56 protein-coding genes (2 of these 56 cut by a window edge) are annotated in these 55400 nt (G+C 68.7%); 26 read left to right on the forward strand and 30 right to left on the reverse strand.

Going from position 1 to position 55400, the window contains the following annotated elements; all coding sequences use genetic code 11:
• Positions 1–727: the 5' portion of a glutamine-hydrolyzing GMP synthase gene (gene guaA / locus J3P31_RS17605; protein WP_210529820.1), read on the reverse strand. It extends 857 nt beyond the left edge of the window; 727 of the gene's 1584 nt are visible here — the first part of the coding sequence; it begins with the start codon at positions 725–727; its stop codon lies beyond the left edge, outside the window.
• A 135-nt stretch (positions 728–862) separates the two neighbouring features.
• On the opposite strand from guaA, the gene J3P31_RS17610 reads away from it, so the two are divergent.
• Positions 863–2416: a trimethylamine methyltransferase family protein gene (locus J3P31_RS17610; RefSeq protein WP_210529821.1), complete on the forward strand. Its 1554-nt coding sequence runs from the start codon at positions 863–865 to the stop codon at positions 2414–2416.
• A gap of 158 nt (positions 2417–2574) precedes the next feature.
• Here J3P31_RS17610 and J3P31_RS17615 read toward each other — a convergent pair whose 3' ends face one another.
• On the reverse strand, positions 2575–2883 hold the full coding sequence (locus J3P31_RS17615) for a DUF6477 family protein (RefSeq protein ID WP_210529822.1): 309 nt from the start codon (positions 2881–2883) through the stop codon (positions 2575–2577).
• 215 nt (positions 2884–3098) lie between these two features.
• Here J3P31_RS17615 and J3P31_RS17620 point away from each other — a divergent pair, with 215 nt between their 5' ends.
• The gene (locus J3P31_RS17620; protein ID WP_368373109.1) at positions 3099–4172 is read left to right on the forward strand and encodes a DUF6456 domain-containing protein; all 1074 of its coding nucleotides are present in this window, start codon (positions 3099–3101) and stop codon (positions 4170–4172) included.
• A 4-nt stretch (positions 4173–4176) separates the two neighbouring features.
• Here the strand turns inward: J3P31_RS17620 and J3P31_RS17625 are convergent, their stop codons facing one another.
• On the reverse strand, positions 4177–4758 hold the full coding sequence (locus tag J3P31_RS17625) for a LysE family transporter (protein WP_210529823.1): 582 nt from the start codon (positions 4756–4758) through the stop codon (positions 4177–4179).
• 114 nt (positions 4759–4872) lie between these two features.
• Positions 4873–5607, reverse strand: a complete 735-nt coding sequence (locus J3P31_RS17630; RefSeq protein WP_210529824.1) for an aquaporin — start codon at positions 5605–5607, stop codon at positions 4873–4875.
• A gap of 103 nt (positions 5608–5710) precedes the next feature.
• Here J3P31_RS17630 and lipA point away from each other — a divergent pair, with 103 nt between their 5' ends.
• Positions 5711–6655: a lipoyl synthase gene (gene lipA / locus J3P31_RS17635; RefSeq protein WP_210529825.1), complete on the forward strand. Its 945-nt coding sequence runs from the start codon at positions 5711–5713 to the stop codon at positions 6653–6655.
• Between the two features lie 18 nt (positions 6656–6673).
• Here the strand turns inward: lipA and J3P31_RS17640 are convergent, their stop codons facing one another.
• The 4 genes from J3P31_RS17640 to hpt all read right to left on the reverse strand — a co-directional run bounded on the left by J3P31_RS17640 (position 6674) and on the right by hpt (position 9148).
• On the reverse strand, positions 6674–7594 hold the full coding sequence (locus tag J3P31_RS17640) for a c-type cytochrome (RefSeq protein ID WP_210529826.1): 921 nt from the start codon (positions 7592–7594) through the stop codon (positions 6674–6676).
• A 1-nt stretch (position 7595) separates the two neighbouring features.
• On the reverse strand, positions 7596–8078 hold the full coding sequence (locus J3P31_RS17645; RefSeq protein WP_210529827.1) for a c-type cytochrome: 483 nt from the start codon (positions 8076–8078) through the stop codon (positions 7596–7598).
• Between the two features lie 167 nt (positions 8079–8245).
• Positions 8246–8503: a GlsB/YeaQ/YmgE family stress response membrane protein gene (locus tag J3P31_RS17650; protein ID WP_210529828.1), complete on the reverse strand. Its 258-nt coding sequence runs from the start codon at positions 8501–8503 to the stop codon at positions 8246–8248.
• 102 nt (positions 8504–8605) lie between these two features.
• Positions 8606–9148: a hypoxanthine phosphoribosyltransferase gene (gene hpt / locus J3P31_RS17655; RefSeq protein ID WP_210529829.1), complete on the reverse strand. Its 543-nt coding sequence runs from the start codon at positions 9146–9148 to the stop codon at positions 8606–8608.
• A gap of 185 nt (positions 9149–9333) precedes the next feature.
• On the opposite strand from hpt, the gene J3P31_RS17660 reads away from it, so the two are divergent.
• Positions 9334–9792 (forward strand): type II toxin-antitoxin system RatA family toxin, encoded by a 459-nt coding sequence (locus J3P31_RS17660; protein ID WP_210529830.1) that lies wholly within the window; start codon positions 9334–9336, stop codon positions 9790–9792.
• Here the strand turns inward: J3P31_RS17660 and J3P31_RS17665 are convergent.
• From J3P31_RS17665 to J3P31_RS17675, 3 genes are read right to left on the reverse strand one after another with little or no spacing between them, the layout of a single operon-like run.
• The gene (locus tag J3P31_RS17665) at positions 9768–10241 is read right to left on the reverse strand and encodes a CinA family protein (protein ID WP_210529831.1); all 474 of its coding nucleotides are present in this window, start codon (positions 10239–10241) and stop codon (positions 9768–9770) included. The genes J3P31_RS17660 and J3P31_RS17665 overlap by 25 nt on opposite strands.
• The gene (locus tag J3P31_RS17670; protein WP_210529832.1) at positions 10238–10738 is read right to left on the reverse strand and encodes a phosphatidylglycerophosphatase A family protein; all 501 of its coding nucleotides are present in this window, start codon (positions 10736–10738) and stop codon (positions 10238–10240) included. Before J3P31_RS17670 ends, J3P31_RS17665 begins: the two co-directional genes overlap by 4 nt.
• Positions 10735–11859 carry a bifunctional 2-C-methyl-D-erythritol 4-phosphate cytidylyltransferase/2-C-methyl-D-erythritol 2,4-cyclodiphosphate synthase gene (locus J3P31_RS17675; RefSeq protein ID WP_210529833.1) on the reverse strand — a complete coding sequence of 375 codons (1125 nt, stop codon included), beginning with the start codon at positions 11857–11859 and terminating at the stop codon, positions 10735–10737. The genes J3P31_RS17670 and J3P31_RS17675 overlap by 4 nt, the downstream gene beginning before the upstream one ends.
• A 202-nt stretch (positions 11860–12061) precedes the next feature.
• Here J3P31_RS17675 and dusB point away from each other — a divergent pair, with 202 nt between their 5' ends.
• The 7 genes from dusB to hflX all read left to right on the forward strand — a co-directional run bounded on the left by dusB (position 12062) and on the right by hflX (position 21001).
• The gene (dusB, locus tag J3P31_RS17680) at positions 12062–13063 is read left to right on the forward strand and encodes a tRNA dihydrouridine synthase DusB (RefSeq protein WP_210529834.1); all 1002 of its coding nucleotides are present in this window, start codon (positions 12062–12064) and stop codon (positions 13061–13063) included.
• Positions 13060–14154 carry a two-component system sensor histidine kinase NtrB gene (locus J3P31_RS17685; protein WP_210529835.1) on the forward strand — a complete coding sequence of 365 codons (1095 nt, stop codon included), beginning with the start codon at positions 13060–13062 and terminating at the stop codon, positions 14152–14154. The genes dusB and J3P31_RS17685 overlap by 4 nt, the downstream gene beginning before the upstream one ends.
• On the forward strand, positions 14155–15528 hold the full coding sequence (locus J3P31_RS17690; RefSeq protein ID WP_210529836.1) for a response regulator: 1374 nt from the start codon (positions 14155–14157) through the stop codon (positions 15526–15528).
• An 81-nt stretch (positions 15529–15609) separates the two neighbouring features.
• A complete protein-coding gene (locus J3P31_RS17695) occupies positions 15610–17886 on the forward strand; it encodes a sensor histidine kinase NtrY-like (protein ID WP_210529837.1) in 2277 nt (758 codons plus the stop codon).
• Between the two features lie 5 nt (positions 17887–17891).
• A complete protein-coding gene (gene ntrX, locus J3P31_RS17700; RefSeq protein ID WP_210529838.1) occupies positions 17892–19289 on the forward strand; it encodes a nitrogen assimilation response regulator NtrX in 1398 nt (465 codons plus the stop codon).
• A 200-nt stretch (positions 19290–19489) separates the two neighbouring features.
• On the forward strand, positions 19490–19723 hold the full coding sequence (gene hfq / locus J3P31_RS17705; RefSeq protein ID WP_139075918.1) for an RNA chaperone Hfq: 234 nt from the start codon (positions 19490–19492) through the stop codon (positions 19721–19723).
• Between the two features lie 6 nt (positions 19724–19729).
• Positions 19730–21001: a GTPase HflX gene (gene hflX, locus J3P31_RS17710; RefSeq protein WP_497006763.1), complete on the forward strand. Its 1272-nt coding sequence runs from the start codon at positions 19730–19732 to the stop codon at positions 20999–21001.
• A 34-nt stretch (positions 21002–21035) separates the two neighbouring features.
• On the opposite strand, the gene J3P31_RS17715 is transcribed toward hflX, so the two are convergent.
• Positions 21036–23507 carry a penicillin acylase family protein gene (locus J3P31_RS17715; protein ID WP_210529840.1) on the reverse strand — a complete coding sequence of 824 codons (2472 nt, stop codon included), beginning with the start codon at positions 23505–23507 and terminating at the stop codon, positions 21036–21038.
• 82 nt (positions 23508–23589) lie between these two features.
• On the opposite strand from J3P31_RS17715, the gene J3P31_RS17720 reads away from it, so the two are divergent.
• Complete coding sequence (locus J3P31_RS17720; protein WP_210529841.1) at positions 23590–24480, forward strand: NAD(P)-dependent oxidoreductase; 891 nt, start codon at positions 23590–23592, stop codon at positions 24478–24480.
• A gap of 45 nt (positions 24481–24525) precedes the next feature.
• Here J3P31_RS17720 and J3P31_RS17725 read toward each other — a convergent pair whose 3' ends face one another.
• The 7 genes from J3P31_RS17725 to J3P31_RS17755 all read right to left on the reverse strand — a co-directional run bounded on the left by J3P31_RS17725 (position 24526) and on the right by J3P31_RS17755 (position 32411).
• Positions 24526–25791 (reverse strand): branched-chain amino acid ABC transporter permease, encoded by a 1266-nt coding sequence (locus J3P31_RS17725; RefSeq protein WP_246849629.1) that lies wholly within the window; start codon positions 25789–25791, stop codon positions 24526–24528.
• Between the two features lie 77 nt (positions 25792–25868).
• A complete protein-coding gene (locus J3P31_RS17730; protein ID WP_210529843.1) occupies positions 25869–26879 on the reverse strand; it encodes a branched-chain amino acid ABC transporter permease in 1011 nt (336 codons plus the stop codon).
• Between the two features lie 142 nt (positions 26880–27021).
• Positions 27022–27852, reverse strand: coding sequence for an ABC transporter ATP-binding protein (locus J3P31_RS17735; protein WP_210529844.1), 831 nt, complete (start codon positions 27850–27852; stop codon positions 27022–27024).
• Complete coding sequence (locus tag J3P31_RS17740) at positions 27849–28625, reverse strand: ABC transporter ATP-binding protein (RefSeq protein ID WP_210529845.1); 777 nt, start codon at positions 28623–28625, stop codon at positions 27849–27851. The genes J3P31_RS17735 and J3P31_RS17740 overlap by 4 nt, the downstream gene beginning before the upstream one ends.
• Positions 28626–28730: 105 nt before the next feature.
• Complete coding sequence (locus J3P31_RS17745; protein WP_210529846.1) at positions 28731–29927, reverse strand: ABC transporter substrate-binding protein; 1197 nt, start codon at positions 29925–29927, stop codon at positions 28731–28733.
• A gap of 181 nt (positions 29928–30108) precedes the next feature.
• Entirely contained in the window at positions 30109–31308 is a 1200-nt protein-coding gene (locus J3P31_RS17750) for an ABC transporter substrate-binding protein (protein WP_210529847.1), read from the reverse strand.
• A gap of 95 nt (positions 31309–31403) precedes the next feature.
• The gene (locus J3P31_RS17755) at positions 31404–32411 is read right to left on the reverse strand and encodes a GlxA family transcriptional regulator (RefSeq protein ID WP_210529848.1); all 1008 of its coding nucleotides are present in this window, start codon (positions 32409–32411) and stop codon (positions 31404–31406) included.
• Positions 32412–32673: 262 nt separating this feature from the next.
• Between J3P31_RS17755 and J3P31_RS17760 the strand changes: the two genes are divergently transcribed.
• Positions 32674–34044, forward strand: coding sequence for a class II 3-deoxy-7-phosphoheptulonate synthase (locus J3P31_RS17760; RefSeq protein WP_210529849.1), 1371 nt, complete (start codon positions 32674–32676; stop codon positions 34042–34044).
• Between the two features lie 42 nt (positions 34045–34086).
• Here the strand turns inward: J3P31_RS17760 and J3P31_RS17765 are convergent, their stop codons facing one another.
• Positions 34087–34755, reverse strand: a complete 669-nt coding sequence (locus J3P31_RS17765; RefSeq protein WP_210529850.1) for a PAS domain-containing protein — start codon at positions 34753–34755, stop codon at positions 34087–34089.
• A gap of 159 nt (positions 34756–34914) precedes the next feature.
• On the opposite strand from J3P31_RS17765, the gene J3P31_RS17770 reads away from it, so the two are divergent.
• From J3P31_RS17770 to J3P31_RS17780, 3 genes are read left to right on the forward strand one after another with little or no spacing between them, the layout of a single operon-like run.
• Positions 34915–35805, forward strand: a complete 891-nt coding sequence (locus J3P31_RS17770) for a YicC/YloC family endoribonuclease (RefSeq protein ID WP_210529851.1) — start codon at positions 34915–34917, stop codon at positions 35803–35805.
• Positions 35806–35808: 3 nt separating this feature from the next.
• Positions 35809–36465 carry a guanylate kinase gene (gmk, locus tag J3P31_RS17775; protein ID WP_210529852.1) on the forward strand — a complete coding sequence of 219 codons (657 nt, stop codon included), beginning with the start codon at positions 35809–35811 and terminating at the stop codon, positions 36463–36465.
• Positions 36462–36995, forward strand: coding sequence for a gamma carbonic anhydrase family protein (locus tag J3P31_RS17780; protein WP_210529853.1), 534 nt, complete (start codon positions 36462–36464; stop codon positions 36993–36995). Before gmk ends, J3P31_RS17780 begins: the two co-directional genes overlap by 4 nt.
• Here the strand turns inward: J3P31_RS17780 and J3P31_RS17785 are convergent.
• Positions 36967–37299: a hypothetical protein gene (locus tag J3P31_RS17785; RefSeq protein ID WP_210529854.1), complete on the reverse strand. Its 333-nt coding sequence runs from the start codon at positions 37297–37299 to the stop codon at positions 36967–36969. The genes J3P31_RS17780 and J3P31_RS17785 overlap by 29 nt on opposite strands.
• Before the next feature lie 191 nt (positions 37300–37490).
• Here J3P31_RS17785 and J3P31_RS17790 point away from each other — a divergent pair, with 191 nt between their 5' ends.
• The 3 genes from J3P31_RS17790 to J3P31_RS17800 all read left to right on the forward strand — a co-directional run bounded on the left by J3P31_RS17790 (position 37491) and on the right by J3P31_RS17800 (position 39513).
• Positions 37491–38528 (forward strand): sensor histidine kinase, encoded by a 1038-nt coding sequence (locus tag J3P31_RS17790; protein WP_210529855.1) that lies wholly within the window; start codon positions 37491–37493, stop codon positions 38526–38528.
• A gap of 75 nt (positions 38529–38603) precedes the next feature.
• Positions 38604–38843 carry a hypothetical protein gene (locus J3P31_RS17795; protein WP_210529856.1) on the forward strand — a complete coding sequence of 80 codons (240 nt, stop codon included), beginning with the start codon at positions 38604–38606 and terminating at the stop codon, positions 38841–38843.
• A gap of 283 nt (positions 38844–39126) precedes the next feature.
• On the forward strand, positions 39127–39513 hold the full coding sequence (locus tag J3P31_RS17800; protein ID WP_210529857.1) for a hypothetical protein: 387 nt from the start codon (positions 39127–39129) through the stop codon (positions 39511–39513).
• A gap of 137 nt (positions 39514–39650) precedes the next feature.
• On the opposite strand, the gene J3P31_RS17805 is transcribed toward J3P31_RS17800, so the two are convergent.
• The 5 genes from J3P31_RS17805 to J3P31_RS17825 form a co-directional block, all read right to left on the reverse strand.
• Positions 39651–41036, reverse strand: coding sequence for an MATE family efflux transporter (locus J3P31_RS17805; RefSeq protein WP_210529858.1), 1386 nt, complete (start codon positions 41034–41036; stop codon positions 39651–39653).
• A 110-nt stretch (positions 41037–41146) separates the two neighbouring features.
• Entirely contained in the window at positions 41147–41581 is a 435-nt protein-coding gene (locus tag J3P31_RS17810; RefSeq protein ID WP_210529859.1) for a glyoxalase superfamily protein, read from the reverse strand.
• Between the two features lie 444 nt (positions 41582–42025).
• Positions 42026–42358 (reverse strand): WGR domain-containing protein, encoded by a 333-nt coding sequence (locus J3P31_RS17815; protein WP_246849619.1) that lies wholly within the window; start codon positions 42356–42358, stop codon positions 42026–42028.
• A complete protein-coding gene (locus J3P31_RS21895; protein ID WP_210529886.1) occupies positions 42358–42591 on the reverse strand; it encodes a helix-turn-helix domain-containing protein in 234 nt (77 codons plus the stop codon). Before J3P31_RS21895 ends, J3P31_RS17815 begins: the two co-directional genes overlap by 1 nt.
• Positions 42592–42751: 160 nt before the next feature.
• On the reverse strand, positions 42752–43753 hold the full coding sequence (locus J3P31_RS17825; RefSeq protein WP_210529860.1) for an IS30 family transposase: 1002 nt from the start codon (positions 43751–43753) through the stop codon (positions 42752–42754).
• Positions 43754–43963: 210 nt separating this feature from the next.
• Here J3P31_RS17825 and J3P31_RS17830 point away from each other — a divergent pair, with 210 nt between their 5' ends.
• The 3 genes from J3P31_RS17830 to J3P31_RS17840 all read left to right on the forward strand — a co-directional run bounded on the left by J3P31_RS17830 (position 43964) and on the right by J3P31_RS17840 (position 47234).
• Positions 43964–44758, forward strand: a complete 795-nt coding sequence (locus J3P31_RS17830) for an alpha/beta fold hydrolase (RefSeq protein ID WP_210529861.1) — start codon at positions 43964–43966, stop codon at positions 44756–44758.
• Between the two features lie 3 nt (positions 44759–44761).
• The gene (locus J3P31_RS17835; protein ID WP_210529862.1) at positions 44762–46384 is read left to right on the forward strand and encodes an ATP-binding protein; all 1623 of its coding nucleotides are present in this window, start codon (positions 44762–44764) and stop codon (positions 46382–46384) included.
• A 94-nt stretch (positions 46385–46478) separates the two neighbouring features.
• Positions 46479–47234 carry a LuxR family transcriptional regulator gene (locus J3P31_RS17840; protein ID WP_210529863.1) on the forward strand — a complete coding sequence of 252 codons (756 nt, stop codon included), beginning with the start codon at positions 46479–46481 and terminating at the stop codon, positions 47232–47234.
• 161 nt (positions 47235–47395) lie between these two features.
• Here J3P31_RS17840 and tsf read toward each other — a convergent pair whose 3' ends face one another.
• Positions 47396–48274: a translation elongation factor Ts gene (tsf, locus tag J3P31_RS17845; protein WP_210529864.1), complete on the reverse strand. Its 879-nt coding sequence runs from the start codon at positions 48272–48274 to the stop codon at positions 47396–47398.
• Positions 48275–48348: 74 nt separating this feature from the next.
• Positions 48349–49113: a 30S ribosomal protein S2 gene (rpsB, locus tag J3P31_RS17850; protein ID WP_210529865.1), complete on the reverse strand. Its 765-nt coding sequence runs from the start codon at positions 49111–49113 to the stop codon at positions 48349–48351.
• 195 nt (positions 49114–49308) lie between these two features.
• Between rpsB and J3P31_RS17855 the strand changes: the two genes are divergently transcribed.
• The 3 genes from J3P31_RS17855 to J3P31_RS17865 all read left to right on the forward strand — a co-directional run bounded on the left by J3P31_RS17855 (position 49309) and on the right by J3P31_RS17865 (position 51981).
• Entirely contained in the window at positions 49309–50205 is an 897-nt protein-coding gene (locus J3P31_RS17855; protein WP_210529866.1) for a PfkB family carbohydrate kinase, read from the forward strand.
• Positions 50202–51116 carry a pseudouridine-5'-phosphate glycosidase gene (locus J3P31_RS17860; protein ID WP_210529867.1) on the forward strand — a complete coding sequence of 305 codons (915 nt, stop codon included), beginning with the start codon at positions 50202–50204 and terminating at the stop codon, positions 51114–51116. Before J3P31_RS17855 ends, J3P31_RS17860 begins: the two co-directional genes overlap by 4 nt.
• Positions 51117–51210: 94 nt before the next feature.
• Positions 51211–51981: a DUF502 domain-containing protein gene (locus tag J3P31_RS17865; protein ID WP_210529868.1), complete on the forward strand. Its 771-nt coding sequence runs from the start codon at positions 51211–51213 to the stop codon at positions 51979–51981.
• A gap of 214 nt (positions 51982–52195) precedes the next feature.
• Here J3P31_RS17865 and J3P31_RS17870 read toward each other — a convergent pair whose 3' ends face one another.
• Positions 52196–52981 (reverse strand): 3-hydroxybutyrate dehydrogenase, encoded by a 786-nt coding sequence (locus J3P31_RS17870; RefSeq protein ID WP_210529869.1) that lies wholly within the window; start codon positions 52979–52981, stop codon positions 52196–52198.
• Positions 52982–53489: 508 nt separating this feature from the next.
• Between J3P31_RS17870 and J3P31_RS17875 the strand changes: the two genes are divergently transcribed.
• Positions 53490–55319 carry an extracellular solute-binding protein gene (locus J3P31_RS17875; RefSeq protein ID WP_246849618.1) on the forward strand — a complete coding sequence of 610 codons (1830 nt, stop codon included), beginning with the start codon at positions 53490–53492 and terminating at the stop codon, positions 55317–55319.
• Positions 55320–55362: 43 nt separating this feature from the next.
• On the opposite strand, the gene J3P31_RS17880 is transcribed toward J3P31_RS17875, so the two are convergent.
• A protein-coding gene (locus tag J3P31_RS17880; protein ID WP_210529870.1) for a helix-turn-helix domain-containing protein crosses the window boundary here: on the reverse strand, positions 55363–55400 show its end. It continues 586 nt past the right edge of the window; only the last 38 of its 624 coding nucleotides appear in the window; its start codon lies beyond the right edge, outside the window; the stop codon is at positions 55363–55365.

Here is a 55400-nt window from a genome sequence, read left to right on the forward strand (position 1 = left end):
AGGAATCCACGCCGCCCGACAGGCCGCAGATCACCTTGGCGTCGCCCACCTGTTCCCGGATCTTGCGGATCGCCTCGTCGCGGTAGCCGGCCATGGTCCAGTCGCCGCGGAAGCCGGCGAGGCGGAGGAAGTTGTGGTAAAGCGTCCGGCCGTTCGGGGTATGGTGCACCTCGGGGTGGAACTGGACCGCGTAGAAATGGCGATCCGGGTCGGCGGTGATCGCGAAGGGCGCGTTGGGCGAGGTGCCGTAGACGCGGAAGCCCGGGGCGAGGCGGCTCACGTGGTCGCCGTGGCTCATCCAGACCTCCTCGCGTCCCTCGAGGAACCAGCCCTTGAGGATGTCGAGCGTCTCGTCCGCCGGGGTGACGTAGGCGCGGCCGAACTCGGCGGTGCCATGCCCGGATTCGACCTTGCCCCCCAGCATGTGCATCATCGCCTGCTGGCCGTAGCAGATGCCCAGCACCGGCACGCCCAGATCGAACACGTCGGGCGGCGGCAGCGGTGCGCCCTCGGCGAAGACCGAGGCGGGACCGCCCGACAGGATCACTGCCTGGGGCGCGAAGTCGCGGATGAACTGCGGGGTCACCACGTTGAACGGGTGGATCTCGCAATAGACGCTGAGCTCGCGCAGGCGGCGGGCGATCAGCTGGGTGACCTGGCTGCCGAAGTCGATGATCAGCAGGCGCTGGTGCTGCGGGGCGGCGATCTGGGCGGTATCGAGGGTCATGCGCCGGGCCTTAGGACGTTGGGGCAGCGCGCGCAAGCGCCGCTCATGTCGCTTTTGGGCGCGAAGGGGCGCATCCTCCTTCCGTTCGCTGGCGTTGCCCCGGTATGAGGCGGAAAAGCCGAAGGAGAGCGCAGAATGTCGGACGTGGCCGAAGCAGGAACGGGTCGCCGGTCGCGGGGCGGGGGCGGCGCGGCACGCCGGGCCGAACGGACCGCCGTCAGCGTGGAAACCGCCCGCTTCATCGAACGGAACATCCCCAACTTCGAGGTGCTGAACGAAGAAGCCCTCCAGATCATCGAGCACAACGCCGAAACGGTGCTCGAGGAGATCGGGGTCAACTTCGTCGAGAACCCGGAGGCGCTGGAGCGCTGGCGCGACGCCGGGGCCGACGTCCAGGGCGAGCGGGTCCGCATTCCCCGCGGGCTGGCGCGGCAGCTTTGCTCCACCGCGCCCAGGACCTTCACGCAGCACGCCCGCAACCCGGAGCGGAACGTCGAGATCGGGGGTAAAAACCTCGTGCTGGCGCCGGTTTACGGCCCGCCCTTCGTGCGGGACGCGGACGGCGGGCGCCGCTACGCGACCATCGAGGACTTCCGCAACTTCGTGAAGCTCGGCTACATGTCCAAATGGCTGCACCATTCGGGCGGCACGGTCTGCGAGCCCACCGACATCGCGGTGAACAAGCGCCACCTCGACATGCTGCACGCGCATATGACGCTGTCGGACAAGCCGTTCATGGGCTCGGTCACGGCGCCGGAGCGGGCGCAGGATTCGGTGGACATGGCCTCGCTGCTGTTCGGCGCGGACTTCGTCCAGCAGAACACGGTGATGACCTCGCTCATCAACATCAACTCGCCGCTGACCTTCGACGGCATCATGATGGGCGCCCTCGAGGTTTATGCCCGCAACAACCAGGCCGCGATCGTGTCGCCGTTCATCGTGGGCGGCGCCATGGCGCCCGTCAGCGTCGGCGGAACGCTGACCCAGGTCCTGGCCGAGATCCTGGCGGGCGTCAGCTACAGCCAGCTCGTCCGCAAGGGCGCGCCGGTCATCGCCGGCGCCTTCGTGACCTCGATCGACATGAACTCGGGCGCGCCGACCTTCGGGACGCCCGAGGCCAGCCACATCACCTACGGCGCGGGCCAGCTCGTCCGCCGGCTGGGGCTGCCCTACCGGAGCGCCGGGGCCTTCTGCGGCTCCAAGCTGCCCGACGCCCAGGCCGCCTACGAGAGCGCGAACAGCCTCAACATGGGGCTGCTGTCGGGCGTCAACTTCATGCTGCACGCCTGCGGCTGGCTGGAAGGGGGCCTCGTCTCCTCCTACGAGAAGTTCGTCATGGACGCCGACCAGCTTGGCGCGCTGCACCACTTCGCCCGCGGCGTGGACCTGAGCGAGAACGGGCAGGCCATGGACGCCATCCGCGAGGTCGGCCCCGGCGGCCACTACCTGGGATGCGGCCACACCCAGGCCAACTTCAAGAACTCGTTCTGGCGGTCGGACCTGCTCGACTACAAGCCGTTCGAGACCTGGGAAGAGGAAGGGGGCCGCGACACCCAGGCCCTGGCCTCGATCCGCGTCAAGCGGCTGCTCGAGACCTACCGGCAGCCCGACCTCGATCCGGCGATCCGCGAATCGCTCGACGACTACGTTGCCCGCAAGAAGGCCGAGGTCCCGGACGCGTTCCTCTGAGAGCGCGCGCCGCCACCGGATGTCCAGCCGCGCGCCCCTGAGGCGCGCGGAGGGCCAGACGAGCGCGCGATGGGCGTCCCGGACGCGCCGGTCGGGCGAGTTCATCGGGTCGTCCGGGTCGCCCCGCCAGTAGGCCCCGCGCGTGGCGGCCGACGGCGTCATGCCGCCACCAGCGCCGGACGGGGCAGCGCGGCCCGAAGCGCCCGCGCCTCGCCGAGGAGGGCCGTGAGCACCGCGACGTGGCGCGAGGGCCGGTAGGCCACGTCGCCCGCCGCGCGCCGGCGCTCCAGATCGTCTTCCCTTTCAAGCAGATGCAGGATCGCCTCGCCCGAGCGGGGCGCCTTGGCCGTGCCCAGCAGGCGCGGCAGGTCGCGGACCCGGTCGTAGCCGCCCACCCCCAGGCGCGCCGCCTGCACCAGCAGCCCCGGCCGTTCCCGCACGGCGATCATCCCAAGAACATCCAGCATGGCGTTACCCTCTCCTTAGCGAGCCTTTGCGGCCAAGACTTTGGCACAGGCACCGGAGGTGTTGCGTGAACCGTGACCGGAGCGTTCGCGGGGGTCAGAGATGTTTAGGAATTAGCAACCACTCTCCTTCCAGGCCGGTGCGCATCGCGTCGGCGTCGGGTGCGCCGATCGGGGACGCCGGCCAGAACGGCCGCGGCGCTTGGCAGGAGAAGCGAATGAACATGTCCAACTGCATGGCCCAGAACGGGCAGGAACGTCTTGGCTCGGACCGCGCGGGCGAGGTCCCGGGCTGGGTGCCGGTGGCCGCGCGCAACTACATCGCGCATACGGAGGGCGGCCAGACGATCCGCGCCCTGGCGCGCGAGGCGCAGGTGCATCCTTCGACCATTCTGCGGCGGGTGCGCCGGGTCGAAGCGTCGCGGGATGACCCGCTGGTCGATTCGGCGCTGCGCCAGCTCACCCGGGCGGGCGAGGCGCGGGACGCCGGCGAGGCGAACCCGGAGTCGCTGGCCCAGGAGGCCGTGCCGGTGCTGCGCCGCCTGGCCGAAGCGGGCGCCGTTCTCGCCGTGGCGCGGGACATGGAAAAGGGCGTGATCGTGCGCGAGGAGCGCGACGGCGAGCCCACGCGCCTTGCCGTCGTGGACCGGAGGCTGGCCGAGGCCATGGCGCTGCGCGACTGGATCACCTGCCAGTCCCCCGAGGCCCGCATCCGCCGCTACCGGATCACCACCGGCGGGCGCACCATGCTGCGCCGGGGGCTTGAGCCCGCGCGTCCGGGCGGAATGGCCGAGGCGCCTGCGTCGTTCCTGGGCCCGCAGCCGGTCGAAACGCCGGACGAGGCCCGGCTGCGGCACATGCGCTCATCGCTGGCGGAAAGCCCGCTGGCGGCGCTGGCCCGCCGGCGCGACATGGAGGGCCGCCCCTTCCTGCCGCGGGAAATGGTGGTCGCCGGAGAGCGGCTGCGCGAGGACTTCGAGATCGCGCAGGACCTGCGCGGGCCCGGGCCGGACTGGGAGGCGCTTCTGGACCGGCTGCCGCGGCTGGACCAATTGAGCCGCGATCCGCTGCCGTCGGGGCCGCGCGCCGCGCGGGCTCGGATCGAGCGCGCCCTGGCGGACCTGGGGCCGGGGCTGGCCGACGTGGCGCTGCGGTGCTGCTGCCTCCTCGAGGGGCTGGAACAGGTCGAGCGGCGGCTGGGCTGGTCCGCGCGATCGGGAAAGGTGGTGCTCCGCATCGCGCTGGAGCGGCTGGCGCAGCATTACCGGGCCGAGGAGGCCCTGATCGGCTGACCGCTCAGGCGAGGCCCACGACCCGGCCGACAAGATACACGGCCAGCCCCCCCAGCCAGACGGATGCCGCGCGGCGCCAGCCCGGCGGCATCCCCGGTTCGGCCCGGTCGCCGCGACGGAGAACCGCGCCCAGCGCGGCCCAGAGCATCGCCACGGTCACCACCTCGGCGGCGAAGAGCCCGAAGTTGCGCAGAAGATCGTCCCCCGTCTCGGCCGGCAGGAGGACGAGCCCGAAGATCAGGGCCTTGGGGTTCAGGAGCGTGGTCACGAGGACGCGCCGCCCCGTGACGGTGAGGCGGCCGCTCCGGCCTGCCGGGACCCGCCACATCGCGAGCGCGAGCCAGGCGACCCAGGCCGCCGCCACGAGCGTGATGGCCGTCCTGGCCTGGGGCAGCTCCTCGAGCAGGGCGGCCCCCAGCAGCGCGAGCGGCACGGTAGTCGCCAGATAGCCGCCCAGCTCGGCCGGGATCAGGCGGATCGCGCGCAGCCAGCCCCGCTCCGCCCCCGCGATGGCAAGCAGGGTGTTGGTGGGTCCGGGCGTCACGAGCAGCGCGCAGATGGCAAGAGCGAGTTGGGTAAGGGACATGACAGGACCTTTGTGACGGCGCGACATGACGTGACCGCCACGTGTCGGTCAATCGCGCATTCGGGCCTGCGACGATCGGCGCGGCGGGCCAAACGGATCCGCCGCGCGCGACGGTCAGGCGATGTCGGGCTGCGCCTTGACCATGTCGGCGGGCCGTTCGTCGGCCGAGGTCCACCCCGCCGCGAACAGCGCTCCGGCGGCGAGGCCCCCCAGGACCGGCGCGACGACGAAGAGCCAGAGCTCGGCCAGGGCAGTCCCGCCCACGAAGAGCGCCGGGCCGAGCGACCGCGCCGGGTTGACGGACACGCCGGTGATGTTGATGCCGACCATGTGGATCGCCGCGAGCGTGAGCCCGATGGCGAGGCCCGCCAGCGCCCCGGGCGAGGCGGCCTGAGTCGCCCCCAGGATCACCGTCACGAACAGGAACGTCGCCACCGTCTCGAAGACGAAGGCCGCACCGACCGAATAGCCGCCGAGGTAGTCCGCGCCGTAGCCGTTCTGCCCGAGCCCGTCGGCCGCGATGGAATACTCCGGCTGCCCGGACGCGATGACCCAAAGCACGGCGGACGCGACGACCGCGCCCGCGACCTGCGCGCCGATGTAGCCCCAGGCTTCGTGCATCGGCATCCGCCCGGCCGCCACCATGCCCAGCGATACCGCCGGATTGAGATGCGCCCCCGAGATCGCCCCAAGGGAATAGGCGACGGCCACGATCGACAGCCCGAACGCCAGCGAGATGCCAAGCATCCCGATCTGGTCGCCCATGAACACGGCCGACCCGCAGCCGAAGAAGACAAGGATGAACGTGCCGAGACCCTCGGCGAGTAGCTTCTTGCTGAGCTTGCTCATCAGACCCTCCGTAAACGACACCCGGGCAGCCCTGTCCGCTGGTATCCTCGGGTCTGCCCGCTTATGTTAGATGGGAGCGAGTGACGCTACGGAAAGGGGCAGCATGCGCGACCTTAAGATTCCCGGCGAACGCCATCCGGAAAAGGCCCACCGGCCCGACCAGGCGCAGCCGCGCAAGCCCTCGTGGATCCGCGTCAAGGCGCCGACCTCGGACGGCTACCGCCAGACCGCCAAGATCATGCGGGAGCATCGCCTGACCACCGTCTGCGAGGAGGCCGGCTGTCCCAACGTGGGCGAGTGCTGGAGCCAGGGTCACGCCACCATGATGATCATGGGCGAGATCTGCACGCGCGGCTGCACCTTCTGCAACGTCGCCACGGGCCGGCCCGACGCTCTCGACGCCTTCGAGCCGGGGCGGGTGGCGGATGCCGTCCAGAAGCTGGGCCTGAGCCATGTGGTCGTGACCTCGGTGGACCGGGACGATCTTGCCGATGGCGGGGCGGAGCATTTCGCCATGACGATCCGGGCGATCCGGCGGCGTTCGCCCGCCACCACCATCGAGGTGCTGGTGCCCGACTTCCTGCGCTGCGGGCCCGAGGCGCTGGAGGTCGTGGTCGCGGCCCGGCCGGACGTGTTCAACCACAACCTCGAGACGGTGCCGGGCCTTTATCCCGAGGTGCGGCCCGGGGCGCGTTACTTCCATTCGCTGCGGCTGCTCCAGCGCACCAAGGAGCTCTGGCCCGGCGCCTTCACCAAGTCGGGGATCATGGTGGGCCTGGGCGAGGACCGGCAGGCGGTCCATCAGGTGATGGACGACATGCGGGCGGCGGACGTGGATTTCCTGACCATCGGCCAGTACCTCCAGCCGACCCCCAAGCATCACCGCGTCGACAGCTTCGTCACGCCCGAGGAGTTCGCGGACTACGAGCGCGTGGCCCGGAGCAAGGGGTTCCTGATGGTCTCGGCCAGTCCTCTCACACGGTCGAGCTACCACGCCGGCGACGACTTTGCCCGGCTGCGGGCGGCGCGGGAGGCGAAGCTCGCCTGACAGGGGCCGGGGCCAGCGTCAGGGCTGGCCTTCGCCCGCCGGGGGCGCGGCGGATTCGATCGCCGGGACCGCCTTGAGGTAGGCCGCGATGGCCAGCCGGTCCTCGTTGGACAGCTGGGCGGTGTTGGCCACCACTTCGGCCATCTCGCCGCCCACCACGTCGTAGTCGGGCGTGAAGCCCGACTGGAGCATGGCGGCGATCTCCTGCTCGGACCAGTCGAGGCCGGCGGGCGTGATGTTCGGGTTGCGGCCCTTGCCGGCCGGGTCCGGCGCCCCCGACAGCCAGGCATCGGTGCGAAGGCCGCCCAGGGCGTTCCGGGGCGTGTGGCATTCGCCGCAATGGGCCAGCGCCTCGACCAGGTAGCGGCCGCGTTCCTGTTCGGGCGTGAGGTCGCCTTGGAGCACCCAGTCCGTGTTCATGAACAGGAGCTTCCAGCCCCCGACGGCGCGGCGGATGCTGAACGGGAAGGGCAGCTCGTGCGGCTGGCTTTCGGTGTCCGAGGGGGGAAGCGTGCGGATATAGGCGACGATGTCCGCCACGTCCTGCGGATCAGCCTTGTTGTAGGCGTTCCAGGGAAAGGCGGGATAGTAGTGCTGCCCCTCGGGCGAGACGCCGCGCAGGACGGCGTTCATCACCTGCGGATCGCTCCAGTCGCCGATCCCCTGCGGGGAGGGCGAGATGTTCGGGGCCACGAAGGTCCCGAACTGGGTCACGAAGCGCTGCCCGCCGGACAGGACGGGCGATTCGGTCGCGGGCGCGTCCGGGGCGACGTGGCAGGACGCGCAGCCGCCCGCCGCGAAGAGGGTCTGCCCGCGGGTGGCATCGCCCTGGTACCGGGCGAGCTGCTCCTCGGGGATGGGGTCGGGCGCTGTCAGCCACCAGGCCGCGCCCGCCCCCGCGAGGACGAGCACCCCCAGCGCGGTCAGCGCCCGTCGCACCTTATTGCTCCTCGGATTCGCGGTAGTTCTGGTGGCAGGCTCCGCAGGCCTGGCCCACCGCGCCCATCGCGCCCTGGAGCGCGGCGAGATCGGTGCCCGCCGCCCCCTGGAGGGCGGTCACGGCCTGGAGGAGGTTGGCCTGCTTGGCGTTGAAGTCGTCCATGTTCTCCCAGATCGCGGGCAGGGCCTTGGAGTCCTCCATGTCCGCGTTCGAGGTGCCCTCGGGCCAGTAATGGGCCTGGTTGATGGAGGCGAGGTGGAACAGGTTGTCCGCCGCGACCTGGGCGGCGGCCGCGTCGTAGTCGCGCTGGCCCTGCGCCATGCCGCCCACCACCATCAGGTTGGCGGCGTAGTTCAGCATGTGGCCCTGCCGGATCTCGACCGCGATGTCCTGCGGGCTTTCGTCCTCCTCCTGCGCGGCGAGCGCCCCTGCGGAGAAGGCGGCAACGCCCACGAGGGCAGCGAGCTTGATGTAGCGATGCATCGGGCGGGCTCCTATGGCCGATGTGATTGCGATGACCGGAGATTAGGAGGGTCACCGCCCGACGCCCAACCGAAAAAGCGCACAATGGCCTGCGCATCGGACCTTGGTCCGGGAAGCGGACCGGCGATGCGGGCCGGGTCGGGGGGCTGGCGCCCCCCAGTGGGCGGTCAGGCCCGGCGGCGGACCATGCCGACGATCCAGAGCAGGATCACCGCGCCGATCACCGAAACGATGATGCTCCCGATCCAGCCGCCCGTCCCGGGCGATCCGAACAGGGCGCTGAAGATCCAGCCGCCGATGATCGCGCCGACGATGCCGATCACGATGTTCATCACGAGGCTGTCGTTGCGGCCCATGATCTTCTCTGCGATCCAGCCCGCAATCGCGCCGACGATCAACCAGCCGATGATAGCGCCGATACCCATGGCTCCCATTCCTCTGCTTGGGCCCTCCGTTCCCACGGGGGCTGGGCGCATAACGCGGAACCGGGCATTTTGATCCAACAAGGGATGGACCGGCCGGGGCGGTCAGTCCTCGGTGAAGCGGACCTTGCCGATGAAGGGCAGGTTGCGGTTCCGCTGGGCGAAGTCGATCCCGTAGCCCACCACGAATTCGTCGGGGATCGAGAATCCGATCCAGTCGGCGGTGAAGTCCACCTCGCGGCGCGACGGTTTGTCGAGGAGGGCGATGGTCTTGAGGCGCGCGGGCTTGCGGGTCATGAGGTAGCGCGTCACATGGCTGAGCGTGTGGCCCGTGTCGACGATATCCTCGACCACGAGGACGTCCCGCCCCTCGATGGCGGCGCGCAGGTCCTTGAGGATCCGCACCTCGCGCGAGGACTCCATCGCGTCGCCGTAGGAGGACGCCTCGAGGAAGTCGACCTCGACGGGCAGATCGAGCTCGCGCACGAGGTCGGCGATGAAGACGAACGACCCCCGCAGCAGCCCGACCACCACGAGCTTGTCGGTGTCGCGGAACTCGTCCCCGATCTCGCGGGCGAGGGATTCGATCCGCGCGGCGATCGCCTTGGCCGAGATGAGCTGGTCGATCATGTAGGGGCGTTGGGGCATGGCGTTCCCGGGCTGCGATGTGGCGGGCTCCTCCTCGCGCCGGGGCGGCCCGAACTCAAGGGGAGATTTCGACGGGCGTTCGGCGCAGGCGTCCCGGGGCCTTGCAGCACGGAGTCTTGCCTCAGCCCCTTGATCCCGCGGCGTCGATGGCCGACATGACGGCCTTAACAGAAGGATGACGCCTTGTGACCAGCCATTCCGAGACCCGCGTCCTGCCCTACACGGCGCAGCAGATGTATGACCTCGTCGCGGATGTGGCGCGATACCCGGAATTCCTGCCCTGGACGGCGGGCGCCCGGATCCGGTCCGTGGAGGATCGTGGCGATCATGAGGAGATGCTCGCCGACCTCATCATCTCGTTCAAGCTGTTCCGGGAAAGCTTCGGGAGCCGCGTGCGGCTCTTCCCCGAGGCCAAGCGGATCGAGACCGAATACATCGAGGGGCCGTTCCGCAAGATGGAGAGCGTGTGGCGGTTCCGGGACGTGCCGGGCGGGACCGAGGTGGCTTTTGCCACGGATTTCGAGTTCCGCAACCGCATCCTGCAGGGCGCGGCCGGGATGTTCTTCCAGCAGGCGATGCAGCAGGTGGTCCGCGCCTTCGAGAAGCGGGCGCAGCAGCTTTACGGCGCCCGGTCCACCGCCTGACGCAGCAGCCCGAGCGCGTGGTCGACGGACGCGGCGCGAACGGCGTCCCGGCCCCGTGCCCCGAACTCCACCGTCTCGGTCCAGGCGCCATCCCGCGTGGCGATCCCGAAGCAGACCCGGCCCTCGGGCTTGCGGCCGGAGGCGCCCGGCCCGGCGACCCCGGTGATCGACAGGGCGATGTCGGCGGATGAGCGGGCGAGGGCGCCCTGGGCCATCTCGGCGGCGACCTCCTCGGACACCGCGCCATGCTGCGCGAGCGTGTCGGCCCGGACGCCGAGCAGCTCCTGCTTGGCTTCGTTCGAATAGGTCACGAAGCCCCGGTCGAAGACGGTCGAGGCCCCGGCGGGCGTCGTGATCGCCCCGGCGAGAAGGCCGCCTGTGCAGCTTTCGGCGACGGCGAGGCGCAGGTTGCGGGCGCGCGCGGCGGCGAGGAGGGCGTCGGCTGTCATCGCATCAGCAGCCCATGGTAAAGCCCGGCGAGGATCATGACCCCGACCGCGGCGAAGACACCGGCCAGGAGATCGTCCAGGATCACGCCGGATGCGCCACCCCTGCGGTCCGCCCAGCCGATGACCGAGGGCTTCCAGACGTCGAACAGGCGGAAGAGCAGAAAGGCCGCGACCCAGCCGGGCCAGAGACGCTCGATGGCAACGCCGTTCGATGCCGCGCCGAAGGCCACCGGCATGAGCGGGATCCATTGGCCCGCGACTTCGTCGATGACCACCCAGGCGGGGTCGTGCGGCCCCGGTTCGCCCAGCCGGGCCACGAGGCTGCCGATGGACCAGAAGGCCAGCGCGACCACGGCCACGAAGGCCAGGACAAAGAGCGTGACGCCCCCGATCTTGAGGAGCAGGTAAGCCAGCACGAGCGCGGCCAGCGAGCCCCAGGTGCCCGGAGCCGGCCGGAGATAGCCCACCCCTCCGACGCTGGCGATGAGGCGGTTCATGGCGAGACCAGCGTGGCGGTGGCGATGGCGGCGATGCCTTCGCGCCGGCCGGTGAACCCGAGCCGCTCGGAGGTGGTGGCCTTGATGCTGACGCGGTCGGGCGGAAGGTCGAGCGCCCCGCCGATCGCGGCCTTCATGGCCGGCACATGCGGCCCCACCTTGGGCGCTTCGCAGATCAGGGTGACGTCGGCGTGGTTGATCCGGAACCCGGCCTCGCGGGCCAGTGTCGCGGCATGGCGGAGGAACATGGTGCTGTCCGCGCCGCGCCACTGGGGATCGGACGGCGGGAAATGCTGGCCGATGTCCCCCAGCGCCAGAGCGCCCAGCACCGCGTCCGTCAAGGCGTGCAGCCCCACGTCGCCGTCCGAATGGGCAACGACCCCATGGGCGTGGGGGATCCGGACGCCGCAGAGCGTCACGTGATCCCCCGGCCCGAAGGCGTGGACATCGAAGCCGTTGCCCGTTCTCACATCCATTCGCGACTCCAGGATACGGGCGGCGCGCGCGAGGTCGCCCGGATGCGTGATCTTGAGGTTGTTCTCGTCGCCCGGAACGATGGCGACCTGCAAGCCGGCGGCGCGGGCCACCTCCACGTCGTCGGCGGCCCCGCCCGGATGCGCCCGGTGGGCCGAGAGGATGGGCCCGAAGCGGAAGCCCTGCGGCGTCTGCGCCCGCCAGAGCCCGTCGCGGGCCTGCGTGCCCTCGACCACGTCGCCACCGCGCCAGAGCGCGTCCGTGACGGGCAGCGCCGGAGCCGCCGCATCCGCCCGGGCCAGCGCCTTCACCACCCGATCGATCAGGCCCGCGTCCACGCAGGGCCGCGCGGCGTCGTGGATCAGGACCGCGTCGGGCGCATCGCCGGCCAGCGCCTCGAGCCCCGCGCGGACGCTGTCGGGACGCGTCGCGCCGCCGGGCACCAGATGGACGCCGGGATGGGCCAACGCCGCCTCGGCCGCGTCGTCGGGATGGTGGACAAGCACCAGGGGATCGAGCCCGGCCCGGGACATCGCCTCGACGGCACGGGAGGCCACGGAGCGACCCGCCAGGTCGCGCCACTGCTTGGGGGCGCCGCCGAAGCGCGTTCCCCGTCCGCCCGCCACGATTATCCCTGCCACGCGCATCGCATTCCTCCTGCCTGTCCCTAGCCGGATCAGCCGCGCGGCGCAAATCCCCTCGCGCCCGGGCGCGGGATGCTCAAATTTTCAGCAGTTTGCGATTCCGGAGCGACTTGGGATCCGGCCCGCGTTGTGGCGAGGCCCAAGGCCGGGTAGGAGGGGCCAGAGCCTGAAAATCAGGCAAATGTCCAATCGAACGGCAGAGGCGATGACAGAGCTGAGCGCGATCGACCTGTCCGGTGCGACCCTCGCGCCGCCTGTGGCGCTGGCGCCGCTGGCCGGCATCACCGATCTTCCGTTCCGGAAGCTCGTGGCGAGCTTCGGCGTGGGCTGGGTGGTGTCGGAGATGGTGGCCAGCCAGGAGATGGTGCAGGCCAAGCCTGGCGTGCGGGAAAAGGCGGAACTCGGGTTCGGCCAGGCCAACACCGCCGTGCAGTTGGCCGGGCGCGACCCCCATTGGATGGCCGAGGCCGCCCGCATGGTCGAGGCGAACGGCGCACGGCTCATCGACATCAACATGGGCTGCCCGGCCAAGAAGGTGACGAACGGCTGGTCGGGCTCGGCGCTGCTGCGCGAGCCGAACCACGCGCTCCGCCTGATCGAGGCGGTCGTGGGCGCGGTCCGCGTGCCGGTCACGCTCAAGACGCGGCTGGGCTGGGACGAGGACAGCCTGAACGCCAGCCATGTGGCCCGCCGCGCCGAGGAGGCCGGGGTGCGCCTGGTGACGATCCATGGCCGCACCCGATGCCAGTTCTACAAGGGCCAGGCCGACTGGGCCGCGATCCGGGCCATCAAGGACGCCGTCACCATCCCGGTCATCGCCAACGGCGACATCGTGGACCTGCCCACGGCGCGCGAGGCCCTGCGGTTGTCCGGGGCGGACGGCGTCATGATCGGGCGGGGCGCACAGGGACGGCCCTGGGCGCCCGCGCAGGTGGCCGCGGCGCTGGTCGGCGCCGAGCCGCCCGCCGTCCCCAGGGGGCCGGAGTTTTCCGACATGGTAGCGACACATTACGAGGCGATGCTCAACTTCTATGGAAACGCGCTGGGCGCGAAGGTCGCCCGCAAGCACCTGGGATGGTACATGGACACGGCCGGAACGCCCGGAGACCTGCGCGCCTTGGTGCTGACCTGCCCGGACCCGGCGCGCGTGCTGCGGCTCCTGCCGGAGGCCCTGGTCGAACGCGACGGGGAGGCCCGCGCGGCATGACGGACGAGGTTGGCGATGACGCGCTCTGGGCCTCGCTTCCCATCCCGGCGCTGCTGCTGGGACCGGACGACCACATCCTGGACCTCAACCCGGCGGCCGAGCTGTTCCTGAACCTTTCCGCCAAGGCGCTGCGCGGGGCGCCCGTGTTCGACAAGGTCATGATCGACGCCCCGCTCGAGGTGGCATTCCGGCGCGCAAGGACGCAGAAGTCCTCGCTTTTCGTGAACGACGTCGATGTCGGGTCGGGCGAAAGGCCCCCGGTCCAGTGCAACCTCCACTTCGCCCCGCTCCTGCGCAGCGAGGGGCAGATGCTCATGCTCATCAGCCCCCGGGACCTCGCATCGCGGATGACCCAGAACGTGGGCTCGCAGAAGGCGGCCAAGTCCGCGATCGGCATGGCCGAGATGCTGGCCCACGAGATCAAGAACCCGCTGGCCGGGATCACCGGGGCGGCGCAGCTCCTGTCGATGGGGCTGGACGGCGCGGACCTGGAGCTCACCGACCTGATCGTCGAGGAAAGCCGTCGGATCGTGAAGCTGCTCGAGCAGGTGGAGCAGTTCGGCAACCTGCGGCCGCCGGTGCTGAAGGCGGTGAACGTGCATGACGTTCTCGACCGGGCGCGGCAGTCCGCCGCGGTCGGCTGGGGCGCGCATATGCGGTTCGTCGAGGACTACGACCCGTCGCTGCCGCGCACCCATGCGGATGCCGACCAGCTGACGCAGGTGTTCCTCAACCTCATCAAGAACGCCAGCGAGGCGGGATCGGAGGGGGGGACGATCCGGCTGAGGACCTTCTACGAGCCGTCGCTCCGGCTGCGGCGCAAGGATGGCACGCAGGCCCGGCTGCCCCTTCAGGTCGAGATCGTGGACGACGGTCCCGGCCTGCCTCTCGACATCGCGGCCGACATCTTCGAGCCCTTCGTCTCGGGCCGGGAGAACGGCACCGGCCTGGGCCTTGCCCTGGTCTCGAAACTGCTGGGGGACATCGGCGGCTGGATCTCGGTCGACTCCGTTCCGGGGCGCACGGTCTTCCGCGTGTCGTTGCCCATGGCCCCCAAGGACGCCCTTGAACCCTTTGAAGGAGAACCGTGAATGGACGGAACCGTCCTGGTCGCCGATGACGACCGCACCATCCGCACCGTGCTCACGCAGGCGCTGACGCGCGCCGGCTGCAAGGTGCACGCGACCTCCTCGCTCGTGACGCTGATGCGCTGGGTCGAAGAAGGGAAAGGCGACCTGGTCATCTCGGACGTGATCATGCCGGACGGCAACGGCATCGAGCAGCTTCCGCGGATCGGGACGGCGCGGCCGGGGCTGCCGGTGATCGTGATCTCGGCGCAGAATACGATCATGACGGCGATCCAGGCGGCCGAGGCCGAGGCCTACGACTACCTTCCCAAGCCCTTCGACCTACCGGACCTGATGAAGCGGGCGGCGCGCGCGCTCGAGGTCAAGCGGCGGGCGATGGTGCTGCCCAAGGTCGCCCCGGAGGGCGAGCAGCGTGGCGGCGACTTGCCCCTCGTCGGGCGGACTCCGGCGATGCAGGCGCTCTACCGGCTCGTGGCCAAGGTGATGAACACCACGCTTCCCGTTCTGATCGTTGGGGAATCCGGTACGGGCAAGTCGCTCATCGCCAAGGCGATCCACGACTTCTCGGACCGTCGCGGGCGTCCCTTCGTGACCGTGACCGCCGCCGACCTTCAGGGCGTCGAGGGGCCGTCGCAGGTGCTGGCGCGCGCCAAGGGCGGGTCGATCCTCCTCGACGAGGTGGGCGACCTGGCCGAGGACGCGCAGGCCCGGGTGGTGCGGATGCTGGACACGCTGGGCGACGGCGCGCCACGGGTGATGGCGACCTCGCGGTCGGACCTCGGGCCGCGCATGGAGGCGGGCCGGTTCCGCGAGGACCTGTTCTACCGCCTGGGGGGCGTCACCATCGCCGTGCCGAGCCTGCGCGAGAGGGTCGACGACATCCCGCTCCTGGCCGAGCATTTCCTGGCGCGGGCCGAAAAGGAGGGCGCGCCGCTGCGCCGCCTGTCGCCTGGGGCGCTGGACCTTGTGAGGAGCTATTCCTGGCCCGGCAACGTCCGGCAGCTCGAGAACGCGATTCGGCGGCTGGTGGTCACGGCGGCCGAGGAAGAGATCGCCAAGGGCGAGGTCGAGTCCGTGCTGGGCAACCAACCCGCCATGGAACCGTTGCGCGGCGGTGACGGTGGCGAGCGGCTCACGACCGCGGTTGCCAAGCACCTGCGGCGCTACTTCGACCTGCATGGCGGCGTCCTTCCACCCGCCGGCCTGTATGACCGGATCCTGCGCGAGGTGGAGATCCCGCTCATCGAGATCGCGCTGGACGCCACGGCAGGAAACCAGGCCCGCTGCGCCGATCTTCTGGGCATCAACCGGAACACGCTTCGCAAGAAGATCACCGACCTCGATATTCGCGTGACACGTCGCAGGAAGTTGATGTAAAACCGCCACAGAACCGTGGCGTCCGCGCAAAGCGGACGACTGCGGCGAGGGCGGTCAGGGGCCCCGAGCAGGGCCCCCATCATGAGGCGAGCAAGCGTGCGGCGAGGGCTGGCAGGCAAGGAACTCACGCGATTCAGCCGTTGGGTGCGCCAGCGTCGCGTGCGCAACGCGGGTACGCTGGGCCTCGTGGTGCTGGGACCTGTCCTGACCGGGCTGACCTATGTCGTTCTCGGCCCGCTGGACCAGGGCGCCTCGTCGCCGACGCTGCGGCTCGTGCTGCTGGCGGACCTCGTCTATGTGCTCGCGGTCGCGACCCTGGTCTTCCGCGAGGTCGGCCGCATGGTCGCCGCGCGCCGCGCCCGGTCGGCGGGCAGCCGGCTCCATCTCCGGCTGGTGGGTGTCTTCGGGCTGCTGGCGCTGATCCCGACCGTTCTGGTCGCGGTCTTCTCGGTGCTGACCATCAATGTCGGGCTGGAAGGCTGGTTCTCGAACCGCGTCCGCGAGGTGGTGTCCTCGTCGCTCGAGGCGGCGCTGGCCTACAAGGACGAGCATCGGCAGGAGCTGGAGCGGGACGGGCGCAGCCTTGCCGACTACCTGGAAGCGCAGAAGCGGGGCAATGTCGCGCTGTCGGACGGGGACCTCCGCCAGGCCCTGGGCCGGATGCAGGCGCAGATCGAGCTCGGGCTGACCGAGGCCTTCGTCATCGACGGCGGGGGGAAGATCCGCGCCCGGGGGGCGCGCAGCTACGAGTTCGACTACGAGCAACCCACGGCCGACGACTTCCGGGAGGCCGGGGCGCAGGGCATCCGGATCATCGAGGACTGGAACAACGACGAGTTCCGCGCCCTGATCCCGATGCCGCAGTTCCTCGACCGCTATCTTTACGTGACCCGGCACGTCGACGGCGAGATCCTGTCCCTGCTGGACGAGACGCAGGAAACGGTGGACCTTTACCGCCAGCTGGACGCGGACAAGGGTCGGCTGCTGTTCGAGTTCGGCCTCCTTTACCTGGGCTTTGCGCTGATCCTGATCCTGGCCGCCGTGTGGCTGGGGCTCTGGTTCGCCGAAGGGCTGTCCAAGCCCATCGGCCGGCTCCTGGGCGCGTCCGAGCGGGTGGGGGCCGGTGACCTCGACGTGCGCGTCATCGAGGAGGACGGCGACGACGAGATCGCCGCGCTCGGCCGCCATTTCAACCAGATGACCAGCCGCCTGAAGGCGCAGCGCGAACGGCTCCTCTACACGACCGAGCAGATCGAGCGGCGGCGGCGGCTCTTTGATTCGGTGCTGTCCTCGGTGACCTCGGGAGTCGTGGGGCTCGATCCGGCGGGGCGGGTGGCCTTCGCCAACCGGTCGGCGCTGCGGCTGCTCGATGTGGCGGGCGTCGAGGCGGAGACCGTGCTGGGCGTCGCCGTGCCGGAATTCGCGCCGCTGTTCGAGACCCTTTCCGTCGAAGGGCGCGAGATGGTGCAGGAGCAGGTCGCGCTCGTGCGCGGGGGCAAGCAGGAGATGCTGCTGGTGCGGATGAGTCCGCGCCGCGCCGACGATGGCGCGCTCGAGGGCTATGTGGTGGCCTTCGACGACGTGACCGACCTCGTCTCCGCGCAGCGCATGGCGGCCTGGGGCGACGTCGCCCGGCGGATCGCGCACGAGATCAAGAACCCGCTGACGCCGATCCGGCTGTCGGCCGAGCGGATCAAGCGCAAGTTCCGGCGGCACCTGGAGGACGACGCGGCGGCGGATCTCGACCAGATGACGGACGTGATCGTGCGCCAGACCGAGGACCTGCGGCGGATCGTGGACGAGTTCTCCAAGTTCGCCCGGATGCCCGAGCCCGACCGGCGCGATTCGGACCTCACGGCGCTGGTGCGCGACGCCGTCACGCTCCAGGAGGCGGGGCAGCCCGGCGTTCGCTTCGAGACGGTCCTGCCCGCCGCGCAGGTGCCCGCGGAGGTCGATCCGACCATGATCTCGCAGGCGCTGACGAACCTGATCAAGAATGCGGGCGAAGCGATCGAATCCTACCAGGAGCAGGGCGCCGAGGAGGGGTTCGTCCCGACCATCCGCGTCCTGCTGGCCGCCGAGGGGCGCGAGGCCCGGATCGTCATCGAGGACAACGGGATCGGGCTGCCGCAGGACCGCGCCCGGCTCTTCGAGCCTTACGTCACGACCCGGGAGAAGGGCACCGGCCTGGGCCTTCCCATCGTCAAGAAGATCATCGAGGAGCATGGCGGAACGCTGGCGCTCGAGGATGCAGAAGGCCGGGGGGCTCGCGCCGTCCTCCGTCTGCCGATCAAGGCGCGAACACGAACCGAAGCAGAGCAGCAACCACAAGCATCGCAGGCAAGAAGGGCGGTATAAAAGAGATGGGCGACATCCTGATCACCGACGACGAGCGCGACATCCGAGAATTGATCTCGGACATCCTGAAGGACGAGGGTTACTCCACCCGGCTTGCCGGGACCTCGGACCAGTGCATGGCCGAGATCGCCAAGGACGTCCCGTCCCTGATGATCCTGGACATCTGGCTCAAGGACAGCCGGATGGACGGAATCGACATCCTCAAGGCCGTGAAGCGCGAACATCCCGAGATCCCGATCATCATCATCTCGGGCCACGGCAACATCGAGATCGCCGTCGCCGCCATCAAGCAGGGCGCCTACGACTTCATCGAGAAGCCCTTCAACATCGAGCAGCTCCTCGTGGTGGTCCGTCGCGCCATGGAAACGTCGAGGCTTCGGCGGGAGAACATCGCGCTGAAGCGCGGCGATTCCCAGAAGGCCGAGATGCTGGGCGACTCCGCCTCGTTCCGGCAGCTCCGGTCGCAGCTCGACAAGGTGACCAAGTCGAACGGACGCGTGATGCTGACGGGCGAGCCGGGCGCCGGCAAGGAGTCGGCCGCGCGCTACATCCATGCCAACTCGAACCGCGCGAACGGCCCCTTCGTGGTCGTGTCCTCGGCCTCGATCGCGCCGGAGCGGTTCGAGGAGGTCCTGTTCGGCCGGGAGACCGCCGGAAAAGGCGTCGAGAAGGGCCTGATGGAGCAGGCGCATGGCGGGATCATCTACTTCGACGAGGTGGCGGACATGCCCCTCGGAACGCAGTCCAAGATCCTGCGGGTGCTGGTGGACCAGCAGTTCGCCCGGGTGGGCGGCACCGACAAGGTGCAGGTGGACCTCCGCGTCATCTCCTCGACGAACCGCGACCTGATGGCCGCGATCGCGGCGGGCACCTTCCGGCAGGAGCTCTTCCACCGCCTCAACGTGGTGCCGATCCACGTGCCCTCGCTCGAGGAGCGGCGCGAGGACATCCCGCTCCTGGCGGAGCATTTCATCCAGGTGCTGAACCGGACCCAGGGCCTGCCCCAGCGCAAGCTGGGCGAGGATGCGCGGGCGCTTCTCCAGACCATGCTGTGGCCGGGCAACGTGCGGCAGCTTCGCAACGTGATCGAGCGGGTCCTTATCCTGGGCGACGCGACCGGCGACATCAGCGCCAAGGAGCTGCCCTCGGCCGACGAGGGCGGCTCGGACGAAAGCCGGGTCGTCCTGTCGGGCGGCTTGGCCACGCTGCCTCTCCGCGAAGCCCGCGAACTCTTCGAAAAAGAGTACCTGCTGACGCAAATCAACCGCTTCGGCGGGAACATTTCGCGCACTGCGGCCTTCGTGGGGATGGAACGTTCCGCGCTACACCGTAAGCTGAAGTCGCTCGGCGTCGTGACCGGGCTCAAGACGACGCCGCGGCTCGTCTATGCGGAGGAAGGATGATGTCGAGCGACGAGAGTCAAAGCCCTGCGCCCCGGCGCGTGCTGGGACTTGCGCCGAGGCCGGCCGCCCCCCAGGGCAAACCGGCAACAGTTGTGGCCCAGCTACATCCGGCGGGGATGGAATCCCCCGCTCCCGCACGACATAGTGATCCTGAGGGGGACGGCCCCCCTATGCAGGGCCGCAAGAAGACGGGAGCCGGAATGGCCGACAGCAAACAGAACCTTCAGGACGCTTTTCTCAACCACGTCCGAAAGACAAAGGTCCCCGTCACCATCTTTCTGATCAATGGCGTCAAGCTGCAGGGTGTGATCACCTGGTTCGATTCCTTCTGCGTGCTCCTGCGCAGGGACGGCCAGTCGCAACTCGTCTACAAGAGCGCGATCTCCACCATCATGCCGGCCCAGCCGATCAACCTCTACGACGGGGACGAGTAGGCCTTGCTGGAGCGGGGCGAGAGGGAGACCCGGGCCTGGGTTCTCCACCCCGACATCAAGGGGGATCGCGACGCTCGGCCAGCCGAACCCGCCCTGGGCGAAGCGGTGGCTCTGGCCGCCGCCTTGCCCGGGCTCGACGTCGTCGGGTCCGAGATCGTGCGCCTTGGCCGCGTGCATCCCGGCATGCTGTTCGGGTCCGGCAAGATCGAGGAACTGGGTGCCCGCTTCAAGGAGCATGAGGTCGAGCTGGTCCTGGTGGACGGGCCGGTGTCGCCGGTTCAGCAGCGCAACCTCGAGAAGGAATGGGGCGTCAAGCTCCTCGACCGCACGGGCCTGATCCTCGAGATCTTCTCGGACCGCGCCCGGACCCGGGAAGGGGTCCTTCAAGTCGAGATGGCCGCCCTGAGCTACCAGCGCACCCGCCTCGTGCGGGCCTGGACCCACCTCGAACGGCAGCGCGGCGGCTTCGGCTTTGTCGGCGGGCCCGGGGAAACCCAGATCGAGGCCGACCGGCGCGCCATCGACGACCAGCTCATCAAGCTGCGGCGGCAGCTCGACCGCGTGGGACGGACCCGCAGCCTCCATCGCGCGGCGCGGGCCAAGGTGCCGTTCCCGGTCGTGGCCCTGGTCGGCTACACCAACGCCGGGAAAAGCACGATCTTCAACCGCCTCACCGGGGCGGAGGTCCTGGCGAAGGACATGCTCTTTGCCACGCTGGACCCGACGATGCGGCGGATCCGGCTTCCGGCCGGGCTGGATGTCATCCTGTCGGATACGGTGGGATTCATCAGCGACCTGCCGACCGAGCTGGTGGCCGCGTTCCGCGCCACCCTCGAGGAGGTGCTGGACGCGGACCTGATCCTCCATGTCCGCGACATCAGCCATCCCCAGACCCATGCCCAGGCCCGTGACGTCGAAGCCATTCTTCAGAGCCTCGGCGTCACCGAAGCGACACCGCTGATCGAGGTCTGGAACAAGACCGACCTCCTGACGCCCGAATCGCGGTCCTCGATCGAGGCGCAGGCCGGACGGGAGCCCGCGGTGTTCCCCGTCTCGGCCATCACCGGGGAGGGGCTCGACGCGCTGCTCGCCGAGGTCGCGCGCCAGCTTGACGAGCCGCGCACGGAAGAAGAGATCGTGGTGCCCTTCGCGGCCGGCCGCCAACGCGCCTGGCTGCACGAGAACCGGCTGGTCCTTGAGGAACGTGACGAGGAGCGCGGGACCTGGATGCGGGTCAGCTGGACCGCGCGGCAGCGGGACCGGTTCCAGACCCTCTGATCCTCCGCTATCCGGCCGGTGGTGGACGCCCCGATCAGGGCGCGGCCACCGGCGCGGGCACCAGATGCGTGACGGCGACGGCGGCGGCGCGCGCCAGCGCGGGGTCGAGCGACATGGGAATGTACTCCCCCCGGCGCCACAACTCTCCGAGGTCGTCGTAGTGATGCGACAACGGATGGCCCGACTGCCCGGTCGAGATGATGAACACTGACGAATCCGGGTCCGCGAAATCGTAGACTCCGCGATAGGCGGCGGCGTGGACATTGAGGAACGGGTTCGGCCCCGTTCCCGAGGTCAGGCCCCGCATGAGGGTCTGGTCATCGCCGCTGGTCGACTGGCGGATGTTCACGAACCACGACAGCAGCGGCGTCGATCCGAGCACCGGATGATCCTGCGCGGCCTCGTGCGCATCGCCCCAGCGCAGCGACTCCAGCGCGGTCCCGTAGTGCTCCGCGATCCAGACCAGCGCGTCGTCGAGCGATTCCCGGGCCATGTCGTCACAGGTTTCCACCGGTTCGGACTGCTTGACGTCGCACCAGACCGACGCGCCGTCGATGTCCTTGAAGACGCGCTCGATGAAGAGCGGATCGACATGGGTGAACTCGTCGGCCAGAGGACCCAGCTCGTCCCGGATCAGGCGCTCCTGCAGGGCCCGCATCCAGGCCGAGTAGATGAGCGGCTCCGGCAGGTGCTCGTTCATCTCGCCGTTCCATTCGGCGAGGAGCTCGAGCGCGCGCTGGCGCTGGCGCTCGGGCGTCCCGGACGCGGCGGCCTCTCCGGTGAACCAGAGATCACGCCCGACCAGCGGGAGGAGCGTCCGCGCCGCCGGCGAGACCGTGTCGAGCTGCGCCTCGATGAAGCTGTCACGGGTGTGGATCTCGCGCGATTGCATCAGGAACTGCCAGCGCTGCACCCGCTGGCTGTCGCCCCAGACAAAGGACAGGTTGTCCGGGAAGGGGGCGTCGAGGATCTTGTTGTTCGTGTTCCCGACCACCCCTCCGGGCGGGTCGAGGAAGACCGGGTTGGCCGATGAGGGCTTGAGCCCTTTCCAGCGGTTCTGGGGAACGTAGCCGAGGGTCGGCATCCGGCCCTGGCTCTGATGCGCGGGATCGCGGTCGGGGATCGCGCCGAGCGTGGTCATCGCGATCCGGTTGCGGTCGGCCAGGACGAGGTTCTGCGACGGCGCGACGAAGAGCCTGCCAGCCTCAAGCCCTTCCTCCACATTGTGCGCGCGCATGAGGTGCATGGCCGCGCTCATGGTGGTGTCATGGTCGGACAGGGCCGTCCAGGCGATCGACATGACATGGCCCGGTGGCCGCACGAGCCCCAGGTCGAAGTCCTCGGGCCCCAGGACGGGACCGTTGTCCGTCCATTGGAGATGGACCGTGACGGCGGGGGCGTCCTTGACCTCGATGATGCTGTCGCGCGTGAGGAAGGGCGCCCAGCCATCGGGCGTGCGGTACTCCTGGGCGTTCTGGGGGTTCACCTCCTCGGCGTAGACGTCGAGGTCGTCGAGGTAGCTGGAGGTGATGCCCCAGCCCAGGTCGGCGCTCCGCCCGGTCAGCACGAGCGGGAGGCCCGGGATGGTGCCGCCGATGACGCCCCCGGTCCGAAGCTCGAGCCGCGCGAGGTAGAACATGGAGGGGGCCGTCAGGCCCAGATGCGGATCGTTGGCCAGGAGCGTCGAACGGGAGGTGGACCGGGACACCCCGGCGGCCCAGGCGTTCGAGGCCCCGGCGAAGGGCAGCCCGCGATTCGGGAACAGGGGATCGCGCGGCGTGGCCTCGGCGTAGCTGGGCTGCACGCCCGGCACGAGGGCGGCGTATTCGGGAAGCGCGGCGACGCCGCTACCAGGCACGTCGGGCAGGATGTCGGCCAGCCGCTCGGGCGAGAGCACGAGCGAGACGCGGGCGCGCAGGACCTCGGCCTCGAGATGGCCGTTCAGCTCCAGCGCCATCAGCTTGAGAATCGCGACGGAGTCGGCCGGCTGCCACGGCGCGATCGCCTGGGGAAAGATCCACATCTCGGGCGCGCCGCGGCCCAGCGCGCCTTCGTTGATCTGGCCGAGCCAGGCGTTCACGCCGGCGCTGTAGGCCTCCAGCGCTTGCCGCGTCGGCTCGTCCTGGGCCTCCACGGAGGTTCGCGCCAGGGCATACAGGTCCAGACGCCGCATGAGCCGGTCGATGCCCAGCGTCCGCTCGCCGAACATCTCGGACAGGCGCCCCTGCACGGTCCGGCGCAGCAGCGTCATCTGCCAGAGCCGATCCTGGGCGTGGGCGTAACCCAGGGCGAAGAAGACGTCGGCGTCCGTTTCGCCGAAGATATGCGGCACGTCGGAATGGTCGCGCACGATCTCGACCGGCGAGGACAGGCCCGCCACCTCGTAGGTGCCGTCGTAGTCCGGGAGCGAGCGCGCCGCGAACCAGTAGATCAGGAGGAAGGCGGCAACGCCCAGGGCGAGGAGTGCGACCGTCACCCGAAGGAGCCAACGGAAAAGGGTGACCAACGACAGGCTCCGGGGGACTTGGTTGACGCGGGCGGAGGGTGCGGCCAATCGTTTGGCAGGCTTTCAGAGGCGGGGCAAGCACATGGCGGACACGAGCAGGGGATCGGGCGAGGGTCGGCTGGCCTTCCTGGGCCTGGGGGTCATGGGGGGTCCGATGGCCGGGCATCTGGCCGGCCGCGAGGCGGTGACCGTCTACAACCGCACGCCATCCCGGGCCGAGGCCTGGGTCGCGAAGCATGGCCACCAGAGCGCATCAACGCCGCGCGAGGCCGCCCAGGGCGCCCGGGCGGTCCTGGCCTGCGTGGGCAACGACGACGACCTGCGAAGCGTCTGCCTCGGTCCGGACGGCGCCTTTGCCGGGATGTCCGAGGGTACGCTCTTCATCGACCACACCACCGTCAGCGCCCAGGTCACGCGCGAGCTGGCCGCCGCTGCGGCCACGCGGGGCATCGGCTATGTGGACGCCCCGGTCTCGGGCGGGCAGGCCGGAGCCGAGAAGGGGCAGCTGTCGATCATGTGCGGCGGCTCGGAGGCCGACTACGCCCGGGCCGAGCCCATCGTGGCCGCCTACGCCCGCGTGTGCCGCCGTCTGGGCGAGGTGGGCTCGGGCCAGATGGCCAAGATGGCCAACCAGATCGCCATCGCGGGTTTGGTGCAGGGTCTGTCGGAGGCGCTGGCCTTTGCGGAGAAGGCGGGGCTCGACGGCCACGCCCTCGTCGAGGTCATCTCGCAGGGGGCGGCGGGCAGCTGGCAGATGGTGAACCGCCACCAGACCATGCTGGACGACCACTTCGACCACGGTTTCGCGGTGGACTGGATGCGCAAGGATCTGGGGATCTGCCTCGACACCGCCCGCGCGATCGGGGCGTCGCTGCCGGTCACCGCGCTCGTGGACCAGTTCTATGGCGACGTGCAGGCCATGGGCGGCGGGCGCTGGGACACGTCCAGCCTCATCAAGCGGCTCCGGCGTTAGCCGGGCGGGGGGGACAGGGCTGGAACCCCGTCCCCCAAGCCGCATTCATTTCTCGGGGATGAGGCCCCGGGGCGAGAAGCGCAGCACCAGGAGCAGGATCACGCCCATTGTCAGCAGGCGCATATGCGCGCTGGCGTCCTGAAGATGCGACGCAATGAGCGAGTCCGGCGGCAGGACCGAGTTCAGCGCCCCGAAGAGCGCGTTGCCCACCGGTTCGACGATGACCCAAAGCCACCAGATCAGGAACCCGCCCAGGACGGCGCCCCAGTTGTTGCCCGACCCGCCGACGATCACCATCACCCAGATCAGGAAGGTGTAGCGGAGCGGCTGGTAGGACCCCGGCGTCAGCTGGCTGTCGAGCGTCACCATCATCGCCCCGGCGATCCCGCAGATCGCCGACCCCAGGATGAAGATCTGGAGGTGGCGCGCGGTGACGTTCTTGCCCATCGCCTCGGCGGCGACCTCGTTGTCGCGGATCGCGCGCATCATGCGGCCCCAGGGGCTCCGCAGGGCCATCTGCGCCAGCCAGAGCAGCGCCAGCAGCACCACGGCGAACAGCGCCATGTAGAGGATCTTGACCCAGAGCGTGGAGGCGTCGACGGGCGACAGGCCCAGGTCCGCCGCGCGCGCGACGAAGGACGGGTCGTTCTGGAGGTCGATCGCGCGGGGAACGGGCGAGGGGATGCCGACCACGTTCTTGACCCCGCGGGCGAGCCAGTCCTCGTTCTTGAGGATCGCCAGGATGATCTCGGCGATGCCGAGGGTCGCGATGGCAAGGTAATCGGACCGGAGGCCCAGGGCGGTCTTGCCGATGATCCAGGCGGCACCTGCGGCGAGGAGGCCGCCTGCGGGCCAGGCCAGCAGGATCGGCAGGCCAAGGCCGCCAAGGTAGCCGGTCGAGGACGGCGAGATCGCCTCGACGGCGGTGGTGCCGGGATCCATGACCATCCGGGTCACGATGAAGCCCACCACGCCCACGGCGATCATGGCGATGACCTTGCCGCGCCCCGTGCCAAGCCGCCGTCGCACGACCACGAGCGCCACGACCGTCAGCACGCCCAGCACGAGCCCGGCCAGCGTCCGCGCCCCGCCGGCGGCCCAGGCCTCGCCCACCGGGGGCATGGAGACGAGCACGGCCGCGAGGCCGCCCAGCGCCACGAATCCCATGATCCCGACGTTGAACAGGCCGGCGAAGCCCCACTGGAGATTCACCCCGAGCGCCATGATCGCCGAGATCAGGCCCATGTTCATGACAGTCAGCGCGTAGTTCCACCCCATCACGAAGCCGGTGCCCACCATGAGCGCCGCCATGGCGAGGTACAGGAGGAACGGCCTGAGGTTCGGCGCGGCCCGTCGGGGCGCGGCCAGGGTCGTGTTGGGAAGAGTGGTCATACCGATTGACCCTTGAAGAGCCCGGTGGGCTTGAACAACAGCACGATGATGAGGATCGCGAAGGAGACCGCGAACTTGTATTCGGTGGACATAAGCTGCAGCAGCCCATCCGGCGCCCAGGCGCCGAAGCTCGCGTAGGCGACGACCTGCTTCCAGGCGTAGGTCACCATGACCTCGGAGAAGGCGATGACGAAGCCGCCCGCGATCGCGCCCAGCGGATTCCCAAGGCCCCCCACGACTGCCGACGCGAAGATCGGCAGGAGAAGCTGGAAGTAGGTGAAGGCCTTGAAGCTCTTGTCCAGCCCGTAGAGCACGCCCGCCGTGGTCGCCAGCGCCGCGACGAGGATCCAGGTCACGGCGACGACCCGGTCGGGGTTGATGCCGGACAGGAGCGCCAGATCCTCGTTGTCCGAGAAGGCGCGCATGGACTTGCCGGTGCGGGTCCGGTTCAGGAACCAGAACAGGAGCGCCACCGCCACGGCGGCCACGACCACGGTGATCACCTGGGTCGTGCGGATGGCGAGCCCTTCTTCGAGACCGGTCCACGTCTTGAAGTCGCGGGCGCTGACCAGCATCCGCTCACCATCGGCGAACTGGATGTCCTCCACGCCCACGAGGAAGCGGACGATGGCGCTCATGATGAACATGACGCCCATGGACACGATGACGAGGATCACCGGAGCGGCCTTGCGATCGCGGTAGAAGCGGTAGACCGCCCGGTCGGTGCCCAGCACGAGCAGGATCGTCGCCCCGATGCCGATGGGAAGGGCGATCAGCGCCGTCGGCAGCGGTCCGGCCGTGACCCCGGCGGCCTGGAGCCCCCAGGTCGCCATGATCGTGATTGCCGTCCCGAAGGACATCGTCTCGCCATGGGCAAAGTTCGAGAAGCGCAGGATCCCGTAGATCAGCGTGACCCCGAGAGCCCCGAGCGCGAGCTGCGAGCCATAGGCCACCGCCGGGACAAAGACGAAGTTCGCGAAGGTGACGAGCGCGTTGAGGAGGTCCATCACAGGGTCGCCTCGCTGGACAGAAGGAAATCGGGGGAACGCGGGCGCAGGGTTCGGGGGCGGGCGCGACGGAACGGGAGTCCCTGGCCGGGCGACAAGTCTCCGGCAACCGCGCGGGAAGCGAGTGGTCTGGCCCGCATCCTCATCCCCCCAGGAAACTCTTGCGGACCTGCGGATCCGCCAGCAGCTCCTTGCCCGTCCCGGTGAAGGCGTTCGCCCCCTGGACGAGGACGTAGCCCCGGTCCGCGATCTCGAGCGCCTGGCGGGCGTTCTGCTCGACCATGAGGATGGTGATGCCCTGGCGGGCGATCTCGATGATGCGGTCGAAGAGCTCGTCCATCACGATCGGGCTGACGCCGGCGGTCGGCTCATCGAGCATCAGGACCGATGGCCTGGTCATCAGGGCGCGGCCCACGGCGACCTGTTGGCGCTGGCCCCCGGACAGTTCGCCCGCAGGCTGCCGGCGCTTCGTCTTCAGGATCGGGAACAGCGTGTAGATCTGCTCGATCGTGGAGGAAATGTCGTCCCGGCGCAGGAACGCCCCCATCTCGAGGTTTTCCTCCACGGACATGGAGGGGAAGATGTTGCGGACCTGGGGGACGAAGGCCATCCCCTTGGCCACGCGGGCCTGGGGCGTAAGCCGGGTGATGTCCTCGCCATTGAGGCGGATGGAGCCCTGGCGGAGGTCGAGCATCCCGAAGATCGCCTTCATGGCGGTCGACTTGCCTGCGCCGTTCGGCCCGACGATGACGGCGATCTGGCCCTTCTCGGCGGCGATGGTGCAGCCGTTCAGGATGTTGGCGCCCTTGCCGTAGCCGCCGGCCATGCCCTCGCCCACGAGGAAGGCCTGCGCCACGCCCGCGGACGGGACCGTGCCCCGGTTGTCCGCGACGTGGAGGCCGGTCCCGCCGGGGCGCGCCACGGTGACGTCGTTGTTGCCCCGGTCGTCCTGGAGCGGATCGCGGAAGGTCATGCGGCCCCCTTGTTCTTGAGGCCGGTGCCCAGATAGGCCTCGATCACGGCCTCGTTCTGCATGATCTCCTGGGCCGATCCCTCGGCCAGGACCTTGCCCTGGGCCATCACGATGACCGGGTCGCAAAGGCGGCCGATGAAGTCCATGTCATGCTCGATGACGCAGAAGGTGTAGCCCCGCTCCTTGTTGAGGCGCACGATCGCGTCGGCGATGGTGTTGAGCAGGGTGCGGTTCACGCCGGCCCCGACCTCGTCCAGGAACACGATCTTGGCGTCCACCATCATGGTGCGGCCCAGCTCGAGCAGCTTCTTCTGCCCGCCCGAAAGGTTTCCGGCCTTCTCGTCGGCGACATGCGTGATGGTCAGGAAATCCAGGACCTCGTCGGCCTTGCGGGCGAGGGCGGCTTCCTCCTCGCGGATGCGGCCGCGCCGGAACCAGGCGTTCCACAGGCTTTCGCCCGACTGGCTGGCGGGGACCATCATCAGGTTCTCGCGCACCGTCATGGACGAGAACTCGTGCGCGATCTGGAAGGTCCGCAGCAGGCCCTTGTGGAAGAGCTCGTGCGGGGGCAGGCCGGTGATGTCCTCGCCGCCCATCGTGACGCGGCCCGAGGTGGGCGGCAGCCGTCCGGCGATCACGTTGAACAGGGTCGTCTTGCCAGCACCGTTCGGCCCGATCAGGCCCGTGATGGAGCCCTTGCAGATCCGGAGGCTTGCGCCGTCCACGGCGTGGAATCCGCCGAAATGTTTGTGGAGGTCGTGGACCTCGATCATGCGGGGAAGTCCCTTCTGGGCAGTGGACCCGATGCGGGCCCCTCGATGCGCGACGGCCCGGGGCCATAGCCCGGGCCGTGCGATCACGTCAATTCAAACTTGACGTCAACGGAAGCGGATCGTCTCGATCTGGCCGTCCTTGAACTCGAGCTCGCGGAAGTTGCCCGCGGATTCGCCGGATCCGATCAGTTCGACGGCGGTCGCGCCGACGTAATCGATGTCCTGGCCCTGCGCGAGGAGGTCGAGCGCCTTGTCCAGCTGGCCGGGGAGGATCTGCTCGCCCGGGGCGTTGGCGATGTCCATGACCTTGGCGGTCCAGTCGGCGCCGTTCGTCGAGTTCGCGGCCTGCATCGCCAGCAGGATCAGCGCGGCGGCGTCGTAGGATTCGGGCGCGTAGACCGAGGCGCCGTCGAGGTTCTGCGCCGCGGCCAGGTCGCGGAAGGCGGCCGCGCCCGGGCTGTCGGTGCCCGGCATGGTGCCGAACGAGGAGGACAGGCCGTCGCCGAGGTTGTCGACGATGTCCTGGCCGATCATGCCGTCGGGCAGCACGAAGGTCTCAAAGGCGCCGGTGTCGAGCGCGTTCTGGATGATGCCCCGGCCGCCCTGGTCGGTGTAGCCCGCCACCAGGAGGACGTCCGACCCGGAGGCCGCAAGCGAGGCCACCTCGGCCGAGTAGTCGGCCTTGCCGTCCTCGTGCGGGACGGTGATGGACACGGTGCCGCCCGCCGCCGTGAACGCCTGGGTGAACGAATCCGACAGGCCCTTGCCGTAGTCGTTGTTCGTGTAGGTCACGGCGACGTCGGTCACGCCACGGTCCTTGAGGACGTTGGCGAGGATCTCACCCTGGCGGGCGTCGGAGGGCGCGGTGCGGAAGAACAGGCCGTTGTCCTCGGCGGTGGACAGGCCGGGCGAGGTGGCGGAGGGCGAGATTATCCCGATCCCGTTCGGGACGGCCACGTTGGTCAGGACGGCGCCGGTCACGCCCGAGCAGTCCGCGCCCATGATCGCGTTGACGCCGCCCGAGACGAGACCCTCGGCGGCGGCGGTCGCGGCCGCGGCGTCGGTGCAGGTCGAGTCCGCCCGCTCCGTGGTGACCTGCTGGCCGCCCAGGATGCCGCCGGCGGCGTTGACTTCGGAGATGGCCAGTTCGGCCCCGGCCGCCATGTTGGGGGTGATCGACTCCAGCGGGCCGGTGAAGCCCAGGATGATCCCGATCTTGGGCGCGGCGCCGGTGGCCTCCTGCGCGGCGGCGGCGCCAGCCAGGAGCGCCATGGCCGAGGCGGCCAGGAGCAGTTTCTTCATTATTCGTCTCCCTGACAGAATCTTCAGTGCTGCCGGGCACGCTAGACGGGCGGTCATCGAAAGAAAAGAAGCCAAGAGCAGCGACATCCGGGAAGGACGGATCGTCCCGGCAACGGACCGTTGCGCAATCTTGCCCGGGGTGGCCGCAGAGCCGGAGCCCGGCCCTGCGGCACGCACGGGGTCAGCGGAAGGCGATCGTGACGATCTGGCCGTCCTTGAACTCGACCTCCCGGTAATTGCCGGCGGACTCTCCGGCTCCGATCAGCTCCACCGCCGTCGCGCCGACATAGTCGATGTCCTGGCCCTGCCGGATCAGGTCCAGGGCCTTGGATAGCTCGCCGGGCAGGATCTGCTCGCCGGGGGCGTTGGCCAGCTCCTCGACCTTCTTGCTCCAGTCGGCGGAGTCCGCGGACCCGGCGGCCTCCATGGCCAGCATGATCAGGGCGGCGGCGTCGTAGGATTCGGGCGCGAAGGCCGAGGTCCCGTCGAAGCTTTCCCCCGTGGCGATCTCCTGGAACCGGGCGGCGCCGGGGCTGTCGGTGCCCGGATACTGGCCGAAGGAGGTCGAAAGCCCATCCCCCAGCACATCCACGATGTCCTGGCCGATCATGCCGTCGGGCAGCACGAAGGTCTCGAACGCGCCGGTGTCCAGCGCGTTCTGGATGATGCCCCGGCCGCCCTGGTCGGTGTAGCCGGCGACGACGAGGATATCGGCACCCGACGCGGCAAGCGAGGCCACCTCGGCCGAGTAGTCGGCTTTGCCGTCCTCGTGGGCGGCGGTGATGGCGATCCTGCCGCCGCTGGACGTGTAGGCCTGCGTGAAGGAATCCGCGAGGCCCTTGCCATAGTCGTTGTTCGTGTAGGTGAGCGCGACCTCCTTGACCCCGCGGTCGTTCAGGATGTCCGTCATGACCTGCCCCTGGCGGGCGTCGGAGGGCGCGGTGCGGAAGAACAGGCCGTTGTCCTCGGCGGTGGACAGGCCGGGCGAGGTGGCGGAGGGCGAGATCATCCCGATCCCGTTCGGCACGGCGACGTTGGTCAGGACGGCGCTTGTCACGCCGGAACAGTCGGCCCCCATGAAGGCATCCACGCCCGCGTTGACGAGGCCTTCGGCGGCGGCGGTCGCGGCGGCGGCATCGATGCAGGTCGAATCCGCCCGTTCGGACGTGACCTGCTGGCCATCCAGGATGCCGCCGGCGGCGTTCACCTCGGCAATCGCGACCTCGGCGGCCTGGGCCATGAAGGGCGTGATCGACTCCAGCGGGCCGGTGAAGCCCAGGATGATCCCGATCTTCGGCCCGTCGCCGGGGCTTGTGTCCTGCGCAAAGGCGGCAGGCGTCATCAGCACCATGGCCGAGCCGGCCAGGAGCAATTTCTTCATTATTCTTCTCCCTGTAGGACCGTTGATCCTACCGGCAGGCTAGGCGGGCCGTTGGGGAAAAGAAAGCGCCGATCCTGGGAGGGGACGACAGGCGGTCAGATCGAAAGGCGCGCGGTGCCCTGGGTGCCTCGTTCCCGGTACGGGGTGGTGCCGTAATGGGCACGGTAGCATTTCGAGAAATGCGACGGCGAGGCGAAGCCGCAGGCCAGGGCGACGTTGATCACGCTCATGTCCGTCTGCATGAGCAGGTTGCGGGCCTTCTGGAGGCGAAGCTCCATGTAGTAACGCTTGGGGCTCCGGTCGAGGTAGCGGCGGAACAGCCGTTCGAGCTGACGCGTGCTGAGGCCGACATCCTTTGCCAGGGTGGCGGGCGAGATCGGCTCCTCGATGGCCTGCTCCATGATCTGGATCACGCGGCTCAGCTTGGGGTGGCGCACGCCGATCCGGGTCGGGATCGAAAGGCGCTGCGTGTCCTGGTCCGTGCGGATAGAGGAATAGATGAGCTGGTCGGCCACGGCGTTGCCGAGTTCCTCGCCGTGGTCGTCCGCGATGATCTTGAGCATCAGGTCGATGGAGGCGGTGCCGCCTGCCGTGGTGATCCGGTTGCCGTCGATGACGAACACGGACTTGGTCAGGGTCACGTCCTCGAACTCCTCGGCGAAGGAGTCCTGGTTTTCCCAGTGGATGGTGGCCTTCTTGCCGTCCAGGAGGCCGGCCTTGGCCAGCGTGTGCGCCGCCGTGCAGAGCCCGCCGATCACGACCCCGCGCCGGGCCTCGCGCCGGAGCCAGTTGACCATGGTCCGGGTCGTCGCCGCCTGGACGTCGATGCCCCCGCAGACCATGACCGTGTCGTCGCGGGACAGTTCGGACAGGTCGGTGTCCAGCTTGAACACCGTCCCGTTGGAGCAGGCCGCGCTGTCGCCGCCTTCCCCCGCCAGGATCCAGGTGTAAAGCTCCCGCCCGGCCATGCGGTTCGCGATCCGGAGCGACTCGACCGCGCAGGCGAAGCAGAGCATGGTGAAGTCCTGGAGCAGGACGAAAACGAAGCGCCGAGTGCGCGGGCTGACGCTCTCGAGCTCGACGATCTGGGGCTGGATGTTCATCGAAGGCACCTGGGGACGGCAAGCAACCGTCAAGCCACGATAATCTCAGGTTCCCCGCCCAGCCACAAGGGTTTGTCGGAAGCGACACGCAAATGTCGTTCGCATCTGGGCGACGGAACGCCGTCCGCCCGCGACACGGCCCTGTCCCGGCACGCTGGCGGCCTTGAATCGGGGAGTTTTGGAATGGACTTGCGCCCCCCGAGCGGCTAATCGCGGCCCATTCCGGGGGCAGCGCCTCCGACCCGACCGAGGAGAGGGACCGATGGGGGATTGGCAGAAGACCGACTGGCGCAAGTTGCCGCGCGTGCAGATGCCCGACTATCCCGACCAGGACGGCCTGCGGGCGGTCGAAGCCCGGCTCGCCTCCTATCCGCCGCTGGTCTTCGCGGGCGAGGCGCGCCGGCTCAAGTCGCTGCTGTCCAAGGTGTCCCGCGGCGAGGCCTTCCTGCTGCAGGGCGGCGACTGCGCCGAAAGCTTTGCCGAGTTCTCGGCCGACAACATCCGCGACACCTTCAAGGTGATCCTCCAGATGGCCATGGTCCTGACTTACGGGGCCAAGGTGCCGGTCGTGAAGGTCGGTCGCGTCGCAGGCCAGTTCGCCAAACCGCGCTCGGCCGCGATGGAAACCGTGAACGGCGTCGAGCTGCCCTCCTACAAGGGGGACATCATCAACGGCTTCGACTTCACGTCGGAGGCGCGGCTGCCCGCCCCGGACCGGATGCTCCAGGCCTACCTCCAGTCGGCGGCCTCGCTGAACCTGCTGCGCGCCTTCTCGACCGGCGGCTATGCGGACGTCCACAAGGTCCACGCCTGGACCCTTGGCTTCACCGCCAGCCCCGAGGCCGAGAAGTATCGCGAGATGGCCAACCGCATCTCGGACACGCTCGATTTCATGCAGGCCATCGGCATCAACGACGAAGCCGCCCATGCGCTCGAGACGGTGGAGTTCTTCACCTCCCACGAGGCGCTGCTGCTCGAATACGAGGAGGCGCTGACGCGCGTCGATTCGACCACCGGGCAATGGCTTGCGGGGTCGGGACACATGATCTGGATCGGCGACCGCACCCGGCAGCCGGACGGCGCGCATGTGGAGTACTGCCGCGGCGTGCAGAACCCGATCGGGCTCAAGTGCGGGCCCTCCACGACCGCGTCGGACCTCAAGGTGCTGATGTCGAGGCTGAACCCCCGCAACGAGGCCGGGCGGCTCACGCTCATCGCGCGCTTCGGAGCGGGGAACGTGACCGAGCATCTGCCGCGCCTGGTCCGGGCGGTGCAGGAGGAGGGCGCCAACGTCGTCTGGTCCTGCGATCCGATGCACGGCAACACGATCAAGTCGTCGTCCGGCTACAAGACGCGGCCGTTCGAATCCGTCCTGCGCGAGGTGCGCGAGTTCTTCGCCATCCACAACGCGGAAGGCACGATCCCGGGCGGCGTCCACTTCGAGATGACCGGCAAGGACGTGACCGAATGCACGGGCGGCGTGCGGGCCGTCACGGACGAGGACCTGTCCGACCGTTATCACACGGCCTGTGATCCCCGCCTGAATGCGAGCCAGGCGCTGGAGCTGGCCTTCCTCGTCGCCGAGGAGCTGTCGGCCCGTCGCGCCGGTCTGGCACGGGCCGAAGCGGTCTGAGGGTGCGGCCGGACGGCGGAGCGTTCCGCCGTCCCCGTGCCGTCACGGGTTCGAGACGACCAGCCGCAGATACGGCTTCTGCGCCTCGGCCAGGCCCTTGGGACGGCGATCGCCGGCGACGGCATAGACCGGACCGGTGGCGGGCCTCAGGATCTCGCACCGCAGGGGGGCGTCGTCGGGCAGGTCGAACCTGACCTTGCCCAACTGGGCCGAGTGGTCGAGGAACAAGCCGCCGACGGCACGTGTGACGTGGCCTTGCTGGTCGCGCAGAGGAAGGAGCAGGAATCGACCCGATGCCGCAGACCGGAAGCCGAAGCGACGCGTCGCCACCGGCAGATCCACCAGCGCCGGGCCGTCGAAGCAGCGGTCCAGCCAAGTGTGGAACGTCTTGCGACCTTCGGCCGAGAAGAGGAGCGAGACCGGCATGCCCTTCAAATCGAAGCCAAGATGGCTCTGAATGAGCTGCCCCCCGGTTCGGAACCGCGCGATTCCCGCAGCAACCCGTTCGAGGACGAAGGCGTGGGGCAGGGCGGGTTCGATGCGGGTGGCGTCGAGGTCGCGGCGGTATGGCACCCCGTCGGGGCCGGCCAGGCCGCGCCAATACGCTTCGAGCTGCGCCATGGCCTGCCGTCCTGCCGGAACATGGGACAGCGTGCCGGCTGCGGTGCCATCGAAGCCCTCGTCCAAGTCATGGATGTCGTCGTCGGCCATGATGCGCTCCGAGGATCTGAACCACTGGTTACGTGATTCTTAATCTACACGACTTGTCGGTAGAGTTTGTTACCAAAGCGTTAACTGGTTAATTCCGCCCGCGTTTCTGCCAGCCCGCGTTGCCGAACATGGCCGCGGGCCCAATTCCAGGAGATCCCGATGATCCGTTCGATGACTGCCTTTGCCAGCCGCCGTGGAGGCGCCAGCGGCGTCGAATGGGAATGGGATCTGAGAAGCGTGAACGGCAGGGGGCTCGACCTGCGCTTGCGCCTTCCCGAAGGGATCGAGGGGCTCGAGCCTGCGGTCAGGGCGGCGCTCACGGCCCGGCTCTCGAGGGGGAGCGTCTCGCTGAACCTGCGCGTGTCGCGGGCCGCGGGCGAGGGTGGCTTCGCCTTCGACGAGCCGCAGCTCGATAGGGTGCTATCCGCCCTCGAGCATGTCCAGCAGCGGGCCTTTGCGCTGGGCGTCACGCTGGCGCAGCCGACGGCCGCCGACGTCCTGGCCCAGAAGGGCGTCGTTGTGGCGGCGCCCATGGCGACGGGCGAAGAGGGGCTCCTTCCGGCGCTGCTCGAGGATCTCGATGGACTGCTGGCCGATTTCGTCCTGGCGCGGGAGGGCGAGGGCGCGGCCCTCGACTCCATCCTGCGGGAGCAGCTGGCCGGCATCGCCGCGCTGGTGGACGACGCCGCGTCGGCCGCCGAGGCGCGTCGGGGCGACGCCCGGCAGGCCCTGACGGCGGCGCTGCGCCGGGTGGTCGAGGACGTGCCCGAGGTCGACCAGGGCCGGCTGGCGCAGGAACTGGCGCTGATCGCCGTGCGGTCGGACGTGACGGAGGAGATCGACCGGCTTCGCGCCCATGTCGCCGCGGCGGGCGAGCTTCTGGACGACTCCAAGCCGTCCGGGCGCCGGCTCGACTTCCTGGCGCAGGAGTTCAACCGCGAGGCCAATACCCTGCTGTCCAAGGCGTCGTCATCCGGGCTGTCCCGCATCGGCCTTGACCTCAAGGCCGCCATCGACCAGATGCGCGAGCAGGTTCAGAACGTGGAGTAAGGGATGGCGGCCCAGGACGTGCCCAGCCGGCGAGGGTTGCTGATCATCCTGTCCTCGCCCTCCGGCGCCGGCAAGACGACGCTGGCGCGACGCCTTCTGGCCGCCGATCCCTCCATCGGCTTCTCGGTGTCCGCCACCACGCGCCTTCCCCGGCCGGGGGAGGTCGACGGACGGGAGTATCACTTCGTCACGCGGCCCGAGTTCGAGGCCATGGTCGAACGGGGCGAGCTGCTCGAACAGGCCGAGGTGTTCGGAAACCTTTACGGATCCCCCCGCCGGCCCATCGAGGCCGCCATGGAGCAGGGTCGGGACACCATCTTCGACATCGACTGGCAGGGCGGGCAGCAGATCCGCAATTCCCTGCTGGGCCGCGAGGTGGTGTCGATCTTCATCCTTCCCCCCTCCATGGCCGAGCTTGAGCGGCGGTTGCGCGGGCGCGGGCAGGACAGCGCCGAGGTCATCGCCGGGCGGATGGCCCGGTCCATGGCCGAGGTCAGCCACTGGGCCGAGTACGACTACGTTCTCGTCAATCGCGACCTGGACGAGACCGACTCCAAGGTGCGGCACATCGTCGAGGTCGAGCGTCTGCGCCGTGAGCGGCAGCCGTGGCTGAACGGCTTCGTGCGCGATCTGGCCCGTGAGTTCGAGGGCGCGCGGTGATCTGGGCCTTGGACGGGCAGGGCCCGGACATCCATCCAAGCGCCTGGATCGCGCCCGACGCCCAGGTGATCGGGCGGGTGCGGATCGGCCCGCGCGCGTCGGTCTGGTTCGGCGCCGTGCTGCGGGGCGACAACGAATGGATCGAGGTGGGCGAGGGCACGAACATCCAGGAGCTGTCCTGCCTGCACACCGACTGGGGCTACCCGCTGACCATCGGCGCGGGTTGCACGGTCGGCCATCGCGCGATGCTGCACGGCTGCACGATCGCGGAGAACTGCCTGGTCGGAATGTCCGCGACCGTCCTGAACGGCGCCACCATCGACCGGGACTGCCTTCTGGGTGCGGGCGCGCTGGTGACCGAGGGCAAGGCCTTCGGACCGGGCCAGCTGCTCATGGGGGTGCCTGCCAAGGCCGTCCGGCCCCTGGACGACGACGCGGTCGAGCGTCTGCGCCAGTCGGCCCGCAACTACGCCCAGAATGCGGAACGCTTTGCGCGGGGCCTCAGCCCGCTGACGCCGCCCGCCGGATGATGTACAGGTCGAAATCCAGGAAGGGGGCGATCTCGTGCACCTCCTGCCGGATGGCGTCCAGATTGGGGAGCGCGTTCGTCAGGGCCCGGTAGCGCCCGGCAAAGCCGCATCGGTTGAGGACCCGGGCCACGTCCAGGGCATCGAAGCTTTCGCCCATCAGGGCGGAAAGCACGACATCAGGGGCAGGGGACTCGCTCAGGGCAGCTTCAAGCTGGGCAAAGCTGGTGAAACGGAAACCTTCGATTCGAGGGACAGGGCGTCCTTCACGCTCCCAAGTCCTGAGATTTCCGATCACGAGGATCATTGCAGTCTTGAACTCGCATTATCGTGGTTCTTGCCGTCGAACGGACGAGACTGGAACAATTCGTGGTCAAAGAGGCGACTGTGCATCAGATGGCGCCTGTGTGGCGTGATTACGCGATCGTGAGCAGGTCCACAACGTCAGCCGGAATTGTCATTCCACCGTGACGCGAAACGTCCTAACTCGGCCACACCATGACCCCCGACGCCCAGGCCCTGATCACCGCGTTGCCGATCCCGGCGGTCGTCGTCGCCAGTTCCGAACGGATCGTCGCCTCCAACCCGGCCGCCCGGACGCTGTTCGGCCATGACGGGACCGGGCGTCATTACATCACGGTGCTGCGGCAGCCGGCGACGCTGGACATCGTCGAGGCCACGCTTCGCGACGGGCAACCGCGCGAGGGCCGGTTCCTGGGCAGTGACGGCGGACGCGACACCACCTGGCGGGCCAGCGCCCGGCACGTCGTCCTGACCGGCGGCCGCCATGTCCTCGTCACCTTCGAGGACGTGACCGCCGTCGAGGAGGCGGGGCAGATCCGGCGCGATTTCGTCGCCAATGTCAGCCACGAGCTGCGAACTCCTCTGACGGCGCTCATGGGGTTCGTGGACACGCTGCGGGGACCGGCCCGCGACGACGTGGCCGCGCGCGACCGCTTCCTGGGCATCGTTTCGCGCGAAGCCCATCGCATGGCGCGACTGGTCGACGATCTGCTGAGCCTCAGCCGCGTGGAAGCCGAGGAACGGCGGCGCCCGACCGAACGGATCGACCTGCGCGCTCTGGTCGGCTCCGTCGCCGCCGCTCTCGAGCCGCTGGCCACCCAGTCGGGCACCGAGATCCGGCTCGACCTGCCTGCGGGCCCCGTGGTCCTGCCGGGCGACCAGGGGCAGCTGCGGCAGGTTCTGACGAACCTGATCGAGAACGCCATCAAGTATGGCGGCCGCGACGCTCCGGTCGAGGTGACCCTGTCCGAGCTGGGCGACCAGCCCGACCTCCGCCGTCCGGGCGTCCGGCTGCGGGTGATCGACCAGGGGCCAGGCATCCCGTCGCATCATATTCCGCGCCTGACCGAACGCTTCTACCGGGTGGATGCCCACCGGTCCCGCGAAGTCGGGGGCACCGGCCTTGGTCTTGCCATCGTGAAGCACATCGTGAACCGCCACCGCGGTCGCCTTCGGATCGAAAGTGAGATCGGCCAAGGCAGCTGCTTCATCGTCGTGCTGCCGGCCGACTGATCCAAGTGCAGGACGGCGCGATCGACCGGACCTGAGCATCGGGCACCATGCTGCGAGGCGGAGGGTGAGCGGCACGTGAGGCGCGACGTTCGAGCCGAGGTCATCATCGGGGGTGAGGCGCGCCGCTCCAGGACCTTTTCGCGGAAGACCTCGGACGGTGTTCTCCAGCCCAAGCACTTGCGCGGCATGGCGTTCAGGCGTTCGCAGATCGTCTTCAGCTGGGGGCCGGAGATCGATGTCGGGTCGATGTCGCGGGGCCGCCAGCGCCGCATGGAGCGGTTGGTGGTCTCGACCGCGCCCTTCTGGCCCCGGTAAGCGCGGGTCGCAAGATGAGGCCTGAACGCCGACCTGAGCTGGCCGGTGCGGCCAGTCGATGAACTCCGAGCCTCGGTCAGGGGTGACCGAGCGACGGGCCTTGAAGGGCAGGGAGCCGAGAACCGCCACCAGCTTGGCCATGATCGGCCTGGTCCGGCGGTCGGCATGGGGCAGCAGGACCGTGAAGTGGCGGATGCGCTCGACCAGCGAGGTCAGGTTGTAGGGGCCGAACCGTCGGCCGGAACAGGACCAGATCCGCGCACCCGTGGCCGACCTGGCGCCGATGCGCGACGTCGTCCGGGCGGAACAGGATGCTGTGTTCGGGTCGGAACTTTGGGGCTTGGCGCTTGCGGGTGCGACGCGGGCGGCGCGTGCGGCGAGGCTCGGGCAGCTACCACCAGAGATCGTGCTCCATGCCTTCCTTCGAGGTGATGAAGCGGGTGATCGTCTCCTGGCACACACGCGGCTTCGCGCCTTCGAGGCGCATGCGCCCGGCGATCTGCTCGGGCGTCCAACCGGCCTGGATCCGGTCGATGACCCGACCCTGAAGTTAGGCGTGGCGGATCAGCTTGCGCTCCTTGCCGTGCCGGATCGCCGCCGTCCTCATGGCCGCCCTCCAGAAGGTGCCCATGACCTCCGGCTCGCATCAATGCCGGTCAAGAACTCATGATTGACGCACGCCCAATCTCTCCTCGAGTGGCTTGGGCCGGTGATGAATGAGCATCGAGCCGGATCGAGGCGGGCTGAAAGGGGCCAATCCCGCTGAGAGAGGCCCCGATGTCGGCCGAAAACGATCGAGAGGGACAATCATCCCTGCTCAAGGGGTTCCAGCCTTCCATTGGTCCCGGGCAGTCCCGCCCCGCGGCGCAGCAGGACGAAACCGGTCACGATGAGGAGGCCAGCATCGGCGAGGGGCTGGGCCAGCCAGATGCCAGGCTCCCCCCAGACCAGCGGCAGCAGGAGGCTGAGTGGGACGGCGAAGACGTAGGTCCGCGTCACGGACAGGATTGCGGCCCGGCGCGCCTGCCCGAGGCTCTGGAGATGACCCGCCACGATCAGGCAGGGCCCGAAGGCAACGTAGAGCGCCACATAGAAGGGCAGGATGCGCGCGACCTCGACGGCGACGACCGGATCATCCGTGAACGCCCGCGCGATCGCATGGCGCAGGAGGACGAAACCGGCCTCCACCAGCCCCGCGTAGGCCAGCGCCGCGAGCAGGGCCACCTTCAGCGTGGCTTGGGAGCGGGCGGCAAGGCCCGCGCCGTGGCTCTGGCTGACCATGGCTTGGAGCGCCAGGGACAAGCCCAGGAGCGGCAGGTAGGCCAGGGTCATCATCCGCGTGACGACGCCATAAGCGGCGACGGTCGTGTCCTGGTCCGGCCCCCCGTGGAGCCGCAGCGCCGCGAGGACCGCTGCGCCACCCAGCGCGACGCCGAGGAAGCTCAGGCTGCGCGGCGCTCCGAGCGCGAGGATTGGCCGCCATCCCGCGACCCAGTCCCGCGCGGGCCCGAGGCGGAGGGGGAGGGGTGTCCGCCCGGAGGCCCGGTAGGCCAGGATCGTCCCGAGGGCCAGCGCCTGAGCCAGCGCGGTGCCCCAGGCCGAGCCGGCCACCCCGAAGCCCATGGCACCGATCAGGAGCGCGTTGAGGCCAAGGTTGAGCAAGGTCACCAACATGCCGGCCAGAGCCATGAACCCGACGCGTCCCTCGCTGCGGAGCGCATCGGACTGGAGGGCCAGCGCGAAGGCCACCGGCGCCGTCAGCACGGCGATGCCGAGGAAGCTCTGCGCCATCCCGGCGAGTTCGGCCGAGCCGTCGGCGAGCGCGAGGGTCAGCGACCGGCCGAGCATGGCAAAGGCTGCCATGGTTGCCGCGCACACGAGTAGCCCGAGGCCATGAGCGCCAGCGAGGACGCGGCGGGCCTCGCCGGGCTGGCCCGCCCCGAGTTTCTGCCCGATGAGGGTCGCCATGCCGCTCGCCACCATCGTGGTCAGCGCGGTCAGCAGCATGGCGGCGGGAAAGACCAGCGTCACGGCAGCCAGCGCGGCGGGACCGACGAACAGGCCCAGGAGGGCGGCGTCGGCGACCGTGAGCAGGCCGTTGAGGCCCAGGAGCAGAATGATGGGAAAGGCGGTTCGGGCGAAGGTCGCGGGAACCGGGCCGTCGAGATAGGGCGACAGGGTGCGAGTGGGCATGGTGAGAGTCCTTGCGGACGCGATCCGGCCGGACAGCTGGGTCCATGGCCGGACGGCGAGAAGGGGGAGAGGAGTGGGGCGGCGTCGCCCCGAGATTGGGGCGCCGGGGATCAGGCCCGCCGGAGGTGCATCTGCGGGGCGCCGTTGCCGGTCCGGGCGGGGGAGTCGCCTGCCTCGTCCAGCACCGCCGAGACGCGTCGACGGATATGGGCGTAGGGGCTCCCGGCCGTCACGTTGATCGGCTGGTCGAACTGGACCGTGATGCGGGTCAGCCCCGCGCCCTCGGGCCCGGCCGCCAGGAGGACGCCCTCGAAGGCATAGCCCAGATAGCGGCCGGTCACGCGATCACCGGCCGCGAGCGGGACGGGACCGCTCTCGGGCAGCAGGGCCGCGGCGGCGTTCCAGTCCCGGAAACCGTGCCGCCGGGCCACGGTCTCGAGGGCATCGCCATGGGTGACCTGGGTGCCTTGCGCCGCCTGCTGGGCGCGCCAGGTCCGGGCCTCGGCCTTCAGCCCCTGCCGGCTCAGCGTGGTGAAAGTGGTCATGGTCGTCCTCACATCCGTGAGGCGGATCATCTCATGGGGCCCGCGTTGCCATGAACCGCCTCGGACGAGGAGCGATCAAGGTCATCCCGTGCTGAGCTTCACCATCGGCGAACCGGCGGGCGGCAGGCGTCAGCGGCCGCCATCCTCCTCGCGCCGAATTCCGACTGTGTCAAGTCGGATCGGGGGAAGGCACAGTCGGTTCGGGAGAAGGCACAACGAATTCAAAGCGCGGGGGTAGGGCTGAGTTCGTGGTGCGTAGTTCTTACTTGATGCACTGTTCCGCGAAGCAGGCACCTCAACGGGTCGGCTTGTGCGTATGTTGGACGCGAAAACGGCCGCTCCTGGCCCGAGGACACTGCAAGGCTCCCTGTCCTGGGGCCATTCAGCTTCGTCGTCCCAACACGGTTCGACTCCTGACCAGACCCCGAAGGAGAATGGATCACCTCAGGACACATACCCTCGGCGGCGCTTCACACGCAGCAGAGCATGGAGCGCCGTCTTTGCCTCCGGAGCCGCCCCATACCAATCCGTCCGGGTCTGGCCCGAGGTCCCAATTCGCCCCCAGTGGCGCACCACCCCGCACTCGCCGAAGAGGCTGGTAACGAGCGCCAGGCTGTAGAACCGCCGCATGTTGCAGGACGGGTCCACGCGGGTGAGGAGGACGAGGTCAGGGCTTTGGTCGATAACAACGAGCGCGGGCTCCGGTGCAGCCGGAGCAGGACCAGGTGGCAGTGCGGCCAGCCAGTCCATGAGATCCAGCTGTTCGGGCTCGCTCATCATCCCGCTCCGCTCATGCTCCGCGTCCTTGACCCGGGGAAGTAGGCGTAGAACGTGGCCCGGCTCACGCCGAGCCTTTTCGCAATCTGGGCCACAGGGATGCTGGCATCCTTCAGGAGGGCCCGGGCCGTCGCGAGGTCCTCATCGGAGAGCTTGCGCCGGCGCCCGCCCTTGCGGCCCCGGGCAGCGGCAGCCTTCAGGCTTTCCAGTGTCCGCTCGCGGTGGAGGTCCAGGAACTACTCGGCGATGGTGAGCGCCACACGAGGTGCGACTTTCGATCTGAGGTCATCATCGTGGGTCAGGCGCGCCGGTCCAAGACCTTTTCCCGGAACACCTCGGCCGGGGTGAGCGCCACACGAGGTGCGACTTTCGATCTGAGGTCATCATCGTGGGTCAGGCGCGCCGGTCCAAGACCTTTTCGCGGAACACCTCGGCCGGCGTTCGCCAGCCCAGGCACTTGCGAGGTGTGGCGTTCAGACGGTCGCAGATCGCCTTCAGCTGGGCGCCGGAGATCGATGTCGGGTCCATGTCGCGGGGCAGCCAGCGTCGCATGCGGCGGTTGGTGTTCTCGACCGTGCCTTTCTGCCACGGCGAGCGCGGATCGCAGAACCAGGCCTGAACGCCGGCATGAGCTTGCAGGTGCGGCCAGTCGATGAACTCTGATCCTCGGTCAAAGGTGATCGAGCGGCGGGCCTTGAAGGGCAGGGAGCCCAGCACCGCCACGAGCTTGGCCATGATCGGCCTGGTCCGGCGGTCGGCGTTGGGCAGCAGGACGGTGAAGCGGCTGATGCGCTCGACCAGCGAGATCAGGTTGTGCGGGCCGAACTTCTGCCTGAACAGGACCAGATCCGCTTCCCAGTGGCCGAACTGGCGCCGATGCGCGACGTCGTCCGGACGGAACAGGATGCTGTTTTCTGGACAGAACTTCGGAGCCTGACGTTTGCGGGCGCGACGCGGGCGGCGCTTGCGGCGATGCTCGGGCAGATACCACCACAGATCGTGCTGCATACCTTCCTTGGAATAGACAAAGCGGTAAATCGTCTCCTGGCACACACGCGGCTTTGCGCCCTCGAGGCGCATGCGCCCGGCGATCTGCTCAGGTGTCCAACCGGCCTTGATCCGGTCGATGACTTGGCCCTGAAGCTCGGCGTGGCGGATCAGCTTGCGCTCCTTGGCGCGCCGGAGCGTCGCCTTCATCTTGGCCACCATCCAGAAGTAGCCCACGACCTTCGGCATGGCCTCATCGCGAAAGTGGTTGCGCTTGAGTTCCCGGTAGATGGTGGACCGATGCCGACCGAGCCTCTCGGCAATCACGTCCGGGCTGACCTTGGCCTGCCGCCACAGCTCCAGCTTCCGGCGTTCCTCGTCATTCAGTTGGGAGTAGGTGCGCTTCATCGGGCGTCCTTTCGAGGCTCAACAGATTGAGAAGACTCGAAAGTCGCGCTTCAGAGTAGCGCTCACCCGCCTACAGGCCAAAGTCGCATAATATATATTATGTAAAGTACATGATTCGGCGAAGTTCCACCAGGCGCGCCGACTGCTCGCCTCATGGTGGTTTCCTAAATCCGCCTGCGATATAAGACGCGAAAGTCGAAGGAACGCGTCATGGACGTGATCAAGCGTAACAATGTTAAGGTTCTTGGCGAAGGAACGCAGCCCATCGTCTTCGCCCATGGCTTCGGCTGCGACTGGACGGCCTGGCGCAGCGTGGCCCCCAACTTTGAACGCGACCATAAGGTCATCCTCTTCGATCATGTCGGCGCTGGCGGCTCCGATCTGACGGCCTACAGGTCCGACAAGTATTCGAGCTACGCCGGCTATGTCGCCGACGTGCTGGAGATCATCGACGAACTGGACATGAACGACATCGTGTTCGTCGGGCACTCGGCCGCCGCCATGATCGGGATGCTGGCCTCCATCCAGAAGCCCGAGCGGTTCGACAGTCTGGTCATGGTGTCGCCCTCGCCGTCTTTCCTCGATGAAGGCGACTACAAGGGCGGCTTCTCACGCGATGACATCGACGGATTGCTCGAGGTGCTGGACAGCAACTTCCTGGGTTGGTCCCGGTCGACCGCGCCGCTCATCATGGGCAATCCCGAGCGGCCGGAGCTGGGCGACGTCCTGACCGGGAGCTTCTGCCGCACCGACCCCGACATCGCCCGGGAGTTCGCGCGCGTCGTGTTCCTTGCCGATCACCGGGCGGATGTCCCGAACTGCACGAAGCGGGCGCTCGTGCTTCAGACACAGGCCGACTTGATCGCTCCGGTCGAAGTCGGCCATTATATGCACGACCACCTTCCCAACAGCGAACTGGTGCTCATGAAGGCCACGGGTCACTGCCCGCATATCAGCGCGCCGGAGGAAACGTCCGCGGCGATCCGCAGCTTCCTGGCCGGATGACTCATGCCGCCCTCGGGTGCTCCTCCCGATGAAACGGCCGAAGACCTCTACGAGAGTGCGCCTGTCGGTTATCTGACTCTCGACTCGGGCGGTCTCATCACGCGCGTGAACGGAACGCTGGCCGGATGGCTCAACCTGGACAAGCCGGCGCTCCTGGGTCAGAAGGTGCAGAAGATCCTGACGCCTGGCGCGCGGATCTTCTACGAGACCCATTGCGGCCCCATCCTTCGGCTTGAAGGCGCGCTGCGCCAGATCGCGCTGGACCTTCGGCGCGCCGATGGCACCCGTCTCCCGGCCCTCATGGAATGGCGGCGCGTGGACGGCCTCGACGGCGCTCCGCTGGGCTACAGGGTCATGGTCGTCGATGCGACCGAACGTCGGGCCTATGAGCGCGAACTCCTGGACGAGCGTGAGCGGGCCCGGAAGACCGCCGAAGAGCTCGCGCGGCTCAATGCGGATCTCGAAACGCGGGTCGAGGCGCGGACCGCCGATCTCGTGCAGCTCCGCAAGATCGAGAGCCTGGGTCAGCTGACCGGGGGCGTCGCGCATGACATGAACAATCTGCTCACGCCTATCGTGACTTGCCTCGACATCCTCTCGCGGAGCACGAACCTCAGCCCGCGCCAGGAGCGTCTTCTGGGAGGTGCGACGGAAGCGGCCGAGCGCGCCCGGATCCTCGTGAGCCGGATGCTGACCTTTGCGCGCCGTCAGCACCTCGAGGCTCGCCCCGTCGACCTGACCGAGCTGGTTCTTGGAATGCACGACCTGATCACGCGCTCGATCGGCCCCCTCATCGAGCTGCATGTCCAGGCCGATCCCGACCTTCCGCTCGCCCGGGTGGACCCCAACCAGCTCGAGCTCGCGATCCTGAACCTGAGTGTGAATGCTCGCGACGCAATGAACGGCCAGGGTCACCTGACCCTTCGGCTCGGGACGACCCTGATCGCGGACGGACAGCCAGCGCCTCTACCGGCGGGGCGCTACATGTCACTGGTGATGCGCGATACGGGCGCCGGGATGGATGCGGCCACGCTCGCCCGCGCGACGGAGCCGTTCTTCACCACCAAGGCGCCGGGACATGGAACCGGCCTTGGCCTCTCCATGGTCCATGGACTGGCGGAACAGAGCGGAGGTGCCCTCTTCATCGAGAGCGTCCCCCAGGCCGGAACCACGGTGACCATCCTGCTTCCTCTCGCCAGCGAGGCAGTGCGCGCCACGCCTGCCCCGCCCGCACCTTCCTACAAGGAGCCGGTCCAACGGCTGCGAATCCTCCTCGTGGACGACGACGAACTTGTCCGGAGCAGCGTCGCGGCGATGTTGGATGAGCTGGGTCACGACGTCAGGGATGTCGCCACGCCGCTGCTGGCACTGAACGAAGTGAACGCCGCCTACCCGGACCTGCTGATTTCGGACTTCGCCATGCCTGGGATGACGGGTCTGGCCCTCATACAGGCGGCACGTCAGCAGCGCCCGTCCCTTCCCGTGCTCCTGGTCACCGGGTTTGCGAACCTCCCGGACCTGGACGCGACGACCCTGCCCCGCCTGTCCAAGCCGTTCTCGCGGGCCGAACTGGCCAGCGCCATCGCTCAGGCTGCGCACGTCCCGAATGCGTCACTAGCCACCTAAGTCGGGCGCTCCCCCGCTTCTTTCCCCAGCGTCAACGTTGAAGGATCAGAAAAAACCGGGTGTGATCGAGGTCGGACATGGTAAACAGATTGTCATGCATGACCTTGTCGTCCACCTGGATCGCGTGAACAACGCGAACTCCGTCGAGGGGCTTTGGCGCCTGCATCTCGACGCCATGGCAGCTTATGGATTCGATCGGCTTCTCTACGGCTACACCCGGTACCGGAGCGGACGGTCCCTCGGGGATCCGCAGGACTGGGTCGTCCTGACGAACCTGCCGGCCGCCTATATGCGCCCTTACATCGAGGACGGGCTTTACGCCAACGGCCCCATGGTGCGTTGGGCGTTGGAGCATGATGGCGCCTGCTCCTGGTCGGTGATTACCGACATGGTCAACCGCGGAACCCTCAGCCCTGCGGAACTGAAGACCATGGAGTTCAATCGGAAGCTCGGTGTCAGCGCGGGCTATACGATCAGCTTCCGTTCAGTGTCCCAGCGCGCCAAGGGTGGAATCGGGCTCTGCGCCCGGCCAGGGATGAGCCAGGACGATGTGGACGCCCTGTGGCAGGAGCATGGGCCGGGGATCACGGTGATGAACAACGTGTTCCACCTCAAGCTCCTCACCCTGCCCTACAGCGGCTCGCGTCAGCTCACCCAGCGCCAGCGGGAAGTCCTGCAATGGGTGGGTGACGGCAAAACGGCGCAGGACATCGCCCTGCTCATGGGCCTGACGGCCGCAACGGTCGAAAAGCACCTGCGGCTTGCCCGCGAGGCCCTGGATGTCGAGACGACTGCCCAGGCAGTCCTGAAAGCCGCGTTCTACAATCAGATGTTCACGATCGACGCCTAGCCGACTGTAAGCCGTCCCGGCCCGACAGTCACAGCACCCAGGCCAGCGATGCAACTGGCCGGCAGGCCCGCCTCATGGAGTGGGGCCGCCGCCATGACCGGGGGCGACCCGAAATGACGGCACCGCGCCGCTCCGTGGGCTACGCGGTGCCGTCGGTCGCCTTAGGCGCCGGCGTTCATCTTGGCCACTTCGGCCGCGAAGTCTTCGGTCGCCTTCTCGATGCCCTCGCCGACCGCGAGCCGCACAAAGCCGGTGACCGAGACGCCGGCGTCCTTGGCCGCCTGGGCCACCGTCAGATCCGGATTCACGACGAAGGCCTGGCCCATGAGGGTCGCCTCGGCCATGAACTTCTTCATCCGGCCTTCCAGCATCTTCTCGATCACGGCGTCGGGCTTGCCCGATTCCTTCGCGATGTCGAACTGGACCTGACGCTCCTTGGCGACCAGCGCCGGATCAAGCGCGGCTTCGTCCAGGGCGGCGGGGTTCGCGGCGGCGACGTGCATCGCGATCTGGCGGCCGATGCCGTTGTCGGCACCCGACAGCGCAACAAGGACGCCGATCTTGCCGAGACCCTCGGCGGCGGCGTTGTGGACATAGGACACGACGGTGTCGCCGCTGAGCGTCGCCATGCGGCGGATCGTCATGTTCTCGCCGATCTTGGCGATGGCGTCGGTGACGGTGGCCTCGGCGCTCTGCCCGTTGATGTCGGCCTGCTTCAGCGCGTCGACATCGTTCACGCCCAGGGCGGCGGTGGCCACGCTACGGACCAGCGCCTGGAACTCGGCGTTCTTGGCCACGAAGTCGGTCTCGGAGTTCACCTCGACGACAACGCCCTTGCCACCTTCGACGGCCACGCCCACGAGCCCTTCGGCCGCGGTGCGCCCGGACTTCTTGGCGGCCTTGGCAAGACCCTTGGTCCGCAGCCAGTCGATGGCAGCGTCCATGTTGCCATCGGTCTCGGTCAGCGCCTTCTTGGCGTCCATCATGCCCGCGCCGGTGGTCTCGCGCAGTTCCTTCACCATGCTCGCCGTGACGGCCATCTCATCCTCCTTGAATGGAAATCCGGGCGGGGTGTCGCACCCGCCCGGTGTCAGTTTCGCGACAAACGCCCGGATCAGGCGGTCGCGGTGTCCTCGAGAGTCTCTTCGTTGAGATGCTCCATGGCGCCGAGGTCAACGCCGGCGGCACCCAGTTGGGCGCTCATGCCGTCGAGGGCCGCGCGGGCCACGAGATCGCAGTAGAGCTGGATCGCGCGGGCGGCGTCATCGTTGCCGGGGATCACATAGTCCACGCCCTTGGGCGAGCAGTTGGTGTCCACAACGGCCACGACCGGAATGCCGAGCTTCTGGGCTTCCTGGATCGCCAGGTCTTCCTTGTTCACGTCGATGACGAACAGGAGATCCGGCACGCCGCCCATCTCACGGATGCCGCCCAGCGAGGCCTGGAGCTTGGCCTGCTCGCGCTCCATGCCGAGCCGCTCCTTCTTGGTGAGGCCTTCGAAGCCGCGGTCGGCGGCTTCGTCGATGGCCTTGAGGCGCGCGATCGACTGGGACACGGTCTGCCAGTTGGTCAGCGTGCCGCCCAGCCAGCGGTGGTTCATGTAGAACTGGGCCGAACGCTCCGCGGCGTCGGCGATCGACTTCTGCGCCTGGCGCTTGGTGCCGACGAAGAGGATGCGGCCGCCGCGGGCGACGGTGTCGCGGATCACGCGCAGCGCTTCGTCCAGCATGGGAACGGTCTGCGTCAGGTCCAGGATGTGGATCCCGTTGCGCGACCCGTAGATGAACGGGGCCATGCGGGGGTTCCAGCGCGCGGTCTGGTGGCCGAAGTGAACGCCTGCTTCAAGAAGCTGGCGCATGGAAAACTCAGGGAGAGCCATGTCCTTGTCCTTTCCGGTTTGAGCCCTCGACGGAGGATCAGGGTCGCCCCCAACCGGTGGACCGTCGAGGGATGTCTCCCCCCGGGGCCCGCCTCCGCCTGTGAAGTGGGGGGGACCTAACGGCAAAGGTGGGCGGATGCAAGGGGCTGCGGGCCCGGGTTGACCTCGTGGGGCCGATCGTCGCAACTGCCTGCCATGATCGCTGCCCCCGACATCCTTTGCATCGGCTCGGTTCTTTGGGACATCATCGGGCGCACCCCGTCGCATATGCGGCTGGCGGCGGATGTGCCCGGACGGATCACCCGGGTGCCGGGCGGCGTCGCCATGAACATCGCCATGACGCTTCGCCGCTTCGGACTGCGCCCGGCGATCCTGACCGCCCTGGGCCGCGACCCCGAGGGCGAGACCCTCGCGGCCGAGGCAGGGCGCATGGGCATCATCACCGATTTCGCGTATCTTTCCGAAGACCTGCCGACCGATCGTTACATGGCGATCGAAGGCGCGAACGGCCTCATCGCGGCCATTGCGGACGCGCATTCGCTCGAGGCGGCCGGGGACAAGATCCTCCGCCCGCTCGAGGATGGCCGGCTCGGATCCCCCGGCTCCCCCTGGAGTGGTCCGGTGGCGCTGGACGGCAATCTCACGGCCGACCTGCTGGCTCGCATCGCAGCCTCGCCCCTCTTCTTCAGAGCCGACTTGAGGGTCGCCTCCGCAAGCCCCGGAAAAGCCGAACGTCTTCTCCCGTTGCTGGATCACACCGGCGCGACGCTCTACGTCAATCTCGAAGAAGCGGGCATCCTGTGCCAAAGGGAGTTCGCGACCTCCGCCGAGGCCGCCGAGGGCCTGCTTGGGCGGGGTGCCCGGCGGATTCTGGTGACCGATGGGGGCCGGTCGGCCTCCGACGGCGACTCCGGGGCTGGCGTGCTGACCCAATCCCCGCCCGAGGTTCTGGTCACGCGCGTGACCGGAGCGGGCGATACCTTCATGGCCGCCCATATCGTGGCCGAGCGCGAAGGCGCCACCCGTGACGCCGCGCTGGACCGTGCCCTTAGGGCCGCCGCCCATTACGTTTCCGGAGACACACCTTCATGATCCCGATCACCTTCTCCCCCGACGTCGAGACAGCCCGCGCATCGGGGACTCCGATCGTGGCGCTCGAGTCGACGATCATCACCCACGGCATGCCCTGGCCCCGCAACGTCGAGACGGCGCGGCGGGTGGAGGCGGAGGTGCGGGCCAACGGCGCAACGCCGGCGACGATAGCCGTTCTCGCCGGCAGGCTCCATGTTGGCCTGTCGGAGGATGAACTGGAATCGCTGGGCCAGGCGCGCGACGTGGCCAAGCTGTCGCGGGCCGATTTTGCCGCCTGCCTGGCCCGTGGCGGCAACGGCGCGACCACCGTCGCGGCGACGATGATCGCGGCCCGGCTCGCCGGGGTCGAGGTCTTCGCCACCGGCGGCATCGGCGGCGTCCACCGGGGGGCCGAGACGAGCTTCGACATTTCGGCGGACCTGCACGAATTGGCCCAGACGCCCGTCACCGTCGTCGCGGCCGGGGCCAAGGCCATCCTCGACCTGCCCAAGACCCTGGAAGTGCTCGAGACGCTCGGCGTCCCCGTCATCGCCCTCGGGCAGGACGAGCTTCCGGCATTCTGGTCCCGCAGCTCGGGGCTGAAGGCTCCGTTGCGGATGGACGACCCCGCGCAGATCGCCGCCGCCCACCGGATGCGGGCGTCCATGGGCCTGCCCGGCGGCCAGCTCGTCACCAACCCCATCCCGGCGGCGGACGAGATCGCCTCGGACGTCCTCGCGCCCTCCATCCGGCAGGCCCTGCGCGAGGCCGAGGAGCGGGGCATCGCGGCCAAGGCGGTCACGCCGTTCCTCCTCCAGCGGATCTTCGAGCTGACGGAGGGCCGCAGCCTCGAGGCCAACATCGCGCTGGTCCTGAACAACGCAAGGCTCGCTGCGCGCATCGCTGTGGAACTGGGCAGGATGCCGGCCTGACGCAGTCGTGCCCAAGCGCGGGGCGACGGGCGTGTTGCGGCCCGGGCCGGGGCTGGCCTAGAACGCTCGGGACCGAACGTCCAAGGCCCTCGCCATGCATCCTGTCGATCTGCCGCCCCGACCGCCGCGCCAGCAGCACTGGCTGGTGACGCGCATCCTCGGGGCCTTGCGGAACAACTTCTTCGCCGGGGTCGTGGTGATCGCGCCCATCGGCCTGACGGTGTGGCTGATCTGGACGGCGGTGGGCTGGGTGGACAGCTGGGTCATGCCTTTCGTGCCCCGGTACTGGCATCCGGATTCGATCGTGAACCGGATGATCGGCAACGCCCCCGGCAGCCCCGACTGGATCGAGGTGAACGTCCGGGGCGTGGGCGTGGTCGTGTTCCTCGTGTTCACCGTCCTGATCGGCTGGATCGCCAAGGGCCTGATCGGGCGGTCCCTTCTCCGCAGCGGCGAGGATCTGGTGGGCCGCGTGCCGGTCATCCGCTCGATCTACAACGCCGTGAAGCAGATCTCGGAAACCGTCTTCACGCAGTCCGACGCCCGCTTCGAGAAAGCCTGTCTTGTGGAGTTCCCGCGCAAGGGGGCCTGGTCCATCGCCTTCATCTCGGCCCCTCTGCGCGGCGAGATCCGGCATCGGCTGATCCAGGAGTTCGGGGACGACGAGATGGTGACGCTGTTCAAGCCCATCACGCCGAACGCGACGACGGGCTACCTGCTGTTCGTGCGAAGGTCGGAGATCATCGAGCTCGACATGTCTCTGGAAGATGCGGCCAAGCTCGTGATCTCCGCCGGCCTGGTCTATCCGGGAGAGGCTGTCAGCAGCGCCGGAGAGGTCACACCGCCTGCGGCCCCATCCCTCTGAGGGGCCTGCCGAGAGCGGGGCCCGAGAGGCGTCTCCAAGACTGCAGGTCACGATCCCGTCCGGGGTGCGGCCAGCCTTCGGGGCCGCCCTTAAGGGTGCGTGATGCCATCCCACCGCAGGGCTCCTCCGGCACGGGCGAGACCCTTGGAGAGTGAGCGAGGTCTGTCGTGCCGCCCCAAGGCCCCTGCGACGCCTCCCAGACCGCCTGCGCGGGTCAGAGCGCCGTCCAGCCCCCGTCCACGCTGATCGTGGTCCCGGTGATCTGTGCCGCCGCGTCGGAGCACAGGAAGACCGCCGTGCCTCCGATCTGCTCGACCGTCGCGAACTGGCGGGACGGCTGCCGCGCCAGCATGACCTCCCGGATCACGGTCTCCCGGTCCATGTTGTGGGTCTTCATCTGGTCGGGGATCTGCGCCTCCACGAGCGGCGTCAGCACGTAGCCCGGACAGATCGCGTTCACGGTGATGCCCTGCCCGGCCGTCTCGAGCGCGGCGGTCTTGGTCAGCCCGACGACCCCATGCTTGGCCGCCACATAGGCCGCCTTGTAGGGCGAGGCCGTCAGCCCATGCGCCGAGGCCACGTTGACGATGCGCCCCCATCCCTTCGCCTTCATTCCGGTCAGCGCCACTGCCGTGGTGTGGAAGGCGGAGGACAGGTTGATGGCGAGGATCATGTCCCAACGCTCGACGGGAAACTCCTCGAGCGGCGCGACATGCTGCACGCCGGCGTTGTTTACCAGGATGTCGCAGGTCCCGGCCTGCGTGACCAGGGCCCGGCACTCCTCGCCCTTGGACATGTCGGCGCGCACATAGCGGGCCTGCACCCCGAACTCCTCGGCCAGGGACCGGGCCAACTCGTGATCCGCCGCGGCGTCCGTGAACGAATTCAGGACGACGTCCGCCCCCGCTTCTGCAAGAGACCGGGCGATCCCGAGGCCGATGCCCGAGGTCGATCCGGTCACGACGGCGGTCCGGCCGGACAGGGGGCGGGCAGAGGTCATCGCATGCTCCTTCATGTGCTGCCGCAGCATCATAAGGTGGTGAGACGTGGTCGCAATGGGCGTAATTCCGCCGATCATCCGCCACAATGATGGCGAATTTCGGCTCAGGACAGGTTTCACGCGGAAACTCAGCGAGCCCACCCAACGTCTTGGGCCTGTGGACAAACTGTGGTGGCCGACTCACGTCGGGGCGCGCCTTGACGTGATTCGTGCCCCCGTTGTAGGTGCACCGGCGGCCGGCCGGTGCATACGCGGCAGGCGCGACTACGCGAGATTCCTAAGAAATCGGGTGAACTTGGCCAGCACCCCTGGCCAGGGCACAAAAAAACGCCCGCCGAAGGGCGGGCGTTGAGTTGTTGAGGCAGGTTTCATACAGGCAAGAAACCTATCGAGCAGTGACCTCTTTATAGGCGTTCTGCAGTCGTTGCGCTAGCCAAAAGTTTGATTTCGCGGGATGGCACGCGTAACGTCGCCCAACTCGAACAGGCCACGAAAGAGAGCAGCCACCATGAAACCGCAGTTCGCGTTCTGCCTTACCCGGGGGGTGGCCCTGCTCGCGTTCCTGGGGACCACCGCCTGGGCCGAGCCCATGCACGGACTGGCCATGTACGGGGAGCCCGCCCTGCCCCGCGACTACGATCACCTGCCCTATGCGAATCCCGACGCCCCCAAGGGGGGCGAGGTGATCTCGGCCGAGGTGGGGAGCTTCGACAGCCTGAATCCCTACGTCCTCAAGGGGAAGGTTCCCTGGCAGCTGACCTTCCTTACGACCGAGTCCCTTATGGGACGTTCCCTTGATGAACCCTTCACTCTGTACGGCCTTCTGGCCGAGTCGGTGGAGGTCGCGCCGGACCGGAGCTGGGTGGAGTTCACGTTGAACCCGAAGGCCCGTTTCTCGGACGGAAATCCGGTGACGGTCGAGGATGTGATCTGGTCGTTCGAGACGGTCGGCACCGAGGGCCACCCCCGCTACCAGACGTTCTGGCAGAAGGTGAAAACGATCGAGCCGGTTGGGGACCGGGGCGTCCGCATCACCTTCAGCACGGCCGACCGGGAGCTCGTGATGCTGGCCGGCCTGAGGCCGATCCTCGAGAAGAAGCAGTGGGAGGGTGTCGACTTCGCCAACTCCGACGGGCTCGAGATGATTCCGATCACCTCCGGCCCCTATGTGGTCGAGTCGGTCGACCCCGGACGTTCGGTGATCCTGCGGCGCGACCCGGACTACTGGGGCGCCGACATCCCGTTCCGCCGCGGCACCATGAACCTTGACCGGGTGCGGATCGAATTCTTCGGAGACGAGACCGCCGCCTTCGAGGCCTTCAAGACCGGCGAGGTGAACATCGTGCGGGAAACCAATCCCGTCCGGTGGGAGACCTCCTACGATTTCCCGCTCGTGCAGGACGGGCGCGTCATCCTGAGCGAGATCCCGAACCAGCGACCCACCGGGATGACGGGGCTCGTCATGAACACCCGCGAGGCTCTGTTCTCGGACATCCGCGTCCGGGACGCCATGGAGCTCGCCTTCAACTTCGAGTTCATCAACGAGGCCATGACCGGCGGCAAGCAGCCCCGGATCACCTCCTATTTCTCGAACAGCCCCTTGGGCATGACCGAAGGCCCCGCCGAGGGCCGCGTGCGCGAGTTCCTGGGCGAGTTCCAGGCGGACCTGCCGCCGGGCGCCCTGGAGGGCTACAGCCTGCCCGAGAGCGACGGCTCCGAGCGCAACCGGGCCAACGTGGCGCGCGCGCTCGACGCCCTGGAGCAGGCCGGATGGACCGTGGGCGAGGATGGCCTCTTGCGGAACGCCCAGGGCGAGCCCTTCGCCTTCGAGATCCTGCTCGAGAACGGGTCGTCCGAGGTGGCCTCGATCGTGGACATGTATGTCCAGGCGCTCGGACGGCTGGGGATGCAGGTCACCGTGAACTCGGTCGACTCCGCCCAGTACAAGGAGCGGACCGATTCCTACGACTTCGACATGACCTACTACCGGCGGGCGCTGTCCTTGTCCCCCGGCAACGAGCAGACGCTCTACTGGGGGTCCGCGACCGCGGACGAGCCCGGCGGACGCAACCTCATGGGGGCGAAGTCTCCGGCCATCGACGGCCTGATCGACCGCCTTCTCACGGTGGAGTCGAACGAGGACTTCGTCGCGGCGGCCCAGGCGCTCGACCGGGTGCTGACGGCCGGGCGCTACGTGATCCCGTTCTACCAGTCGAACAACGCGCTGATCGCCCATTCCACCGAGCTGAAGTATCCCGAGCGCCTGCCCATCATGGGCGACTGGCCCGGCTGGCAGCCCGACGTGTGGTGGTGGGAGCCTCAGGGCAGCGGAAACTGACCAGACCGGCGGGGTCCCTTCGACCGGCCCCGCCGCGCGCCCTTCAGGCCAGGGACGTCACCCAAAGGATGGTGGCGTCGT

The organism is Rubellimicrobium arenae, assembly GCF_017916275.1.
GTDB classification, from domain to species: domain Bacteria; phylum Pseudomonadota; class Alphaproteobacteria; order Rhodobacterales; family Rhodobacteraceae; genus Rubellimicrobium; species Rubellimicrobium arenae.

Coding starts and splice junctions, on each gene's coding strand:
- J3P31_RS17610 (WP_210529821.1), top strand. CDS start 863: ATGTCGGACGTGGCCGAAGCAGGAACGGGTCGCCGGTCGCGGGGCGGG.
- J3P31_RS17615 (WP_210529822.1), bottom strand. CDS start 2,883: ATGCTGGATGTTCTTGGGATGATCGCCGTGCGGGAACGGCCGGGGCTG.
- J3P31_RS17620 (WP_368373109.1), top strand. CDS start 3,099: ATGAACATGTCCAACTGCATGGCCCAGAACGGGCAGGAACGTCTTGGC.
- J3P31_RS17625 (WP_210529823.1), bottom strand. CDS start 4,758: ATGTCCCTTACCCAACTCGCTCTTGCCATCTGCGCGCTGCTCGTGACG.
- J3P31_RS17630 (WP_210529824.1), bottom strand. CDS start 5,607: ATGAGCAAGCTCAGCAAGAAGCTACTCGCCGAGGGTCTCGGCACGTTC.
- lipA (WP_210529825.1), top strand. CDS start 5,711: ATGCGCGACCTTAAGATTCCCGGCGAACGCCATCCGGAAAAGGCCCAC.
- J3P31_RS17645 (WP_210529827.1), bottom strand. CDS start 8,078: ATGCATCGCTACATCAAGCTCGCTGCCCTCGTGGGCGTTGCCGCCTTC.
- J3P31_RS17650 (WP_210529828.1), bottom strand. CDS start 8,503: ATGGGTATCGGCGCTATCATCGGCTGGTTGATCGTCGGCGCGATTGCG.
- hpt (WP_210529829.1), bottom strand. CDS start 9,148: ATGCCCCAACGCCCCTACATGATCGACCAGCTCATCTCGGCCAAGGCG.
- J3P31_RS17665 (WP_210529831.1), bottom strand. CDS start 10,241: ATGACAGCCGACGCCCTCCTCGCCGCCGCGCGCGCCCGCAACCTGCGC.
- J3P31_RS17670 (WP_210529832.1), bottom strand. CDS start 10,738: ATGAACCGCCTCATCGCCAGCGTCGGAGGGGTGGGCTATCTCCGGCCG.
- J3P31_RS17675 (WP_210529833.1), bottom strand. CDS start 11,859: ATGCGCGTGGCAGGGATAATCGTGGCGGGCGGACGGGGAACGCGCTTC.
- dusB (WP_210529834.1), top strand. CDS start 12,062: ATGACAGAGCTGAGCGCGATCGACCTGTCCGGTGCGACCCTCGCGCCG.
- J3P31_RS17685 (WP_210529835.1), top strand. CDS start 13,060: ATGACGGACGAGGTTGGCGATGACGCGCTCTGGGCCTCGCTTCCCATC.
- J3P31_RS17690 (WP_210529836.1), top strand. CDS start 14,155: ATGGACGGAACCGTCCTGGTCGCCGATGACGACCGCACCATCCGCACC.
- J3P31_RS17695 (WP_210529837.1), top strand. CDS start 15,610: ATGAGGCGAGCAAGCGTGCGGCGAGGGCTGGCAGGCAAGGAACTCACG.
- ntrX (WP_210529838.1), top strand. CDS start 17,892: ATGGGCGACATCCTGATCACCGACGACGAGCGCGACATCCGAGAATTG.
- hfq (WP_139075918.1), top strand. CDS start 19,490: ATGGCCGACAGCAAACAGAACCTTCAGGACGCTTTTCTCAACCACGTC.
- J3P31_RS17720 (WP_210529841.1), top strand. CDS start 23,590: ATGGCGGACACGAGCAGGGGATCGGGCGAGGGTCGGCTGGCCTTCCTG.
- J3P31_RS17725 (WP_246849629.1), bottom strand. CDS start 25,791: ATGGCGGCGCTCATGGTGGGCACCGGCTTCGTGATGGGGTGGAACTAC.
- J3P31_RS17730 (WP_210529843.1), bottom strand. CDS start 26,879: ATGGACCTCCTCAACGCGCTCGTCACCTTCGCGAACTTCGTCTTTGTC.
- J3P31_RS17735 (WP_210529844.1), bottom strand. CDS start 27,852: ATGACCTTCCGCGATCCGCTCCAGGACGACCGGGGCAACAACGACGTC.
- J3P31_RS17740 (WP_210529845.1), bottom strand. CDS start 28,625: ATGATCGAGGTCCACGACCTCCACAAACATTTCGGCGGATTCCACGCC.
- J3P31_RS17745 (WP_210529846.1), bottom strand. CDS start 29,927: ATGAAGAAACTGCTCCTGGCCGCCTCGGCCATGGCGCTCCTGGCTGGC.
- J3P31_RS17750 (WP_210529847.1), bottom strand. CDS start 31,308: ATGAAGAAATTGCTCCTGGCCGGCTCGGCCATGGTGCTGATGACGCCT.
- J3P31_RS17755 (WP_210529848.1), bottom strand. CDS start 32,411: ATGAACATCCAGCCCCAGATCGTCGAGCTCGAGAGCGTCAGCCCGCGC.
- J3P31_RS17760 (WP_210529849.1), top strand. CDS start 32,674: ATGGGGGATTGGCAGAAGACCGACTGGCGCAAGTTGCCGCGCGTGCAG.
- J3P31_RS17765 (WP_210529850.1), bottom strand. CDS start 34,755: ATGGCCGACGACGACATCCATGACTTGGACGAGGGCTTCGATGGCACC.
- J3P31_RS17770 (WP_210529851.1), top strand. CDS start 34,915: ATGATCCGTTCGATGACTGCCTTTGCCAGCCGCCGTGGAGGCGCCAGC.
- gmk (WP_210529852.1), top strand. CDS start 35,809: ATGGCGGCCCAGGACGTGCCCAGCCGGCGAGGGTTGCTGATCATCCTG.
- J3P31_RS17785 (WP_210529854.1), bottom strand. CDS start 37,299: ATGATCCTCGTGATCGGAAATCTCAGGACTTGGGAGCGTGAAGGACGC.
- J3P31_RS17790 (WP_210529855.1), top strand. CDS start 37,491: ATGACCCCCGACGCCCAGGCCCTGATCACCGCGTTGCCGATCCCGGCG.
- J3P31_RS17800 (WP_210529857.1), top strand. CDS start 39,127: ATGCGCGACGTCGTCCGGGCGGAACAGGATGCTGTGTTCGGGTCGGAA.
- J3P31_RS17805 (WP_210529858.1), bottom strand. CDS start 41,036: ATGCCCACTCGCACCCTGTCGCCCTATCTCGACGGCCCGGTTCCCGCG.
- J3P31_RS17810 (WP_210529859.1), bottom strand. CDS start 41,581: ATGACCACTTTCACCACGCTGAGCCGGCAGGGGCTGAAGGCCGAGGCC.
- J3P31_RS17815 (WP_246849619.1), bottom strand. CDS start 42,358: ATGAGCGAGCCCGAACAGCTGGATCTCATGGACTGGCTGGCCGCACTG.
- J3P31_RS17825 (WP_210529860.1), bottom strand. CDS start 43,753: ATGAAGCGCACCTACTCCCAACTGAATGACGAGGAACGCCGGAAGCTG.
- J3P31_RS17830 (WP_210529861.1), top strand. CDS start 43,964: ATGGACGTGATCAAGCGTAACAATGTTAAGGTTCTTGGCGAAGGAACG.
- J3P31_RS17835 (WP_210529862.1), top strand. CDS start 44,762: ATGCCGCCCTCGGGTGCTCCTCCCGATGAAACGGCCGAAGACCTCTAC.
- J3P31_RS17840 (WP_210529863.1), top strand. CDS start 46,479: ATGCATGACCTTGTCGTCCACCTGGATCGCGTGAACAACGCGAACTCC.
- tsf (WP_210529864.1), bottom strand. CDS start 48,274: ATGGCCGTCACGGCGAGCATGGTGAAGGAACTGCGCGAGACCACCGGC.
- rpsB (WP_210529865.1), bottom strand. CDS start 49,113: ATGGCTCTCCCTGAGTTTTCCATGCGCCAGCTTCTTGAAGCAGGCGTT.
- J3P31_RS17855 (WP_210529866.1), top strand. CDS start 49,309: ATGATCGCTGCCCCCGACATCCTTTGCATCGGCTCGGTTCTTTGGGAC.
- J3P31_RS17860 (WP_210529867.1), top strand. CDS start 50,202: ATGATCCCGATCACCTTCTCCCCCGACGTCGAGACAGCCCGCGCATCG.
- J3P31_RS17865 (WP_210529868.1), top strand. CDS start 51,211: ATGCATCCTGTCGATCTGCCGCCCCGACCGCCGCGCCAGCAGCACTGG.
- J3P31_RS17870 (WP_210529869.1), bottom strand. CDS start 52,981: ATGACCTCTGCCCGCCCCCTGTCCGGCCGGACCGCCGTCGTGACCGGA.
- J3P31_RS17875 (WP_246849618.1), top strand. CDS start 53,490: ATGAAACCGCAGTTCGCGTTCTGCCTTACCCGGGGGGTGGCCCTGCTC.